Source organism: Agrobacterium sp. LEGMi-208b, from assembly GCF_059511785.1.
Genome location: NZ_CM183445.1, coordinates 2,174,932 through 2,231,247, shown reverse-complemented (window position 1 = coordinate 2,231,247; position 56,316 = coordinate 2,174,932). Strand labels below are relative to the sequence as shown.

Sequence of the window (56,316 nt, the reverse complement as noted above, 5' to 3'; positions counted from 1 at the left end):
TTGCAGCGTGGCCACCGCCATGATGTTTCCGCCATGGACGTATTTCTTCTGATAGAGCGTGCCATAGGTCACCGATGTCATGCCCAGCACATTCACCGCCACGGCGTAAAGCGGCACCGACAGGCCGACAGCGCCTGTCGCCATGACCTTCGGCAGCACGGCAATGGCGATGCCAGCAAAGCCGATGAGCAGGCCGGCGCGCTGCAAGGGCGAGATCCTTTCACCGATCATGTAGCGGGCCGCAACCGCCGTCATCAGCGGCTGCAGACCGGCGATAATACCGCCGATCGCCGCCGGCACGCCCTGCCCTATCGCCCACCAGATCATGCCGAGATAAAGACCGTGCAGGAAGACACCGGACAGGATCGCCCGGAAGACATCGACGCGCCGCTCAGGCCACTGGATGGAGGAAAAGCGGCAGATCGCCCATAGCAGCGCGCCCGCCAGGAGATAACGCAGACAGAGAAAGGTCAGCGGCCCGGTATAATAGACGGCATATTTGGCGGTGACCCAGCCGGTCGACCAGAGAAAGACGAAGATGGCCGGAGCCAGACGGTCGAGCGACATGGGAACATCCCCTGTGCCGCACGATGCCCGTGACCGCACACGATGCGGGAAAGGCGGCGAATTGATATTTCTGCGGCTTCACGCAAACCGGCGAATGATCGAACCGGGTGTTCAGCAAGGCGGTATCCGCATCCCGACAAAAGGTCAAAGGTGTTTTCGTGATCGCATCTTTCAGATTTTCTGATGCGACGCCCGATATTCATCAACCGAAAGCGACCGACCAAAATTTATGCATTCGCCCACGGCGCACACAGCACCATCATACCACTACCGCCTTCGCCACCGCGCAACCAATTTGCCAATGCCGCATTTATAGGCTGAAACCGAAAAAACGCTTCTTTTTTAAAACTCTAGAGTGGTGAAAAATCTTCGCAGGGAGGTCCGCATAGTTCTTGCATTGCATTTGGCGTTGTATTCATATGGCAAAAAAGGGGACATCGAAGTTGGCATTTGACGAAATGATAAATGCGGACAACACGCCGCGAAGCCCATATGAAAACTATAACGAGTGGTACAGCCGACAGGACAGGGCGCACCTGATCCAGAAATCAAAAGACGCGGAAAACATCTTTCGAAAAACCGGCATTACTTTCGCAGTCTATGGCCATGCCGACAGTTCAGAAAAACTGATCCCCTTCGATATCATCCCGCGCATCATCTCCGGACGGGAGTGGCGCAAACTGGCCCAGGGCATCGAACAGCGCGTCCTCGCCCTCAATGCTTTCCTCGACGATATCTACCACAAGCAGGAAATCATCCGCGCCGGGCGCATTCCCCGCGAAATCATCGAGAAAAACGAAGCTTTTCTGCCGGAAATGATCGGTTTCACCCCGCCCGGCGGCGTCTACACCCATATTGTCGGCACGGATATCGTCCGCACCGGCGAAGACCAGTTCTACGTTCTGGAAGACAATGCCCGCACGCCCTCCGGTGTCAGCTACATGCTGGAAAACCGCGAAACGATGATGCAGATGTTCCCGGAACTCTTCCACGAAAACCGGGTGCGGCGGGTGGAGGATTACCCCTATCTGCTGCGGCAATCGCTCGCCTCGCTTGCACCGCCCGGCTGTTCCGGCAAGCCGCGCGTCGCGGTGCTGACGCCCGGCATCTATAATTCCGCCTATTACGAACATTCCTTCCTCGCCGACATGATGGGCGTGGAGCTGGTGGAAGGATCCGACCTGCGCGTCATGGACGGCAAGGTCAAGATGCGCACCACCCGCGGTTATGAGGCTATCGACGTGCTTTACCGCCGCGTCGACGACGACTTCCTCGATCCGCTGACCTTCCGTCCGGATTCGGCGCTCGGCGTGCCCGGCATCATGGATGTCTACCGCGCCGGCAACATCACCATCGCCAACGCCCCCGGCACCGGCATTTCCGACGACAAGGCGATCTATTCCTATATGCCGGAGATCGTCGAATTCTACACCGGCCGCAAGCCGCTTCTCGAAAACGTGCCGACCTGGCGCTGTTCGGAGCCCGACAGCCTGAAATACGTGCTCGACAACCTTGCCGAACTGGTCGTCAAGGAGGTCCATGGTTCGGGCGGTTACGGCATGCTGGTGGGCCCCACCGCAACGAAGAAGGAACGGGCGCTTTTTGCCGAAAAGCTGAAAGCCCGCCCCTCCAACTACATTGCGCAGCCGACGCTGTCGCTCTCCACCGTGCCGATCATGGTCAAGAACGGCATCGCGCCGCGCCATGTCGATCTGCGCCCCTATGTTCTGGTCTCGGACAAGGTGCAGATCATTCCCGGCGGACTGACCCGCGTTGCCCTCAAGCAGGGTTCGCTGGTGGTCAATTCCAGCCAGGGCGGCGGCACCAAGGATACCTGGGTACTGGAGGATTAAGCCATGCTGGGCAGAACGGCAAACGGGCTCTACTGGATGTTCCGGTATATCGAGCGCGCTGAAAACATCGCCCGGCTGATCGATGCGGGCCTGCGCGTTTCACTGACGCGCAGCGGCAGCGGCGATGAGGACTGGGATGGCGTGTTGCAGAGTGCAGGCGTGCGCGAAGCCTTTCTTGAAATGCACAAGAAGGTGACGTCGGCGGATGCGATCGATTATCTGCTTCGGGAAAAATCCAACCCTTCCAGCGTCATGTCCTGCATCGAGGCGGGCCGCAACAATGCCCGCATGGTGCGCACCGCGCTGACGCGCGAGACATGGGAAGCCACCAATGAATTCTGGATCGAGCTGAAGAACATTCTCGGCCGCAAGCTCAACCATGCCGAACTGCCGCAGACCATCGATGTCATCAAACATCGCGCCGGTCTGGTGCGCGGCGCCTTCCACGGCTCGATGCTGCGCAACGATCTCTACAACTTCTCCCGCATCGGCACCTTCATCGAGCGCGCCGACAACACGGCCCGTATTCTCGACGTCAAATATTACGTGCTGCTGCCGGCGGTGGCGCATGTGGGCTCCTCGCTGGACAATGCGCAGTGGGAATCCATCCTGCGTTCGGTCTCGGCGCACCGCTCCTATGGCTGGGTCTACGATGCGGAATACAAACCCTCCAACATTGCCGACTTTCTCATTCTCAATGGCCGCATGCCGCGCTCGCTGGCCTATTGTTATGAAAAGATCGCCAGCAACCTCAATTACATCGCCGAGGATTACGATGAGAGGCACAAGGCGCACGACACGGCCGAGAGCATTCGCGACAGCCTGCGCGCGACCACCATCAGCCGGGTGATGGATGAAGGCTTGCACGAATTTCTGGAGAGATTTGTCAACCGCAACGGACAATTGGGACAGGAAATCACGGAAGGCTACCGCTTCTATCAATAAGCGCGTGGACGGGGACAGCTTATGCGTCTGAAAATCACCCATACGACGGAATATGTCTATGACGAGCCGATGCCCTATGCGTTGCAGCGGCTGCGCCTGACGCCGCAGACCGGCCCGGGCCAGACGGTGGAGAACTGGGATGTCTCGGTCGATGGCGCCACCGTCGAAGTGACCTATGACGACCATTTCGGCAACCGCGTTGCGCTGGTGGAAACGGAAGGCCCGCAGCAGCGGGTGAAGGTGGTGGCGAGCGGCACCGTCACCACCGAGGACAAGGCAGGCGTGTTCGGTTTCCACATCGGCAATGCGCCGCTGTGGCTTTTCCTGCGCGAGACGCCGCGCACCAAACCGGGAAAGCTGGTTCGCGAACTGGTAAAGGCAAGCGCCGGCGACAGCGAGCTTGCCCGCCTGCATGACCTGATGGAAAATATTCACCGCAAGGTGGAGTATGTGCCGGGCGCGACCGACATCGAAACCACGGCGGAAGCCGCACTGGAAGCCGGTAAGGGCGTCTGCCAGGACCATGCCCATATCCTGATTGCCGCCGCCCGGCTGATGGGTCTGCCGGCCCGTTATGTCTCCGGTTATCTGATGATGGAAGAGGTGGAGGAACAGACGGCCACCCATGCCTGGGCCGAGGTGCATCTTCAGGGGCTGGGCTGGGTGGGCTTCGACGCCGCCAACAATATCTGCCCCGATGACCGTTATGTGCGCATCGCATCGGGCCTCTGCTACCGCGACTGCGCGCCGATATCGGGCATGCGCATCGGCCCTGCCGGTGAAACGCTTAACGTGACTGTCACCGTGCAGCAGTCGCAGAGCCAGAGCCAGTCGCAGAGTTGAGATGATGGCCGCCAAAGACGAAGATACGATCGGTTTTTACACCGATAATGCCAACGCCTACACGACCAGGGGACAGGCTCCCGACCGCCCGCATCTGGAGACATTTCTGGCCCGGCTGCGAGACGGCGCAAGCATCCTCGAACTGGGATGCGGCGGCGGGCAGGACAGCGAATTCATGCTGGCCGCCGGTTTCGATGTGCACCCCACCGATGGAACGCCCGAAATCGCCAAATCGGCGCAAACCCGGCTCGGCATTCCCGTCAGGACGTTACTGTTCGAGGATATCGATGAAACTGAGCGCTATGACGGCGTCTGGGCCAATGCCTGCCTGCTGCATGTGCCCCGCCCTGCCCTGCCGGGCATTATCGGCCGCATCCACACGGCGCTGAAACGCGGCGGCGTTTTTTATGCCAGCTTCAAGGCCGGAGAAGCGGAGGGCCGCGACATGTTCGGCCGTTATTACAATTACCCTTCGAAGCCTTGGCTGGAAGAGGTTTACGGACAGTTTGACTGGGCGGCGGTGGAGATCGAGGCACGGCAGGGCAGCGGTTACGACCAGCTCCCGACCGCATGGCTGCATGTGACGGCGACGAAAGCCTGATCCGCCGCGACAACTTGACGGTTGCGAAACCCCGTCCCACCCGGTTTAATCCGCGCATCGATTTGAAAGCATGATCCGGTTTCAGCCTGCGGGAGGAAAGCCGGCCGGGAGACCGCCTTGTACAGCATTTCCGACTATCGCGACTGCCAGTCGCATGGACCCGTCATCGCCGAACGGGTCTGGACGGCATGGTGGCAGGATAGCGGCCTTCGGGTCGGCGACGTCGCCGAGCACCTGAAGGACATGACCAACCCCCATAGGTTGCCCACCGGCTTTGTCGCCCATGACGGCAGCGACTATGTCGGCTCCGCCTTCCTCATCCATTGCGATCTGGAAGAGCGTCCGCAATATCTGCCCTGGGTCGCAGCCCTGTGGGTGGAAGAAGACCGCCGGCGCTCAGGCGTGGCGCGGGCCTTGATGCATGCCGCGACGCAAAGGGCCGCCGAACTTGGCCACGAGACCAGCTACCTCTGCTGCCAGCGCGATCTGGAAAGCTATTATACCAATTGCGGCTGGACCGTTCTGGAACGTGGCGTCGGCAAACACGACCTGACGGTGCTCACCTATACAACAGGCAAATAGGGTTCCGCCGCGATCCGCCGGAAACCCCTGAACCACCGGGAGGAACCATGCGACCGCCAGCCGCCATTATGGAAACCGCACTCTACGTGGATGATCTCGATGCCGCCGAAACCTTTTACCGGGATGTCTTCGGGCTGGACGTGATGCGCAGGCTGCCGGGGCAATTCATCTTCTTCAGATGCGGGCAGCAGATGCTGCTGATCTTCGATCCCGAACAATCCCGCCGGGCCGACCCCGACAATCCCATCCCCCGCCACGGCGCGGTGGGTCAGGGTCATTTCTGCTTTTATGCAAAGGACAAGTCGGAGGTGGACGGCTGGAAGGGGCGCTTCGAAGAACTTGGAATTCCCGTCGAGCACTATCACCGCTGGCCCAATGACAGCTATTCCGTCTATATCCGCGATCCGGCGGGTAATTCGGTGGAGGTTGGAGAAGGCAAGCTGTGGGGGATTGCGTAAGGCGAGCGCTTGAAAATTACCCGACGCACAGAGGGACGATGGGATGAAAGAGCTATCATCTACCGTCATCCTCGGGCTTGTCCCGAGGATCTGCAACCGATTGATTTTATTCAACGTGATTAGATCCTCGGCACAGGGCCGAGGATGACGTCGAGGGAGGGATGACCCACCCCTGACCATTTTTCACGCGCAGCCTGCCGATCAAATCTGCCGAACCGCGATCTCTTCTTCCGCATCGACAGCGAGCGGGTTCTTCAGCGGCAGCCCGAAACCGGCTGCTTCGATTTCGAAGACGTCGCCCGCTTCCGGCTTGATGCCGTCTGCGAAGGAAAGCGTCGCCGTGCCGAACATGTGCACATGCACGTCGCCGGGCGCGCGGAACAGGCCATATTTGAAGTGGTGATATTCGAGGTTCGCAAAGGTGTGGGACATGTTGTCCTCACCCGAAACGAACGGCTTTTCGAAGATGACCTTGTCGCCGCGACGGATGCGCGATGTGCCGCGAATATCCGACGGCGGAGCGCCGACGCGGATTTCCGGGCCGAAGCTGGCCGGGCGGAGCTTCGAATGGGCGAGATAGAGATAGTTGATCCGCTCGGTGACGTGATCGGAAAACTCGTTCGAGACGGCAAAGCCGATGCGCACCGCTTCGCCCTTGTCGGAAATCACATAGATACCGGCCATCTCAGGCTCTTCGCCGCCATCCAGCGCGAAGGACGGCGAGGTGAGCGCTGCACCGGGTGCCGCCGCCACATGGCCGTTGCCCTTATAGAACCACTCCGGCTGAACGCCCTTTTCGCCAGCCTTCGGCTTACCGTTTTCGAGACCCATGCGGAACATCTTCATGGAATCCGTGAGACTCTCTTCGGCGGCTTCCGTGGTCTTCTTGTGCATGCTGTCACGGGTTGCGGCAGAGCCGAGATGGGTAAGACCAGTGCCGGTCAGATGCAGATGCGCCGGATCGGGATGGGTGATCGGCGGCAGGAAACGGCCTTCGGCATAGGCCTTTTCGAGATCGACGGCGTCGCCCAGACCATGGGCGGAAATGACATCGGCAAGGCTCTTGCCGCCATTGGCGGCTTCCATGGCGAGCGCATAAACCGACGCCGCACCCTTGACGGCGCGCGCCTGCCCGCCTTCTTCGCGAACCGCTACGGTGATGTTGCCACTGGCATCTTTGATCTGTGAAATGAGCACGGGATTTCCTTCCTCCGGCGCCACGCGCCTTGTCTCTTCTCTTCGGCGCATAACGCCTGCATCTTATGAAAGTGGCCGGAAACCGGCCACTTTTTTGACTGCGATAGGGTTGGGCCGATCAGCCCTTGTTCTTGTTGTAGACGTCGAAGAACACGGCGGCGAGCAGCACGAGGCCCTTGACCATCTGCTGGAAATCGATGCCGAGGCCGACGATCGACATGCCGTTGTTCATGACACCCATGATGAAGGCGCCGATGACCGCACCGGTGATCTTGCCAACGCCGCCGGATGCCGAAGCACCGCCGATGAAGCAGGCCGCGATCACGTCGAGCTCGAAGCCCACGCCGGCCTTCGGCGTTGCCGAGTTGAGGCGGGTCGCGATGATCATGCCGGCGAGACCGGCCAGCACACCCATGTTGACGAAGGTGAGGAAGCTCAGGCGTTCGGTGTTGATACCGGAAAGCTTGGTCGCCTTCTCATTGCCGCCCATGGCGTAGACGCGACGGCCGATGGTCGTGCGGCGCGTCACGAAGCTGTAAAGCGCGATCAGCACCAGCATCACGATCAGCACGTTCGGCAGGCCGCGATAGGTGGACAGCTGGTAACCGAGGAACAGGATGGCGCCGGAGATCAGCAGATTCTGCACAATGAAGAAACCGAACGGCTCCACGTCGATGCCGTGCTTCACGTTCACGACGCGGCGGCGCCATGCGAGATAGAACAGCACGACCGTAATCAGCAACGTCAGGATCATCGACGTCGTGTTGAGCCCTTCAATGCCGCCGATATCGGGCAGGAAGCCGGTGCTGATGATCTGGAAATCGGTCGGGAACGGACCGATGTTCTTGCCGCCGAGCACGAAAAGCGTCAGGCCGCGGAACACCAGCATGCCCGCCAGCGTCACGATGAAGGACGGAATGCGGTGATAGGCGATCCAGTAACCCTGGGCCGCACCGATGATGCCGCCGATGACGAGACAAATCAGCGCCGCCAGGAACGGGTTCATGCCCCATTGCACGGTCAATATCGCCGCGATCGCACCGACGAAGGCAACGATGGAGCCGACCGAAAGGTCGATATGCCCGGCGACGATGACGAGCAGCATGCCCAGCGCCATGATGACGATGAACGAGTTCTGCAGGATGAGGTTGGTCAGGTTCACAGGGCGGAACAGGATGCCGCCGGTGTAGAACTGGAAGAAAACCATGATGGCGACGAGCGCGATCAGCATGCCGTATTCGCGGATATTGGCGCGAATATAGGACGAGATCGAGACGACGTTACTTTCTTCGTTTGTTGTGTTTGCCGAACTCATGAGTTCTTCTCCCCTGAGCGCATGATAGCGCGCATGATGCTTTCCTGGCTCGCCTCTCCCTTCGGCAATTCAGCGACGATGCGGCCTTCGTTCATGACGTAGATGCGGTCGCAATTGCCGAGCAGTTCGGGCATTTCCGATGAGATCATCAGAACGCCTTTGCCGTCGGCAGCGAGCTGGTTGATGATGGTGTAGATTTCATATTTCGCGCCGACATCGATACCGCGGGTCGGTTCATCGAGGATGAGCACGTCGGGATTGGAGAACAGCCACTTGGAGAGCACCACCTTCTGCTGGTTGCCGCCCGAAAGATTGACCGTTTCCTGAAAGATGCCCGAAGACCGGATGCGCAGGCGCGTGCGGAAATCGCTCGCCACCTTCATTTCCTTGATGTCGTCGATGACGCTGGCCTTGGACACGCCGGCCAGGTTGGCAAGCGTGGTATTGTGCAGGATGTTGTCGTTGAGCACGAGACCGAGATGTTTGCGGTCTTCCGTGACATAGGCAAGACCGGCATCGATCGCCTTGCGCACGGTGCTGACGTCCACGGGCTTGCCGTCGATCAGCACTTCGCCGCTGATCTTGTGGCCATAGGACTTGCCGAACACGCTCATCGCAAATTCGGTGCGCCCCGCGCCCATCAGACCGGCAATGCCGACGACTTCGCCCTTGCGCACGGTAATGTTGATGTCGTGCAGAACCTGGCGGTCGCGATGCTGCTGGTGATAGGCGTTCCAGTTCTTCACTTCGAGAATGGTCTCGCCGATCGGCACGTCGCGCGGCGGATAACGATCCTCGAGATCGCGCCCCACCATGTTGCGGATGATGACATCCTCGCTGATTTCTTCCTTGTGACAGTCGAGCGTCTTCACCGTCATGCCGTCGCGCAAAACGGTGATCTGGTCGGCCACCTTGCGCACTTCGTTGAGCTTGTGGGTGATGATGATCGAGGTCATGCCCTGCTTGCGGAATTCCATCAGCAGGTTCAGCAGCGCCTCGGAATCGCTTTCGTTGAGCGACGCCGTCGGCTCATCGAGAATGAGCAGCTTCACGCTTTTCGACAGTGCCTTGGCGATCTCGACAAGCTGCTGCTTGCCCACACCGATATCGGTGATCAGCGTCTCCGGCGATTCCTTCAGGCCCACCTTCTTTAGAAGTTCGCGGGTACGGTTGAAGGTCTGCTGCCAGTTGATGACGCCGCTCGAAGCGACCTCGTTGCCAAGGAAGATGTTTTCCGCAATCGACAGAAGCGGCACGAGCGCCAGCTCCTGGTGAATGATGATGATACCAATATCTTCACTGTCGTTGATGGCGCGAAAATTCCGCACTGCGCCTTCATAGTGGATTTCGCCCTCATAGGTGCCGGCGGGGTAAACACCGGAAAGGACCTTCATCAAGGTCGACTTCCCCGCGCCGTTCTCACCGACGAGTGCGTGGATCTCACCCTCTTTAACCCTAAGATTGACGTTCTCAAGCGCTTTCACGCCCGGAAACGTCTTGGTGATGTTCCGCATTTCGAGAATGGTATTGGCCATATCGCAATCCAGCGCCCGATTAATTCCGGCGTTTTTATTTTTATGGAAAAACGGGGATGACGCCAAGTCATCCCCGCATGTGTCTTCAGCTTATTTCAGCTGGTCTTCCTTGTAGTAACCGCCATCGACGAGAACCTGCTTGTAGTTCTCCTTGGTGACTGCAACCGGCTTCAACAGGTAGGACGGAACGACCTTGACGCCATTTTCATAGGTCTTGGTGTCGTTCACCTCAGGCTCCTTGCCCTGCAGAACCGCGTTGACCATGTTCACGGTCACCTTGGCGAGTTCGCGGGTGTCCTTGAAGATGGTGGAGTACTGTTCGCCGGCAATGATCGACTTGACCGAGGGAACTTCAGCGTCCTGACCGGAAACGACCGGCAGCGGCTGGTCCTTCGTGCCATAACCAACGCCCTTCAGCGAGGAGATGATGCCGATCGACAGACCGTCATAAGGCGACAGAACGGCGTCAACCTTGGCGTCGGTGTAATAGGCGGACAGGAGGTTGTCCATGCGGGCCTGGGCCGTTGCCGGATCCCAACGCAGCGTACCGACCTTGTCCATGCCGGTCTGGCCGGACTTCACGACCAGCTTGCCGCTGTCGATGTAAGGCTGGAGAACCGACATTGCGCCGTCATAGAAGAAGAAGGCGTTGTTGTCGTCCGGGGAGCCGCCGAAGAGTTCGATGTTGAACGGACCCTTGCCATCCTTCAGGCCGAGCTTGTCGACGATCGAGGTTGCCTGCAGCACGCCAACCTGGAAGTTGTCGAAGGTTGCGTAGTAGCTGACGTCGCCGCTGTTGCGGATGAGGCGGTCATAAGCGATGACCTTGATGCCCTGCTCGCCGGCCTGCTTCAGAACGTCCGACAGCGTCGTGCCGTCGATCGATGCGATCACGAGGACCTTGACGCCCTTGGTGACCATGTTTTCGATCTGGGAAAGCTGGTTCGGAATATCGTCATCGGCATATTGCAGGTCGGTGGTGTAACCGGCTTCCTGCAGCTGCTTCACGATGTTGTTGCCGTCGTCGATCCAGCGAGCGGACGACTTGGTCGGCATGGCGATACCAACGGAACCCTTGTCCTGTGCGAAAGCCGGCACTGCGAAAGACGCAGCACCGATGGCACAAGCTGCCATCAGCGAAATAATGGACTTCATTAACTCTCTCCCTTGAGCCCTTCTATGGCGCCCGCATGTTGCGATGCACCATGAAATTCATGCCGTCAGAGGAAGAAGCCGCATTGCGCTCGCTCCGATTTCGCAATTGCGAAATGGAACAGCTGCCGCTCCTCCCCGGCATTCCGCAAATTGTTCTGAATCCATATAACTGTCAAATAGAATATATCGGTTTCCATATATCAATTATGATATATTAAATCGATACAATAACCGATGAGGGGTATGAAACAGCGCATGAACAACCAAAAAGTGTATGAGCAGGCGCAAACAACAGAGGCCCTTTTCGTCTTTGAAGACAACCCGTTGCTGCGGGCCGGATTGAAGATGAGCCACCTGCGCATGCTGGTCATGATCGAGGAGCACGGGCAGGTCAGCGCGGCAGCGGCCGCCATGAACATGACGCAGCCCGCAGCCTCGCGCATGCTCGCGGAAATGGAAGCAATCGTCAAATCACCACTCTGTCAGCGGGCCTCGCGCGGCGTGGTGCTGACGAAATTCGGCGAGGCGCTGGCGCGCCGGGCCCGCACCATATTGCTGGAGCTGCGCGAAGCGAGCCGCGAACTCAACCAGATGAAGTCTGGCAGCGGCGGCTCGGTCTATATCGGCGCCGTCACAGCACCGGCGATCAGCCTCGTCGTTCCCGCCATCAGGCGCGCCATGGACACCTATCCCGGCATCGAAATCAACGTGCAGGTGGAAAGCAGCAACGTGCTCGCGCGCGAACTTCTGGCAGCCCGCCACGATTTCATCATCGGCCGCATTCCCGATGATTTCGATCCCGGCCTCTTCTCCATCCACGAAATCGGCATAGAGCGCGCCTGTCTGGTGGTGCGGGAAGGCCACCCGCTGCTGCGCGGCGAACCCGTGACCCTGCAGGATCTTTCGGGTTACGACTGGGTCTTCCAGCCGCCCGGCGCGCTATTGCGCAGAACCATGGAGGATGTCTTCCTCACCCATGGCGTCGCCATGCCGCGCAACGTCATCAACACGCCATCCGTGGTGCTCACCCTTGCGCTTGTCTGCAATACCGATGCCATCGCCCCGATCGCCCAGGACATGGCCGAATTCGTTACCGGCCAACAGGCCGATATCGGCCGGACCCGCATTTTGCCGACGGATTTCGAGCTGGTCGTCAAGCCCTACAGCATCATCACCACCAAGGGCCGCGTTCTGCCGCCCAGCGCCCGCCTGCTTTACGATCTGGTGCTGGATGAAAGCCGCAAGCTGACCGGCCCGTGACCACGGCAAGCCAGACACCACCTTCATGATCCATAAAAGCCGGATAGTCAGACCGGCGAGGAAATAGCCGCATGCTCTTCGGACAATCCGTCTTCCAGTCGGTCGTCGACAGGCTGAAACAAGAAAAAGAAGAGGAAGGCGTGGAGCCGCCACCGCCCGCCGGTCACCGCATTGCCGGTTTCAGCTCGGGCTTCGTTGTCGATACGCATATTGAGGCGCCGCCGCCGGCAAACGGCAATCTCGATGCCTATCTCGCCTTCCTGGCCGATCCGGCCCCACCGCCCGAACCTCAGCCGGAGCCCGAACCGGAGCCCAAACCGGAGCCGATGCCGGCCCATCTCGAAAAAACGTCGCTTGCCGATGTTTCAGCCGAACTGGCGATCCACGAAACCGACACGGCCGCAACGCTTGCGGAAAAGCGCCGCGCCTTCGCCCGCCTCAATCATCCCGACGGGGTGAAGCCGCAATTCCGGCACAATGCGACGCTGCGCATGACGGCCGCCAATCTCCTGATCGACCAGGCGATCCGGATGCTGCGGGCGCGGGAGCATTTCCGGTAAAAGTGCCGGACAGCCTTATGTCGCAAAATACATGAAACGAAAGACAGGCGGCGCTTCAGCCCGCATCGTCCTTATCGGTGGGCGCGCTTTCGGCGGCAGGCTCATCCGTGCCATTCCCGCTTTTGGCGGCGTCGCTTGCGGGTTTGAACTTCAGCAGCAATTCATAGGCTGCATAAGCCCCGATGCCGGCAACGATGGTTCCCCAGAAAAACTCGCGATTGACGAATTCGATGACGGCCCATGCCGCGCAAAAGCCGACGATGAGCAACCGGACCCACAGGGGACGGTAAAGCGGATGACTCGTATCGATATTCAGCATGGCGTTCCCGTCCCGGGCCTTTCCAGTCGATCGCATGATTGCGGTTCCACGCCCAAAGGCGTGAAGTGCTTATGCGTCTTGGCGGTTTCACAGGAAAATTGCAACGCAATTCAACCCCGCTGCCAATCAGGCTGCCGTGAAAGACCAGCGCGGGAAGATCGTTGCCGATGCCGCAGGCAATGGGAAGACGCAACATCTGCGCACAGGCCGCACCCTGCGGCTGCCTGCGCCTTGGATTGCCCCGCTCTCGTCGAAGGTCAGTCGCGCAGGCGTCCGAGCAGGGCCAGAAGCTGATCGCGGGCCTTCTTGCCGCCGATCCTGTCGATCAGCTTTTCCTCACGGTCCCGCCATGTGTTGGAAAGCCGGTCGAGAAGGCTGCTGCCTTCCTCCGTCATGTCGAGGAAATGAACGCGCCTGTCCTCTTCCGACTTGCGGCGGACAAGCAGCCCCTTCTCTTCCATGCTGTCGACGATGGCGACGAAATTGGCGCGCTGTATGCCGAGCGCTTCCGCCACATCGCTCTGTTTAAGGCCGGGATTGCCGCCGACGATCACGAGAACGGAAAAATCGGCTGGCCGCAAACCCTGCTCGGCCAGCACATCGGCAAAACCGTTTGCCACGGCAAGTTGCGAGTGCCGCAAATGATAGCTGATCGCAGTCGTCAGCAACCCATAGTCGATCGCCGTTATATGCGCCGCTTCCGCGCTGCCGCTTTCGGCCTTTTCCGTCCGCGGCCCGTTGCTGTGTGCCAATCGCAAAGCCATCCGATCCCCCGCCTGATTCGTTCCTTTACCGTGCCGAAATCATACCCGACAACGTCACGAAACTGTATCCCAAATAAATGTAGATGATACTAATATTGTATAATAATTTGACAGTTAATCGCCGGCGAAGCAAACGGAGACTCCGGGTGGCCACCCGGCGAACGAAAAAAGTATGATGAATTACCCGCCAATTTCGGGGGGATAAAATCGCTTGCCGCGCCGTGCTTGAAGGGCATTGCCGCAATCCGGCCGCCTTTTCGCGAGAGGGGCAAAACAGCGGCCCCACCGGGCAATAACATACTACTTATAAGGGAAAACCCATTCCGGCAAAAAGACAATACGTCAAACGACGCACCGCCCTGCCGCCACGGAAAGGCCCACGGCCACCCCATATGAGGCAACCTCACCCGCCCTGCCCGAAAACAGGCAAGGTTTCGCAAATCTTTGATTTTTAGACATTGATGCGAAAACAAAGCTGGGGTATGAACCAACCGCTGCACGCGATTCAAGCGTGACCGCTGCACCCGTAGCTCAGCTGGATAGAGTGTTGGATTCCGATTCCAAAGGTCACAGGTTCGAATCCTGTCGGGTGCGCCATATTTCTCAAAGCCCACAACGTTTCATACTACCCCTGAGACAATCCCAGGAAGCCTGTCGAGGATGAGCGTCGAGAGCCTCGGGTGAAGCGAACCGGCGAAGGCTGCGTCAAAAAGACCCTGCCTGAATCCCTAAAATGACGTTGTTGAAGCAGCCATTATAAGATAGCGCTAGCCAGGCAGATTTCGTCAAGTAATAGACTGGAAATACTAAAATGATGGATTGGGATTGGGTGGATTTCTTCCCTATAGTCTTCCTTCCGTTCAAGATTATCGTGCTGGGTACGGGCATGTACTTCGCCATCAAGTGGCATCACGATCAAGCGAAGAAAGAAAAAGAAACCAACGGAGGGTAAGCGCCCACCGAACCGCCCTTGACGCGTCAGATCAGTCGGCCGACATCAAGATCGTTTGCGGATGCCCGCACAGATGCGTGTTTGCTGCCGTCACCGTGAGACATCAAGACCGATGGCCTACCTGCCCGCATGGCGCAGAACGCCGTAATCATGGTCACCGACCGCAAAATTGGCGCCGCCCGCGTCGCAGGCCATGTCGATACCATACTGCTTGGTCACGCCCTTTATGGCGTCGCGCTGCTCGCGATAATCCTCGGATGCGCGCAGTTCCTCAAGCGTTCGGCCACTCCAGGCAATGACTTTCTTGACCGCCTGTTCATCGACCTTCCACTGCGCGCAGGGATTGCTGCGATGATAATCGGCCTCTGCCATCGCCGATGCAGCCCACAGGGCGCGCGATTCCATGTCCATGGCCAATGCCGGCTCCTGCCTGCCGGCGAGCAGGAGCGTCCCTGCGACGATGGGCAAGAGGTGCCGCCTGAATGATGATGTGTAACAAAAACGACTGAACATGTTCCTCAACCCCACGACCGCTTTGATCTTCGCCTGAACAGCCGGAGAGATCCCGAAAAGATCGCTGCGCGCGCATCAACGCCAAAACCCACCTTCGCAAAACGACGTCGCGAGAAACCACTCTTTTCCGCGAGTCTCGCGACATATTAAGTGCAATGCATCGAACAAAGTAAATCGAGCATGAATATGCACAGGCCCGGCAGCGAAAAGTTCGGATTTCACCAGGGGGATATTTTCTCGCGTGAACCGATGCTGAGGCCCCCTCCCGGCGATGGGCGTCGATGCGGATGATTGACCCAGGGAGAAGATGTCGGGGTTCGCGCGATGGACATCGATTTTACCGGAACGGCTCTCGATTGCGCCACATCGCCGTTGAACGCCGGCGGGGATATCTCCCCGCCGAAACGCATATTGGCAGCCAACCGCCGCTTAAAACTCCTGCCAGTCGCCCTTCGATGTATCGACGGCCGCGTTGCCCGAAAAGGCCGAGGCGATCTTGCGGCCGAGGGCGCGGACGGGGGATGCCACATATTTGTCGTTGCCGCCGGCGCTGCGAACAGGAACAGGCTGACTTCTCGGCTGATGGGCGCCGTCGGCGAGCCTGAACTGGGAAAGCAGCTGGTTGAGCGATGCCACTTCCTTGGCGAGACCATGGCTTGCGGCATTGGTTTCCTCCACCATGGCCGCATTTTTCTGCGTGTCCTGATCCATCTGGTTGACCGCCGTATTGATCTGCTGCAGGCCGGAAGACTGTTCCTGCGCGGCCTCCACGATGGAGACAACGTGCCGGTTGATCTCCTGTACTTCCGAAACGATGGTCGCCAGCGCCTTGCCGGTGTCGCCCACCAGCTGAACGCCCTGCTGCACCTGGTCGTTCGAGGTGTTGATCAGCGCCTTGATCTCCTTGGCCGCATGGGCGGAGCGCTGGGCAAGCTCGCGCACCTCCTGTGCGACGACGGCAAAACCCTTGCCGGCCTCACCGGCGCGCGCAGCTTCCACACCGGCATTCAGCGCCAGAAGGTTGGTCTGGAAAGCGATCTCGTCGATCACGCCGATAATATTGCTGATCTCATTGGCGGACTTCGCAATCTGCTCCATGGCGACCACGGCGCGGCGCACCACGTCGCCGGATTGTTCGGCACCCGCCTTGGCGCGGCTGACGATCAGGCCCGCCTCCTGCGCGCGCCGAGTGGAATCCCGCACGGTCGTGGTGATTTCCTCCAGAGCGGCCGCGGTTTCCTCGACGGCCGCAGCCTGCTGCTCGGTGCGCTTGGCCAGATCGTCAGCGGCGGACTTGATTTCCTCCGCGCCCGCGCCGATGCCGCTGGCGTTCTGCGCCACATTGGTCAATGCCGCCTGCAGCTTTTCGGCTGACATGTTGAAATCGTTGCGAACGGCGTCGAGCGTCGCGGTGAATGGCTGGCCGATGCGATAGGAAACATCGCCTTCCGAAAGCTTCGAGAGACCGGCTGCGAGATTGTCGACGGCGAATTTGACATCGGCCGCTTCCCTTGCCCTCTGCTGCTCGCGCTCGATCCGCTCTTTCTCCGAAAGGCTGCGATTGGCTTCGGTTTCCTGTTCGAGACGAAGACGCTCGATGGCGTTTTCACGGAAGACCTGAACGGCTTTGGCCATCTGGCCCACTTCATCGTGGCGCGCCGTGCCGTCGATTCCCGTTGCCGTCTCGCCGCCGGCGAGCGACACCATGCGCTCACGCAGGCGGGCGATCGGCGTGGTGATGCCGCGGGACGCCACGAACAACGCCAGAATAATGCCGGCCACAAAAGCGATGCCGACAGCCACCAGCGACGTGAAGATGGTTGAATTGGTCTGATCCGTCAGATCGTCGCTTCCCTTGACGACACCCTTGGCGAGCTTGTCCAGCAGCGCCGTAATGGCCACCGAAGTCGCCTGGATGGAGACATCCGCCTTGAGCAGCTGTTCGGCGGACTCCTCATTGCGGTCCGCCAGGCCAAGGTCTACAGCCTTGTCCGTCATTGCCGTTATTGTCTGCGACTGCGCGATGAATGCGTCCATCGCGGCAGCCTCTTCGGGAAAGACAGCCTTTACATTTTTGAGGCGCTCCAGCAGCAATCCCTTGCTTTCATTGTAGGCCTGTCTGGCGGCCTTTATCTCTGGCCCATTCGCATCATAGGCCATGACCTGATAGGCTCCATAGGCCACCGCGACCAGATTGCGGTTGGCGCGCGCAAGCTCCACCAGCGCGGCGTTATCGTTGGCGATAAAATTGGAGTAGGCCGTGTCCGCTTCCTTGTAGCGGATGGACATGAAGGCAGTCGCGCCAAGGCCGACAAGGCAGAGCGGTAGAATGAGCGACAGGATTTTGGTGCGGATACTGGCATTTTGAAGGAAAGACACGGAAAACCTCACGTCATTGAAAAACCGCTCCTTCCCCGTGCCGGAGGTGTTCGGCAAGACTGACATTGCACGTCGAGCGCCCCGATCATCGAGGCTCGGTTAGCCGCATCATCGGCTGTGGCCGCTCTGCATCATGCATGCGCCGAAGAAAGCCGCCTGTCCCTTCAAATACGGACCGGCCGCTACCCACGGATTTGGCACAGCGGCCCGCCAGCAGGCGGAAACACCGGACTAAATTCCGGGGGGAAAGGCGAAGGCAAGCTAGCTGTCAGCCTCTCCCCTTAATTTATTTTCTCATAAAATTGTTATAGTTAAAAACTTTACAATTCCTTCACATTACGGCCGGCAAAGCATGGATGCTTTTTTGCCCCCGGAACCCGTCGTTAACGGCCTGGCGTAAAAAGCCGCGCTCTTCGCATGGCCGCCCATCGCTGCAAAATGGCGGCCAGGACGGCAAGTGCGGCCATGGCGGCGAATATCACGGCGATGTCACGATAGGTGGCGGCAAAACCGAACCGGGCGATCCACGGCTGGCTTGCCAGCGGCGATATGAAATGCCCGAGAAACATCGAAGCCGTGACGATGCCGGCGATGCGCCCGCGCAGGCGCGGGGGTGCGAGCATGATGGTAGTGGACATGATACCCGGCATCACCACGCCGAGACCAAACCCCACCACCGCAAGCGACGACAGCATGGCGAGCAGCCCCCCGGCCATGGCAAGCAGCGCAAAACCCGTCGCCATCGACACCAGCCCGGCGGCAATGATGGCGGTCACGCTGGCCCTTGCCCGCAATCGCCCGAAATTGAGCGCCGCCAGCGCCCCGGCCAGATTGAAAATGCCGATGGCATATCCGGCAATGCTGCCGGAAAACACACCGAGTTCGCGCAGGAAAAACGGCAGTTGCGAGGGAATGGTGTAAAACAGGGCGTTGACGAGGAATACCGCCAGTGCCAGCACGGCCACCAGCAGCCAGTTGACCGCAAGATCCTGTTCGCCGCCGGCTTTGATACTTTTATTGTTCCTGACCGGCTCCGTCAGAAAAAGCAGGGCCGCCGGCAGAATGAGCAAAGCAACGGCATAGACCGCGAAGGGCGCGCGCCAGTGCAGATCCGCCAGCAAACCACCCGCCACCACAAAAACGACGCCGCCGATCTGGGTGAAGGCCTGCTGCAGGCCGAGATAGCGCTCCCGCGCCGGACCTTCGAAATAATCGCCCACCAATGCCGTCCCGATCGTCATGATCGCGCCGATCGCCAGACCGAGAAAAGCGCGCCCGACGAGCAGGCCGGCAAGACTGCCGGCAAAAAGGCCGGACATGCCGGAAAGGCTGTAGAGCAGGATCGCGCCGAGCAGCAGCCGCTTGCGGCCGAAGCGATCCGCCAGCACACCGGCAACGGGCGCGCAGAAAGCCACGAAAACCGAGGGCAGCGTCAGCACCATGCGGCTCATGATATCCACATGCGGCGTCGACAGGAAAGTCTGCTCGATGGCGGGCAGCGAAGGCGCGACCGTGGTTCCGGCCATGATGGTGAGTGTGGCGACGAACAGTAGCGTCATTTTCAACGCGAGGGATTTTTCGGCCATTTCACGCCTCCTTGTAAGGCGTTGCGGACCGCGCCTGTTTCAGCGCACGCGCCCACCAGCCAAGCTTTTTCATCATCGTCTCCAGCGCGCCTGCCGCCGGCGCGCCGGCGTCGAACTGACCCGCTGCATCGACGCGATCCCAGGGATTGGCGAAGCTGACGACATCGCGGATCGTCACCGCATGCAGTTCCGCAAAGACGGGGCGAAGCTGCTCGGCGGCGCGCAGGCCGCCGGAAATGCCGCCATAGGACACGAAGGCCACCGGCTTGGCGCCCCATTCGTCATATGCGGAATCGATCAGCACCTTCAGCGCGCCGGGGTAACTGCGGTTATATTCCGGTGTGACGACGATGAAGGCATCGGCGCCATCGAGGCTTTGCCGGAGCTGCCGCACCGAGGCGCGCTCGGGCGCGTGGTCCTGCGGCAGATCGAGTTCGCGCGGATCGATGACCGCAAGCTCCAGTCCCGGCAGCGCCTCGAGCCGCTCCAGCAGCCATTTGCCGATGACATCGCAGAAGCGCGGGTTGCGGGCGCTGCCAAATATGATCCGGATGGAAAGTGTATTATCGCTCATGGAACGTCCTTCAACAGTATGTTCCATGTCCTGATAATTCCTCAACTATAGTTGAGGTCAATAGCCGCGCATAAAAAAAGCGGCAGGTTCAAAACCTGCCGCATCCATCTCCGCCAGTGGCACTGGGCGGGCCGCTTCAGGCGGCCGCGCGCCGCAGCGCTGTCGCAACCTTGTGGATATGCGCCGCACCAATGCCGCAGCAGCCGCCGATCATGGTCGCGCCCGCATCCGCCCAGGAGCAGGCAAAACGGGAATAGACATCGTCTGTCAGGTCGGCACGGGTGCCGTGCAGGCCCTCATTGGCGGCGGAATCGCCCTGCTCGCCTTCGAAGGCATTGGCATAAACGCCGATTTCCAGCGATACACCCTTTTCCGCGAAAACGGCGGATGCCGTTTCCACGGCAGCCTTCATCACTTCCGGCTTGCTGCAGTTGAACAGAAGGGCGGCGGCACCCGATTGCGCCGCCCACTCGGCGGCGGCCTTCACCGTTTCACCCGAGCGCAGCATCGGCTCTGCGCCGCCGGTTGCGGTTGCATCGTCGTTAAGCGTGAAGGAAATCCAGAACGGTTTGTCGGTTGCCGCAACGGCCTGACGTACCGCTTCGCCTTCGGCGATCAGGCTCAGCGTCTCGCCGAGCCAGACATCGACATGAGGCGCGAGATTGTCGACCAGCACCTTGAGATAGGCCTGCACCCGACCCGCATCGAAATTCTGCGGCTCATAGGAGCCGAAGATCGGCGGCAGCGAACCCGCCACCAGCACCTTGCGGCCGGAAGCATCAGCCGCTTCGCGCGCCAGCTTGCCCGAGAGGGCGATCAGCGATGCACCGTCCTTCTGAAAACGCTCCTCGCCAATGTGAAACGGCACCAGCGCATAGGAATTGGTGGTGACGACATCGGCGCCGGCCTCGATGAATTCCTGATGCACCTGCCGCACGATATCGGGCGCGTCGATAAGCGCCAGCGCCGACCATTCCGGCTGTTTCAGCTCGGCGCCGAGCCGCTGCAATTCGCGGCTCATGCCGCCATCGAGGATACGGATAGTGCCCATGTTGATACTCCTTGAACGATTTACCGCCGGACCGGCACCTGCCGTTCGACAAGGCCGAAACAGCGGGCGATGATGGCGGTGAGAATGAGATAAAAGACGGTGACGACGATCAGCGGTTCATAGACCAGCAGCGTATCCTGCCGAACCTTGTAAGCCACGGCGTAGAGGTCCATGACCGTCACGGTAAAAGCAAGCGGCGTCGCTTTCAGCTGCATCACCACCTCACCGGCAATGGTCGGCAGCGCGATGCGGATGGCGCGCGGCAGCCAGATGCGGCGAATGAGGGTGAAACGGCCCATGCCGAAAGCCCTGCCGGCCTCCAGCTCGCCTTTCGGCACGGCCAAAAGCGCACCGCGCAGAACTTCCGCCTCATAGGCCGCATAATTCAGCGTGAAGCTGACGGCTGCGAAGAAGAACCCCTCGCGCAGCACCGGCCACATGAAGCTTTGCCGGAGCCCGGGGATCATCGGCAGAAGCGAGCCGACGCCGTAATAAAGCAGCCAGAGCTGGATGAGCAGCGGCGTGCCGCGGAAGAAGGTGCAATAGGCCCGCGCCAGGGTTTTCGTCACCCGCCCGCCGCTCACCTGCGAAAAGGCAAGCCCGATGGCCAGAAGAAACCCGATGCTGACGGAGATGACGAGCAGTGCCACCGTCTGCCATGCACCCGAAAGAAGCAGCGGCCAATATTTCGCGACCCAGGAAAAATCCATGCCGTTCCCTCCTCAGGCCACGGCCGGCTGGCCGCGCCGCACCCGGCGTTCCAGCATCGAAAAGACGAGGTTGGAGACGAGCGTGATCGCGAGATAAAGAAACGCTGCCGCAAGGAAGAACAGGAAATATTGCTTGGTGCTGGCCCCGGCCAGACGTGTCGCCAGCGCCAGTTCCTGATAACCGACGACCGCCACCAGGGCGCTGTCCTTGGTCACGGCAAGCCAGAGATTGCCGAGCCCCGGCAAGGCATTCGGCAACAGCGCCGGCAAAACCACCCGGCGGAACCGTAAGGCGGGCGACATGCCGAAGGCGCGTGCCGCCTCGATCTGCCCGTTTGGAATGGCGAGGATCGCGCCGCGCAGAACCTCGGTCATATAGGCCCCCTGCACGAAACCCAGAACCGCAACGGCGGCAACGAAACCGTTGACCTCCAGCGGCGGCATGCCCGCGAGCAGCAGCAGCCGGTTGAGACCATCCGTCCCGGCATAATAAAGCCCGACGATGAGGATCAGCTCGGGAACGGCGCGGATCGCGGTGGTATAGAGGTTGAGCAGCAGGCCAAGCGGCCTGTTGCCCGAAAGTTTGCCAAGCGCCCCGGCCATGCCGATGGCAAGACCGATCAGATAGGCGCCGGCGGAAATGGCAAGCGTCGACGCCGCACCCTTCAACAGGGTACCGCCCCATCCCGGAGGATAGGGAGACAGCAGTTGCAGCGTGGTTTCAAGGCTTGCCATATGCGTGACCGATCAGATGGAATTACTGCCCGTAAATATTGAAGCTGAAGTACTTCCTGGTGATCTCGTCATATTTGCCGCTGGCGCGCACGGCGGCGATTGCCGCATTCAGCTTGGCCTTGAGTTCGGTGTCTTCCTTGCGCAGGCCGCCCGAAACGCCGAGACCGAGGATTTCCTTGTCGTCGGCGACATCGCCCATGTCGGCGCAGCAATCTTTACCCGCATCGCTCTTCACGAAAGCGTCGAGAACGATGGAATCGCCGAAAACATAATCGATGCGGCCGGCGGCGAGATCCTGAAACGCCTCGTCCAGCGTCTGGTAGGTCTTCTCATCGGCGACACCGGCGAAATATTTCTTGTAATATTCGGACTGGATGGTCGCCACCTGAATGCCGATGGTCTTGCCCTTGACGTCCTCGGCCGTCGCACCCGGCTTTTCGCCCTTGGCGCCGATCAGCTTGCTTGGCGTGTTGTAATATTTATCGGTGAAATCGATGATCTTCTGGCGCTCTTCCGTGTTCGACATGGAGGACCAGATGACGTCGAATTTCTTCGTCTGCAGCGCCGGGATGAGGCCATCCCAGGACAGTTCGACGATCGAGCATTTTTCCTTCATTTCCGCGCAGACGGCGTCCATGAGATCGATTTCCCAACCCTGCCACTTGCCGCTGGCATCCTTGGCGAAAAAGGGCGGATAGGCCTCGTTCATGATGCCGAAGCGCACGTCGGCGCTGGCCGTGAAGGCGGAAAACGCAAATGCCGTTCCGGCAAGCAGCGTGGCGAAGAATTTCATTCAAGTCTCTCCTGTTAAAACGAACTGTCAGGCAAATAGGTCAATGGGCGAGCGCGCCGGTGAATTCACGGCAGCGCTCGCTCAAGGGGTTTCCGAACACCTGCGCCGGCGGCCCCGCCTCCTCCACCCGGCCCTGATGCAGAAACACGACCTGCGAGGACACATCGCGCGCAAAGCGCATTTCGTGGGTGACAAGCAGCATGGTGCGGCCTTCCTCGGCCAGATCGCGGATGACCTTCAGAACCTCGCCCACCAGCTCGGGATCGAGCGCCGAAGTGGGTTCGTCGAACAGCATCACAGCCGGCTCCATGCAGAGCGCGCGTGCGATCGCAGCGCGCTGCTGCTGCCCGCCGGAAAGGAATGCCGGATAGGCGTTTTTCTTGTCATAAAGCCCGACCTTGTTCAGCAGGGCTTCGGCCTTCTCGACCGCCTCCTGCCGTCTGACGCCGAGAACGTGAACGGGCGCCTCGATGACGTTTTCGAGAACCGTGCGATGGGCCCAGAGATTGAAATTCTGGAACACCATGCCGAGGCCGGTGCGCAGTTTTTCCACCTGTCGCCAGCTTTTCGGCACCGCCTTGCCGTCCCGGCCGGTTTTCGTGGCGATTTCCTCGCCATTGACGATGACGCGGCCGCGATCCGGCGTTTCGAGAAAATTCATGCAGCGCAGAAAGGTGCTTTTGCCGGAGCCGGAAGACCCGATGATCGAGATGACATCGCCCTTGTGGGCCCGCAGCGAAACGCCCTTCAAAACTTCATGCGTGCCGAAGCTCTTGTGGATGTCATCCGCCTCGAGCGCGCAGGCGCCTGTATCTGCCATCGATTGACCTTGCCGATCCGTTTTTTGAGTGCCGCCACGCCAATAGCCGGGGTTTCGCGGTGCGACGTGCACAATAACAAAGACTTGAGCCGCGCATGTTTAGCGAAAATAGCCGCAGACGCGCGCAACAATCGGCTCTTTTACATATTTGCAACGAAAAATCATTTCAAAATATCAGCTGGAGCGAACGACAGGGGAAGCCTGTCCCCGCAGCGGTGCTGGGGCAATGCCCGCTCCACCGCCGGCTCTCGCCGGTTCCCCCTCCGCCTCGTCTTCCACGAGGCTGGCATTGGCCTGCAGATGCAGACCCATCACGGCGACGATTAGGAAGAACCAGACGAAGCCCGTACTGAGGAAAAACAGCGTTTCCAGAAAGCCGTAGAGCAGCACGTAAAGCCATACGCCGACATAAAGCCGCGTCAGCGGACTGTTGCGCGTGGCGTCATTCATTTTGCCGATGTACTGCAGTGGCAGGAGATAGATCCACACCATCACCAGCACCAGACCCGGCACGCCGCCCGCCAGCAGAAGGTCGAAATAACCATTATGCGAATCCGGTGCGGTCGTCGCCCAGGTATTGTTTTCGGTGAAACTCGACATCAGGGCATCGCTGCGCCAGAAGGCCTGATAGCCGTATCCCAGAAGCGGGCTCTGGCGGATGTAATCGATGGCGACGGTCCAGATATCCCGTCTGCCGGTAAAGCTGGCATCGAGCCCCAGCTTCGTCAGCATCTGCGAAAAGACGGGATCGACCGTGGTGCCGACGGTCACGAGCGCGAAAACCGCCAGAAACAGGGTCACGACCGCATAGCGCCAGCGGGGCCAGCGCAGGATGAACCAGCCTGTGGCAATGATGATCGGCATCAGGCCGAGCGCGGTCTTGCCGCCCGACTTGACGAGAAAGACCAGCGACAGCACCAGCACCGACAGCCCACCGATGAAGGACCAGCGCTTGCAGAGATAAATGCCGACGATGATCAGCACCGCCATGACCGAGGCGGCTTCGTTTTTATGGCGGAAAACCCCGCGCCAGTCTCCCGCCAGAAGCGGCTCCAGCGCATCGCTGGCCTGATGGATCGAGCGCGAGGGCAAGACGATGATCCCGAAATAACACAGGAACAGGATGAACATGGCGCATATGGCAAGCAAGGTCGTGAAATGCCGTTCCGTGCGCGGCAATTGCAGGAAACCGCCGGCAAGCACGCAGATAATCGCGCACATGACCAACCGCCTCAGCGAAAACAGCGGCGCTTCGCCCGCCAGCGACGTCAGCACAAACCAGCCGAAAATCGCCGCCATCAGCAGGCGCGGCATGAAGAGGATGGAAAACGACCGTTCCTTCGCCATGAAGGCGAGGAAACTGAAAAACAGGATGATCGCGGTCAACTGGTTGAGCAGGTTGGACCCGGCCGCCATGGCGGAGCCCTGATAGGTCGATGAGAGCGAGATATAGGGTGAAAAGCCGACCGTGAAAAACAGGAACGTCACGTAAAACAACGCGTCCCGCCAGTAGCCCCGGCCCTGTTCGCCATGCGCTGCATCCATAAGGGGTTTTTCTCTCCCTCTTTCCTGAAGCCGCCCGCATTGAAACTCGTGCTTCGCATATTCGATAATACGAATATCCCGCGCAAATCCTATTTTTTAGTTATTCGCGATGCACGGGGAAATAGCACCACGATTGTGCGCTTTTCCTCAGGAGGTCGGAAGCTGGAGACGAAGGACAAAGCAGCCGCTTTTAGAGGCTAAGCTTCAAAACCCCAAAAAAGCGTCCATAAAAAATGCTCCCAATTTCATCCATCGGTTGCTTACTTAAGTATATTTTGTTAACCTCAAATAATGCAGAAAAATTCAATTAAATAACTGATATAAAACAGATTTATCTTTTTTTGGACATTTCATTCCCGACCGAAATGCGGGTTTTATATCTATATTAAGACATTCAAATATACGCTGCCTATGGTTGATTTCGTCAATACGCAAAAAGGTGGGGGCCGACGGTGGACGTTCCGATACACACCCATATGGACGATGGCGACAGCGGTCAGTTGACACAACGCCCGGTTCAAATCGGTGTGTCCGGCATCCGCCCCATGCGCAGGGAAGACGTCCCGGCGGTCGAAGCCGTGCTCAACAGCGCTTTCAAGAAGACCGGGCAGGAACGGAACTTCGATTTCCGCGCCTATATCGAAAAACTGTTTTTCGGCAGCCCCGCTTTCAGTCCGGAAAACGGCAGCGTTGTCTACGATGCCGGGGAAAACGGGGTCACCAGCGTCATTCTCGCCGTGCCCATGCGCTTCGTCGCGAATGGAAAAACCATTACCGCAAGGCTGCTCTGCGCCTTCGCATCGGACGGAAAACGTGGCGCGCTCGGGGCCGCGCGGCTGTCCCGGGGCATGCGGGCCTCGAAACACGACATGTTGTTCTCGGACACGGCATCACCCGTCAGCGCCGATCACTGGGTGGCGACCGGCGGCAACATGTTGCCGATTGAAAGCCTGCAATGGCACAAGGCGCTCAAGCCCTTCTGCACCATCGCTTTGCGCATGCCGCGCCGTTCGAAACTGGCCAAAACCACGCTTGCCCTGACCACGCTCGGATTTGTGGATGGGCTCCTGCGGCGATGGAAAAAGGGTCTGAGACCGCAGGAGGTCGCCGGCGCCGTGGTGAGACCGGTGGACTACGAAACCTTCCGCCGCAGGGCGCTCGCGATGATCGAGCGTTTTTCCATCCGTCCGGAATGGTCCCATGAGGAGTTCCACTGGCTGACAGAGATGAGCCGGGCCAATGAAAGCCTCGGCGACCTGAAAGGCCTGACGATCGAGAATGCCGAAGGCCATGTCATGGGTGCCGCGCTGTTTTTCGGCCAGCGGGGAAAAACGGCCTATGTGCTCAATCTCGTCTGCGATGCCGGTTGTGAAAACGATGTCCTCAACACCCTGTTCCGCCATTTCGATGACGAGAACTATGCCCATGTCACCGGCATGGCGCAGCCCTTTCTCATCAACGCGCTTTACCGCCAGAACCACATGAGCTTCCGCCACGACGGTTATTTCTGCATGGCGACACGGGATGACGCCCTGCGGGTAAAAGCGCTGGCCGGCGACATCTATATTGGCGGGCTGTGCTCGGAAAGCTGGAGCAAGCTCATCACCGACTATTGAGTCCCCCGCCCGGCCTCACGACGGAAGACGGACGAAAACCCTCAAGCCTTGCTGAACCGCCCGACATTGGCCGAGATGAGATGGCGCAACGCTTTCGCATAGCGTTTGGAGCGCGTCTTGGCCGCCAATGCGCTGGTCCAGTCCACCATCGATCCGTTGATATCGAAATCACCGAGCTGGCCTTCGGGAATATCGCCCTTTTCGATGCGCTCGACGATGGAGGCGAGCGCCGCATAAAATTCCGGCGAGCGATAGGGCGGATGCAGAGAATACATGCCCTTGCCCGTGCCGAGAAAATCGAGGCGATAGACACCGGTGCGCATCATGTTCGTGCTCAGCACCTCCTCGGCGGGCATCGACACCGGTTGCTGGTTATAGGCGTAGGAGCGGATGCGCCGTTTGACATCGGGCCTCAGCAATTCCAGCGAGCCGATGCGTTTTGCAAAACGGTCCATGTCGATCATGAAAAGCCGGGTGGACACGGTGGCGAAACGCCAGGTGGGAATACGCGACGGCAGCTTGCGCGGCGCAGGAATATTCTTCACGCCGGGCATGCCGACATGGCGGGAAATATCGAGATCGCCACGCACCGTCGGCGGTCCCGAAAAGGGCGTGATGCACAGCGCATCCGGATTGGCCTTCTGCAACGCAACCGCCTCGCCGAACCAGCTCTGGCTGCCGCCGCCAAACATCATGTCGCTGTCCATGTGCAGCACATAACGGGCATTGGCGCGTTTCAGCCCGTAGAAATAGACATGGAAAGGCCCGCCATCGAAAGCCTTGGCCGGATAGGATATCGGCGAGCGGGGAAAGAAGGTCTGCGTCACCGCGCCGCGCGCCGCATCGCTGTAATCGACGATATCCACATGCAGATGCGGATAATTGGTCTGCATTTCCTCCAGCATGTCGAAGAGACGCTGGCGCGCCGCGTCAAAACCATTGCCCTTGTATCGGCCGGCACCGACTTGGCCCGTATCGACAGTCAGGAGAATACGGTCCACCTGCCCGCCCCAGACCCTGAGCTGATGCGGCAGGGTAAGGGCCGCATGCGGGGCATCGAAGGGGTGCAGGTTGATTTGCAACGCCTTCTGCACGGGAGGAAGCGGCATTTCAGCATTCATAGTCATGCACCACGGTTCCGGAATTCATTGATGACGGCCATCATGGGTTTTTCGTTGAAACTCCAGTCGAGCGGCAGCGGCCGGTTGGCCGTGCCGTCGCGGCGCGGATAGGCCCAGCGGATCCAGCTATATTGATCCGAAATGCCCCATGTGGTGATGGAGGAAAGCGAACCGCCCGCCGAAGCCGCTTCCAGAAACTCGCGGACCTGGCCATTGATCAGCATATCGCGTTCGGCCTCCGGTGCGGGCAGCGTCTGGTCCATCACATCGAGTTCCGTCACCAGAACCGCAAGACCGTAACCGCGCATTTCCGTCGTGAAGGCGGCAAGTTCGTCCTTGGCGATGGGCCAGCCGCCGCGCAGATGCCCCTGCAGCCCGACGGCGTTGATCGGCGCACCCTTTTCGAGCAGTTCGAGGATGAGATTGCGGAAGGCCGCACGCTTGGCCGGCGATTTCTCGGCGGCAAATTCCACATCATATTCGTTGAGCACGAGCTGCGCCTTCGGATCGACCGCATGGGCAATGTCGAAAGCCTTCTTGATGGCGTCAGGCCCGGCGCCATAATACCAGGCATCGCGCCGCGCACGCACATTGGCAGGCACGTCGGGGATCGGTTCGTTGACCACGTCCCAGCTGTGGATCACGTCCTTATAACGTTCCATCACCGTGACGATATGGGTCTCCATCAGCTTCTCGACCTTCGCGCCGCCAACACTGGCAAGCCACGGCGCGTTGGAGGCATACCAGACCAGCGGATGGCCATGCATGGAAAGCTTGTGCTGGCGCGCGAAGTTGGCGAGTGCGTCCGCAGCGGCGAAATCGAACACATCTGCCGAAGGCCGCATCACCTCCCATTTCATTTCGGTGACGGGGGTGATGCGCGAGCAATATTTCACCACCGCATCGCCGATGCGGCTATCGGCGGTAAGATCAGGCAGGTAGACGGCGGCGCCATAAGGGGCGGTTTTGATCGCCGCTTTTTTCTGCGCGGCAAAGGCCGGGCCGGCCACGGCATGCAACAGGCCAGCGCTTGCCGCACCGCCCAGAAAATTCCGCCGCCCGATCCGCATCAACCCGCCTCCGCAACCCCGGCGCGCCGGCATCCGAAAGGACGCACCGCGCGCTCATTCTCAAAACATAACATTCCAATCATGCCAAAAGGATATTAAAGATTTGCAAGGTTAACCGACGCTATACCACGTCATAATTGGTGAGGCCCGCTTAATGCGGTAGTAACTTCACTGTGAGAATGCTTGGCCCGCCCCTCATGGAGTTGAAAAGCTTGGTCTCCGTTTCGATTGTCATTCCCGTTCGCAATGGCGAGCGTTACATCGTGGAAGCGATCGAAAGCGTGTTGCTGCAGGGTGAGACCATCCGCGAAGTGCTTGTCGTCGATGACGGCTCCACCGACGCCACCGCGCAAAGGGTGGAAGGGTTTTCCGATCCGCGCGTCAAATTGCTGGCCCGGCCGCAGGGAAGGCAGGGCGTTTCGGCCGTTCGCAATTTCGGCCTGTCGCAGGCCCGCGGCGAATGGACGATGTTTCTCGATGCCGATGACCGCCTGAAACCGGGCGCCATCGCGGCTTTGTGCGCCGGCATCTCCGGCCCTGATGTCGTCGCCGTCTACGGCGATTATGAGCGCATCGACGAAAACGGCACAAAGATCGGCCGGCGCAACCTCATCCGCCGCCGGGAAAAGCCTGACGGTTTCATTCTCCAGCCACTGCTGGGCGGCAACTTCATCGTCAATGGCGGCATCATGCTGGTCAGAACCCGCATCTTTCAGGATTTCGGCGGTTTCGACGAGACCTTGCGTTATGCGGAAGACTGGTATGGCTGGTGCCGACTGGCCGCCGCCGGCCGTTTTGTCTATCTGCCCGGCTGCCATGTGCTCGACTACCGCGTGCACAGAACGAGCGTGATGATGAACAGGCTCTTGACCTTTCGCGACTGCGAACCGGCCATCGAAGCCGTGTTTTCCGATCCCGCCATCGTCGCCGCCATTTCCCCGCAGGAACTGCGGCGGCTTCGCCACCGGTCCGAAAACCACATGAATGCCTATACCGTCGCGCAGGCCTTCCGCGCCCGCCGTTACCGCGAAGCATTCTCGGCGCTTGCCGATACCATCCTCAACCGCCCGCGCCAGAGCCTCAGGGCCGTGGTCTTTTCCGCCGCCGCACTGGCCGGAATTTAGGAGTTTCCATGCCCGAGATCCTGCCGGAAGCGGTGGTGTGCATTCCCAGTTTCCGCCGGCCGGAAGGCCTGAAAAAGACGCTTGCATCGCTCGCAGCCCAGAAGGTCGATTTTTCCTTCGCCGTCGTCGTGGTCGATAATGATGGCGCAGGCCAGCAGGGCCTTGCCGTCGCGCGCGCCTTTTTTGCCGAAAGCGGCATGGCGGGTCAGGCACTGGTGGAACCGACCCAGGGCAATTGTTACGCCATCAACACGGCCTTCCGCACCGCACGGCAGAATTATCCCTCGGCTGAGTGGTTCCTGATGATCGATGACGACGAGGCCGCCTCCCCGGCCTGGCTTGCGGAAATGGTCTCGGCGGCAAAATCCTTCGGCGTCGATATCGTCGGCGGACCGGTCAACCGCGAATTCGACGCACCGGCTTCCAAGGCGGTTTTATCCCATCCGCTGTTCGGCTCCATCGAAGCACCGACCGGCCCGGTCGAGCAAATCCACGGATCGGGCAATTGCCTGATCGCGCGGCGGGTGTTCGAAACGCTACCGAAGCCGGAATTCGACGTGCAGTTCAACTTCCTCGGCGGCGGCGACATGGATTTCTTCACCCGCTGCCGCAAGGCCGGCTTTAAGTTTGCCTGGAATGCGCGCGCCGTCATCATCGAATATGTGCCGGAAAGCCGCATGGCGCCGCGCTGGATCATGGAGCGCTCGCTCCGCACCGGCATCATCAATTACAGCATCGACCGCGCCCGCCGCCCCGGCCTGAAAGGCGGGCTGCTTCTCGCCGCCAAAAATGCCGTCAGCCTGTGCCTGTCTCTGGTGCGCGCCGTTTCCGCCGGGCTGAAAACCGGCACATTCCTGCCCGCAACACATCCGCCGCTGATGTCCATCGGCCGTGTGATGGCAAGCCTCGGAATAACGCTCACGCCCTATAAGGCTCCGGCGAAGAAGAGTTGACCCACAATCGTTCCCGCCACGGGGTTAGCTGAGGGTCTTTTCCCGGCCAAACGACAGCGGGTTCATGCGCCGTTTCTGCAAACCGAGCGATGAAAAGGCCGTCGCAAGAACGAGGAGCGGCACCAGCACCGGCCAGAAGAAACAAAGGACAATGCCGGTCACCCGGTAAAAATCCCAGCTCTTGTCGCGGCGTGCACCTTCGATATAGGTCATGGCGAGAGAGGCGGCGGTGCCAATTCCATATATGAAAAGAGAAATGGACGTAATCACCATGGGTGTCCCCAAAATATCTCTGATTCGAATAAATTTCTAATATTGGGACAGTGTAGCGCGCTCCTTCGCAGTTGCAACGAATTTCCGCAGCAAAGCCCGTTTCCTCAATAAGTTAGGGAAAACTGATGTAAGTGATGCAATGCGATATGCCTGCTGCGGAAGAGGCTCGCCGCAGCTTTAACCGCCCTGACCCGGCGCCCCGAAGCGATGTTTCAGCAGCGAATATATGGCGATCGGATTGGTCAGCAGGTACCGTTTTCCAAGACGCTTCGGCTCGAGCATCGCCCGGTAGAGCCATTCCAGCCCCATATCCTGCATCCATTGCGGCGCCCGGCTGTTCTTGCCGGCGAGGAAATCGAAAAGGCCGCCGCAGGTCTTGATCACGGCAACACCGGAAAGCCTGTCCAGATTGCGCGAGACGAAACGCTGCTCCAGCGGTATGCCGAAGCCGACCCAGAGAATATCCGTTTTCGACGCGGCGATATCGGCGAGGATCGCTTCCTCCTCGGCCCGGCTGAAATAACCGTTGCGCCGCCCCGAAAATACGAGACGCGGATAGAGCGTCTGCATTTCTTCCACAGCCGCGCGGTTCACCTCTTCCGAACCGCCGAGGAAATAAAACCGGCTGCCCGTTTCTTCGGCGCGCCTGGCGACCGCGTGCACGAGGTCGGTCGTTGCGACCCGTTCCCTCAGCGCCTGCCGGCAGAACTTGCGGGAGAAAATCACCAGCGACATGCCATCGGCGTGAATCTGGTCCGCCTGCCGCAGCATGGCGTCGAATTCCCGGTCGTGATGGCAGAGCGCAATGACCTGGCCGTTCGCCGAGGTCGAATAAAACGGTCTTGCACCGGCCACGCGCTCGCTCGTCGCGCGCAGAATGAAATCCTGCGCCGTTTCATCGATGGTCGCGTCAGTGATGGGCAACGCCGCAAGGGGAATGACCGGCCAGACCTGGCCTGGCGCTCCCACATCCGGCATCTCTCTCCCTGTCATGATCTGTCCGGTGTCCAAGATAGGCATCGTTTCATTGTTATGTTCACGCTTATGCATAGGGTATAAGGCTTCAGACACTACGAAGAACTATCATTAATATTTTTATAAATCCCGGTATGTCGCGGGCATTTTACACGCCTGAAGGTTGTGCGCCACTCCTGTCGCCTATTCCGGTTTTCCCGCCGGTGGGGTAAGGGACCACGACATCAAACCACGGAAAGGTCTTCGCCATGGAAACAATCTCGATCGACAATCGCGGCGATTTCGGCCTCTGGGCGATAGAACGGGCAAAGGAAATCGTCGCCAACGAAGCCTCCGATCTGGCCATTTCGGTGCGCGACGGCGACGAGGCCGGCATTCGCGATGCGGGCAATGCGCTGGGCGCCGCCATCGCCGCCGCCCTGCTCGAGGTTTATGACGGCCTTATCTCGGAAGAATAAGCCGGCAGGCAGACGCTCCCGGATCAGGCATAACGCGCCGCTGCTTGCGCGTGATCGTCCCGCCGCAGATACCCCCAGAGGCCGAGCGCCACGGCAATCGCCAGACCGAGGAACAGGCCGCCCATGCCGCCGGCAATCAGGAAGGTCAGCTTGCCCGGCGGCCAGCTTCGGGAATTGGGCGCTACCGGCTGCGAAATCACCCGCACATTGGTGGAATCGATCGATTGCTGTTCGGCAAGCTGGCGCGAGCGGGTGAGGTAAGTCTCATAGATCGCCGCCGCCGAGCGGGCGTCGCGATCGAGATCGCGCAGCCGCACCTGCGCCTCATTATCGGTAAAGACATTGGCCCGCTCCGCCACGGCCTTCAATCTGAGCGCATCGAGCGAGGAACGCGCTTCGGCGACATTGATCTTGGCCGCCTGCAGGATGCGCCGCGCCTCATCCGCCATGCCGCGTTCCAGCATCGCCCGCTCCGCGCCGGCGGTTGCGAGACGCGGATGACGGGCGCCATAGGTCAGCGTCATCGCGCCGATCTGCTGCTGCAGCGTGCTGTATTGGGCGCGAATGGTGTTCATCGTCTGGCTGTCGAAGATGGCGTCGCTTTGTGTGCGGTTCTGGGCAATCGCCGCCTCCATCTGCTTCAGGCGGGATTCCTCCTGAATGAGGCGCTGCTGGGTGGCAAGCACCTGCGCATTCAATTCGCCGGAGGCGAGATTGCTGACGAGCTGGCCATTATTTTCCTGCAGCCCGTTCTCGCGGCGGAAATCGGCCACGCGCTTTTCGGCGGCGGTGACATTCTCGCGCATTTCCTCGAGCCGCTTCTTGAGATCGTCGACGACACGCTGGCTGCTGTCGGAGTTTGTCTGGAACAGCTCGCTTTCGAAGGCCTTCACAATGGCCTTTGACACCGTCACGGATTTTTCCGCGTCATTGGTCCAGACAGAAAGCGTGACCACGAAGGAGCGCGGATCGCGTTCCGCCGCCACCCGGTCGCCGAGCGAACGAAGCGCGCCGACGCGGTTGTCATCATCATCAGGTTTCGATGAGAACATCGCCTTCAGCCGGGCAAGCGGCGGCGGGCTGATGAATTCGGGGTCCTGATCGAGCTTCAACTCGTCCACCACCCGCGCCAGCACGTTGCGCGAGGTGATGGTGCGCAGCTTGCTTTCCACCTCGAGGATCTGCGTGTCCCGCTGCTGGTTGGGCGAAAACACCCCGTCATTGACGACATTCAGGTTGGAGGGATTAACGACGATATCCGTATAGGCCTTGTAGCGCGGCGGCGTCATATAGGCGTAGGTGAGTGCGCCGGCGACGCAGAGAATAATCGCCAGCACGATCCAGACGATGCCCCGGCGAAGCCAGAGGATGACGTCATCCACACCGATCCTGTCGATATATTTCAGGCCCGGCAGCGCTGCCGCGAGACTGCCGCTTGGCGAGGTCGCCTTCACCGGCGTCTCGGCCGCAGCCGGCTCGGCGGCGGCCGCCGCCGGTTTGGGCTCAAGATGCTCCTTCAGCACCGTGCGCTCGAAAACCTCGTCCTCATCCACCAGATCGTCCAGCAGGGAACCATGGGTTCTCGCGGCAGGCGCCGTTTTTTCATCGAGCGGACGTGCCTGCTTATGTCCCGCCTTTTGAAGCCTGTACATCAGCCAATCCAACTCGAACGAACCACAAAAAGGCCGGCAACAGAGGATTCCCATCGTCGCCAGAGCCGCTATCGACGGACAAGTTTAAATATGACGGGTGAATTTTAGGTTACCCGCATTCGTTCCCGCCATCATCGCCTATTCGCGGCCACGTTGAAAGGGATGATTGACTTGAATGGATCGATACGGTTCTTTCAACCGTTATATTTTTACATTATCCATTTGCCCCTCAAAGATTTTATCGAAACGGAGTTTGCAATGAGCCTGAAATTCGGAACGAGCGGTCTTCGCGGCCTCTCCGTCGATCTGAAAGGAAAAGCCTCCGCCGTCTATGCCACGGCATTTGCAAGGCACCTTCTCACATCGGGCCAGGCAAAGGCGGGCGATCCCATTCTCGTCGGCCGCGATTTTCGCGATTCGAGCCCGGATGTTTCCGCCACCTGCATCGCCGCGCTGAAAAAAGCCGGCCTGACCCCGTTCGATTGCGGCACGGTGCCGACGCCGGCGCTGGCGCTTTACGGCCTGTCGCTGAAGGCGGGCGCACTGATGATCACCGGCTCGCATATCCCGGCCGACCGCAACGGCATCAAGTTCTACCGCCCGGATGGCGAAATCGACAAGCAGGACGAGACGGCGATCGCAGCCCTTGCGGCCGAAATCGAGGCGGAAGGCATCAGCGACGAGGCGGCGACGGCCGAAGACCATTCCGCCACCGCAGCCGAACTTTTCTACGAGCGCAACATCGCGCTGCTGCCGGAAAAGGCGCTCTCCGGCCTCAAGATCGGCGTTTACCAGCACAGCACCGTGGCGCGCGATCTCTTTGTCGATGTTCTCGCCCATTATGGTGCGGAGGTCGTTCCGCTCGGCCGCTCCGAAACCTTCATCCCCGTCGATACCGAGGCGGTCTCGCCGGAAACGCTGGCCCTTCTCAAGAAATGGTCGCCGGAGCACGGTCTCGACGCCATCGTTTCCGCCGATGGCGACGGCGACCGTCCCCTGCTGACCGATGAAAACGGCGTGCCGCTGCGCGGCGACCTCATCGGCCTCATCACCGCCAATTTCCTTGGCGCCGGCGTGGTCGTCACCCCCGTCACCTCCAATTCCGGCATCGAGGGGAGCGGCTCCTTCGACGTCATCCGCACCAAAGTCGGCTCGCCCTTCGTCATCGCGGGCATGGCTGAGGCGCTCGCCGCCGGCAAGAACGGCGTCATGGGCTTCGAGGCCAATGGCGGCCTGCTGACGGCCTCCGCCTTCACCTTGAACGGCAGGGCGCTTTCGCCGCTGCCGACGCGTGACAGCTTCCTGCCCATCCTCGCCGTACTGCTTCTTTCGGCAGAACAGAAAAAGCCGCTGTCGCAGATCGCCGCCGCCTATAACCTGCCGGTCGCCGCCGCCGACCGCCTGGAAAATTTCGCGCAGGAAAAAAGCGCCGCCCTGATGACGCATCTGCGCGCCTCGCGGAACAATCTCGACGCCTTCCTCGCACCGGTCGGCACCGTGAAGGCGCTGAGCGACATCGACGGCCTGCGCGTGGCGCTGACCGACGGCAGCACCATCCATTTCCGCCCTTCCGGCAATGCTCCCGAAATGCGCTGCTACGTCGAAGCGGCCAATCAGGATGAGGCCGAAACGCTTTTGAACAAGGGGCTCGATCTCATCCGTAATTTCGGGTGAGAGTGGATGCCGCATACGCGATGGTGTAAGCTGCGCGCATGAGAAGAATGGACGCAATCAGGAAACTCAAGCGACACGCCCATGCAGTGAAAAGCATGGGCGTGACGTCGCTTTATCTTTTTGGTTCGACGGCCCGCGATGAGGCCTTTGCCTCAAGCGATTTGGACATCTTCATCGACTATGATCCGAGCCGCCGTTTCTCGTTGCTCGATCTCGTCGGTATCAAGCAGTTTCTGGAAGAAGAATTGGCCGTGGAAGTCGACGTGACGACACGCAACAGCCTGCACCCGTTGCTCCGGAATGACATCGAGCAATCCGCCGTACGGATATTTTGATGACCAGACGCAGGGTCGGGCCGGTTCCGACTTTATCTGGTTGTGAGTCTATAATGTCGCCAATGATTTCGCATTGAGTACCTCAACATCGCCTCTTCCGTCATTCCGGCCTTGCGCCGGAATCCAGCCGACGCACGTCTGTGCGGCGAGAGAGTCTTTTCAGCCCAAAGACTTGGGCTGGCTGGATTCCGGCACAAGGCCGGAATGACGGAAAATCGAAACGCGAAATCTCGTGTCGCAAATGTCGCACCCCGCCATTGCCCTGTTGCTCTTCCCGCTTCGCAGAGCGATAAGGACCGCAGGGTCGAAGGAGGCGGACGATGAGCGGCGAGACCATTACCCTTTATGAAGCGATCGGTGGCGATGCGACCGTCAGGGCGCTGACCCGGCGCTTCTACGAATTGATGGATACCCTGCCGGAGGCAGCGCGCTGCCGCGCCATCCATCCCGCCGATCTTTCCGGCAGCGAGGCGAAGTTTTACGATTATCTGACGGGATATCTTGGCGGACCGCCCGTTTATGTCGAGAAACACGGCCATCCGATGTTGCGGCGGCGCCATTTCGTCGCCCCCATCGGCCCCGCCGAGCGGGATGAATGGCTGCTCTGCTTCCGCCGCGCCATGGACGAGACGATCGAGAACGTGAAGCTGCGCGACATCATCTGGGCGCCGGTGGAACGGCTCGCCTTTCACATGCAGAACCAGGAGGCGGATAGCCAATGACCATGCAGAGCGCGACCATCGCAAGCCTGCCCCCTGCAAGATTGCGGGCCTTCATTCTGTTGCTGGGCGGCCTTTTGGGCGCTGCCGGCGTCATGCTTGCCGCCGCCGCCACCCATACCGGCGAAACCTATATGCTCGGCAATGCCTCGGCCATGGCGCTGGCGCATGCGCCGGTGCTGGTGGCGCTGCATATCGGCGCGGATCGCATCAGAACCGCCATTCCGGCGGGCCTGATCCTCGGCCTCGGCACCGCGGTCTTTGTCGGCGATCTCGTCACCAGGCATTTTTCCGGCCACAGCCTGTTTCCCTATGCTGCGCCCACCGGCGGCCTCGGCATGATCGTCGGATGGCTGGTGCTGTGCGCGGGAGCGTTCCTGAAGCCGAAAGTTTGATTTTTTAGACAACCCGCGTTTTGACGCATATTGCGTGCGGCGCTTACCTCGCACTCGGCGTCATCCTCGCCCCTGAGGCGAGGATCCATGGACCACGGAAATTGTGAACCCTCCGGGCAAGCCCGAGGATGACGACGGAGAGGCTTCAGCCCCTGCGCCGCGTCCAGCGAAACGACAGGATATTGCGGCCCTCTTCGGCCGCCGCGCCAATCTCGAAGGACGGCGTTTCACCCGGCTGGCGGGTGCGCAGATAGGGAAAGGTCACGACATTGCCGCCGCTTCTGGCAAGGCGGTTGCGCCTTTCGCGTTCACCGATGATTTCATAGATGTCCGTCAGCGCCGGATCGGCAGCCTGCTCGGCCATCTTGTGCAGTTCCACGCGGCAGGCCTCTGCCATCGCTGGATTTTCATCATGGAAATTATTGCGCTCGTCGCTCATCGCTGGAGGTCCGTTCATTCATCGTCTGCAGCGCCCGCTCCAGACTGGATTTGCTGCCATTGCGCAGCGGAATGAACGTCTTGCCGAATTTCTTGCAACCCGACTTCACCCGCAGACACGCATCGTGGCTGATACAGTCGATCGGGCAGAAAACGCAGTCGACGGAAGGAAGCACGGTATCGATGCGGGAGACGGCTTCACGCAGGCCGCCATCGTGATGAATGAGCTCCGCGCCGAAATTGCTGGCGATCTGGCGAAGATGCGCAACCTGACAGTCACGGCCGCCGACATAAAGAAAGCTTTTCGGACCGGAAAGCTGCTGTTCGGCCACATCCCGCTCGGTCTGGGGAGCGCCCTTGCCCTGCTTGCCGCCACGTTCGGCCTTCTTCTTTTCCTTGCGCGCCATTCCCTCACCTGCCGGTTGATTTTTCAATGCCCCGGACGTTCGGGATGCCGGCACCATAATAAAGATGAGTTTTGGAGTAAAGTATAAAGGTGATAATTTTCCTCATGTTTTGACATAAAGAATCGATCACATATTCGCGAGAACGGCCCCGTTCAGCCGTTTATCCGCAATCCGCCCATGAAAAGCTGCTCCAGATGCCGGGCCGCATCCTCAAAACGGCCCTCGCCGCCATTCTTCTCACCCAAGACCGCCCGCACCTGCACATCGAAATCCGCATAATGCTGGGTGGTCGACCAGATCGAAAAAATCAGGTGATAGGGATCGCATTTTGCCATCCGCCCGGCCTTCACCCAGGCACGGATCACCTCGGCCTTTTCATCCACCAGTTGTTTCAGCGGCCCTTTCAGCTCATCTTCGATATGCGGCGCGCCCTGCAGGATTTCATTGGCGAAGAGCCGGCTCTCACGCGGAAAATCGCGCGACATCTCCAGCTTGCGGCGAATATAGGAGCGGATTTCGCTTTCGGGATTGCCCTCCGCGTCGAAAGCGCGCAACGGGTCGAGCCATGTGTCCAGCACCCGCTCGATCAGCGCGCGATGCATCGCCTCCTTGGTGCGGAAATAATAAAGCACGTTCGGTTTCGACATGCCGGCGGCCTCGGCAATCTGGTCGATGGTGGAACCGCGAAACCCGTTTGTGGAAAAAACACTGAGCGCAGCTTCAAGAATCGCTTCCTGCTTTTCTTCCTGAATGCGGGTCCGCTTCTGTGTTTTCGCTGCGCGCGGTATGGCCATTCTCAGCTCTCTGTTTCTTTTCAATGCAATTGCCGCTACAGTATGCTTAAAAAATAATCGACGCGTACAGTTTAGGCAAAATTAGTGCGATTCGTCACGAAATTCCCTTGCTGACATCGCTGCGAATTTGCAATGTTTACCAGCCGGTCAATTTATCCCCCATCGCCATCTTTAGGCAATGGCTGTTATCTTAACCGGCAAAAAAGGGAACGGCACAAGCTTTGCATCGATAAAAACAAAACAGGTGAGGACGACACTGCATGACGGCGGGTAAGAACTTGACGGTCAATGGCGACCGTCTGTGGGATAGTCTGATGGATATGGCGAAGATTGGCCCCGGCATTGCCGGCGGCAATAATCGCCGCACGCTGACGGATGAGGATGCGGAAGGCCGAAGCCTGTTCCAGCGCTGGTGCGAGGCGGCGGGTCTGACAATGGGCGTCGACCGCATGGGCACCATGTTCGCCACCCGCCCCGGCGAGGACCCGGATGCGCTTCCCGTTTATATCGGCAGCCATCTCGACACCCAGCCGACCGGCGGCAAGTTCGATGGCGTGCTTGGCGTGCTGGCCGGGCTGGAAGTGGTCCGCAGCCTTGATGACTTGAACATAAAAACCAAACACCCGATCACCGTCACCAACTGGTCGAATGAAGAAGGCGCGCGCTTTGCCCCGGCCATGCTGGCCTCCGGCGTCTTCGCCGGCATTCACGATCTCGATTACGCCTATGGCCGCACCGATACCGACGGCAAGACCTATGGCGAAGAACTGAAACGCATCGGCTGGCTGGGCGAGGAAGAGGTGGGCGCGCGCAAAATGCACGCCTATTTCGAATATCACATCGAACAGGGGCCGATTCTGGAGGCGGAAGGCAAACAGATCGGCGTCGTCACCCATTGCCAGGGCCTGTGGTGGCTGGAAGTGACGTTGACCGGCAAGGAAGCCCACACCGGCTCCACCCCGATGGCCATGCGCGTCAATGCCGGCCTGGCCGCCGCCCGCATTCTCGAAAAGGTGCAGGAGGTGGCGATGGCCCACCAGCCGGGCGCTGTCGCCGGCGTCGGCCAGATGATCTTCACGCCCAATTCCCGCAACGTGCTGCCCGGCAAGGTGGTCTTCACCATCGACCTCAGAACCCCCTCGCAGGCGAAACTCGACAGCATGCGCGCCATCTTCGAACGCGAGGTGCCGCAGATCGCCGAAGAACTCGGCGTCGGCTGCTCGATCGAAGCCATTGGTCATTTCGATCCCGTCACCTTCGATCCCGTGCTGGTCGGCCGCGTGCGCTCCGCTGCCGAAAGACTGGGCTACAGCCACATGGACATCATTTCCGGCGCCGGCCATGACGCCTGCTGGACCGCAAGGGTCGCCCCCTCCACCATGATCTTCTGCCCCTGCGTGGACGGGCTTTCCCACAACGAAGCGGAAGAGATTTCGCCGGAATGGGCGGCCGCCGGCTGCGATGTGCTGCTGCATGCGGTGCTGGAGACTGCGGAGATCGTGGAATGATCGTGCCCACGAGGCCAGACCCCCTCATCCGGCCCTTCGGGCCACCTTCTCCCCGGCATCACCTCTCACCCTCATTCCTGTGCTCGTCACAGGAATCCAGCCGACGCGCGTCTGCGCGACGAGAGGACTCTTCTCAGCCCAAGGACTTGGGCTGGCTGGATCCCTGTGACGAGCACAGGGATGAGGGAGGAAATCGCGCGAATTGCAGCAGCTTTGCAATCGTCATGCCGCCTCTCACTCACAGCGAACTTCCAGGTAAGCCTGAGGAGAAACACCAATGACCGCCACCATCATCAAAAACGGCACCATCGTCACCGCCGACCTCACCTACAAGGCCGACGTGAAAATCGAAGGCGGCAAGATCACCGAGATCGGACCCGATCTGACCGGCGGCACGGTGCTGGACGCGACGGGATGTTACGTCATGCCCGGCGGCATCGATCCGCACGTGCATCTGGAAATGCCCTTCATGGGCACCTATTCCGCCGATGATTTCGAGAGCGGCACGCGCGCGGCACTGGCCGGCGGCACCACCATGGTGGTGGATTTCTGCCTGCCGGAGCCCGGCCAGTCGCTTCTGGACGCCCTGCAACGCTGGGACAACAAGGCGACGCACGCCAATTGCGATTATTCCTTCCACATGGCCGTCACCTGGTGGGGCGAGCAGGTCTTCAACGAGATGAAGACGGTGGTTCGGGAAAGAGGCATCAACTCCTTCAAGCACTTCATGGCCTATAAGGGCGCGCTGATGGTGAATGACGACGAGATGTTCGCCTCCTTCTCGCGCTGCGCCGAACTGGGCGCCATTCCCTTCGTGCATGCGGAAAACGGCGATATCGTCGCGCAGATGCAGGAAAAACTGATGGCGGAAGGCAATATCGGGCCGGAGGCGCATGCCTATTCCCGACCGCCCTCCGTGGAAGGCGAGGCCACCAACCGCGCCATCATCATCGCCGATATGGCCGGCGCCCCGCTTTATGTCGTCCACACCTCCTGTGAGCAGGCGCATGAAGCGATCCGCCGCGCCCGGCAAAACGGCATGCGGGTCTATGGCGAACCACTGATCCAGCACCTGATCCTCGACGAGAGCGAATATGCCAATGCCGACTGGGATCACGCCGCCCGCCGCGTGATGTCGCCGCCCTTCCGCAACCGGCAGCATCAGGATAGCCTCTGGGCGGGTCTCGCCTCCGGCTCGCTGCAATGCGTGGCGACCGACCATTGCGCCTTCACCACCGAGCAGAAACGCTTCGGCCTTGGCGATTTCCGCAAGATACCGAACGGCACCGGCGGGCTGGAGGATCGCATGCCGCTGCTCTGGACCCATGGCGTGGCGACCGGCCGCCTGACGATGAACGAATTCGTTGCCATCACCTCCACCAACATCGCCAAGATCCTCAATATCTATCCGAGAAAAGGCGCAATCCTCGTCGGCAGCGATGCCGATATCGTCGTCTGGGATCCGGCGCTGGAAAAGACCATCCGCGCGGCGAACCAGCAATCGGCCATCGATTACAACGTGTTCGAAGGACAGAAGGTGAAGGGCCTGCCGCGCTACACCCTGTCGCGCGGCCTCGTCAGCGTCGAGGAGGCCACCATCGAAACGCAACCGGGCCACGGTCAGTTCATCGCCCGCGATCCCTATCCCGCCGTCAGCCGGGCGCTCTCCACCTGGAAGGAACTCGTCGCGCCGCGCAAGGTGGAGCGCAGCGGCATTCCGGCATCGGGTGTATGACCGTGAGCGCCGGGCCGAAACGGGAAATCGTCATCGCCGCAGCCGTTCTCCTCAATGAGCGGCGGCAGATGCTGGTCGTGCGCAAGCGCGGCACCACGCAATTCATGCAACCGGGTGGCAAGATCGATCCGGGCGAAACGCCGGAACAGGCGCTGCACCGCGAGCTGGCCGAGGAAATCGGCCTGACGCTGCCCAAGAATGCGGCCCGCTATGAGGGCGTCTTCCGCGAGGAAGCCGCCAATGAAACCGGCGCCGACGTCGTCGCCCATGCCTTTATCGCGAGGCTTTATACGGATGTCGCCCCGCAGGCGGAGATAGAGGAAGTGCGCTGGCTCGATCTCGACCGCGACCCGGACGTGATGATCGCCAAGCTTACGGAAACCCAGATGCTGCCGCTGGCGCGCGCAGCGCTCACGGAAAGCGACAATCAGCCAAGATGAACCAGGCCTCTCCCTATTCCGTCGTTTCCGCCAGAAAACTGGGCCTCACCTTCGAAACGGGGGATGGCCCGGTCCACGCCCTGTCGAATGTCGATCTGGATGTGGGAAAAGGCGACTTCGTCTCCTTCATCGGCCCTTCCGGCTGCGGCAAGACCACCTTCCTGCGGGTCATCGCCGATCTTGAAAAACACACATCCGGCGAGATCACCGTGAACGGCACGACGCCGGAAAACGCCCGCAAGGACCGCTCCTACGGTTACGTCTTTCAGGCCGCCGCACTTTATCCCTGGCGCAGCATCGAAAAGAACATCGCGCTGCCGCTTGAAATCATGGGCTATGGCAAGGCCGAGCAGCGTGAGCGCATCGATCGCACGCTCGATCTCGTCAACCTCACCGGCTTCGGCAAGAAATATCCCTGGCAGCTTTCCGGCGGCATGCAGCAGCGCGCCTCCATCGCCCGCGCACTCGCCTTCGATGCCGACCTGCTTCTGATGGACGAGCCCTTCGGCGCGCTGGACGAGATCGTGCGCGATCATCTGAACGAACAGCTGCTGAAGCTCTGGGATACGACCGGCAAGACCATCTGTTTCGTCACCCATTCCATTCCCGAAGCGGTCTACCTCTCGACCAAGATCGTCGTCATGTCGCCGCGGCCGGGAAGAGTGACTGATGTGATCACATCCACGCTGCCGCGGGAAAGGCCGCTGGAGATTCGCGAGACGCCGGAATTTCTGGCCATTGCGCACCGCGTGCGTGAGGGGTTGAAGGCGGGGCATGGCTATGAGGGGTGAGGTCAGCGCCAGGAATACCCCCCTCTGCCCTGCCGGGCATCTCCCCCTCAAGGGGGGAGATCGGCAAGGCGCCCTCCCACCGCTTCATTCTCAAGCGTCGAGATGGGCGAGACCTATCCGCGAGTCGATCTCCCCCCTTGAGGGGGAGATGTCCGGCAGGACAGAGGGGGGTAAGCGTCACTCTCAGAGCACGCGTAACCCCCACCCTCGGAGGACGCTGCAATGACCCTCCTCCGCCACCGCATCCTCCCCATCCTCACCGTCCTCCTCGCCATCCTCATCCTCTGGCACCTCGCCGTCATTTACCTCAACATGCCCTTCGCCCGCGACCAGGCCACCCGCGCGGGCCAGACGCCGGGTTTCCTCGAACTCCTGCCGCAAACCTTCGCCCAGGAACGCCCGGTCCTCCCCGCCCCGCACCAGATCGCCGCCGAACTCTGGGACACCACCGTCAACAAGGCCATCACCTCCAAGCGCAGCCTGATCTACCACGCCGGCATCACGCTTTCGGCCACCCTGCTCGGCTTCGCCATCGGCGCCGTCCTCGGCATCCTGCTTGCCGTCGCCATCATCCATAACCGCGCCATGGATCGCTCCGTCATGCCGTGGATCATCGCCAGCCAGACGATCCCCATCCTCGCCATCGCGCCGATGATCATCGTCGTTTTGAACTCCATCGGCATTTCCGGGCTTCTGCCCAAGGCGCTGATTTCCACCTATCTCTCCTTTTTCCCCATCGTCGTCGGCATGGTGAAGGGCCTCAGAAGCCCCGAAACCCTACAGCTCGACCTGATGCACACCTATAATGCCTCACCGGCGCAGATCTTCTGGAAGCTGCGCTGGCCCTCGGCGCTGCCCTATCTCTTCACCTCGCTGAAGATCGCCATTGCCATCGCGCTGGTCGGCGCCATCGTCGGGGAATTGCCGACAGGCGCGGTCGCTGGTCTCGGCGCACGGCTTCTCTCCGGCTCCTATTACGGCCAGACGGTGCAGATCTGGGCAGCGCTGTTCATGGCCGCCGGTGTTGCGGCCCTGCTGGTGTCGATCATCGGCATCGCCCACGCCGCCGTGCTGAAAAGAATGGGAGCACGGCCATGACGAACCCCTTCTGGTTTATCGGCGCGATCCTGTTCTGGCTTGCCGCCTGGGCCTTCAACGAATGGCTGGTGCGGCGCAACTTCACCTCCTCCTCGGGAAAGCGCATCAGCCGCATCGCCGTGCCTCTCCTCTTCGGCCTTGCCATTGTGGCGCTCTGGGAAGGCGTCGTGCGCGGCTTTTCCGTTCCGCCCATCCTGCTGCCGGCCCCGAGCGCCATCCTCACCCGGCTTCTCGGTTCGCTGCCGATCCTCTGGGCGGATTTCCGCCAGACCTTCCTCAAATCGGTACTGACGGGTTATGTGCTGGGCTGCGGCCTCGGCTTTGCCGTCGCCATCCTCATCGATCGCTCGCCCTTCCTGCAGCGCGGGCTCTTGCCCATCGGCAATTTCGTCTCCGCCCTCCCGGTGGTCGGCATCGCGCCGATCATGGTCATGTGGTTCGGTTTCGACTGGCAGTCGAAGGTCGCCGTCGTTGTCATCATGACGTTCTTCCCCATGCTGGTGAACACGGTGCAGGGGCTTGCCGCTTCCAGCCACATGGAACGCGACCTGATGCGCACCTATGCTGCCGGCTGGTGGCAGACATTGGTGAAGCTGCGCCTGCCCGCCGCCTGGCCCTTCATCTTCAACGCGCTGAAAATCAATTCCACACTGGCCCTGATCGGCGCCATCGTGGCGGAGTTTTTCGGCACGCCCATCGTCGGCATGGGCTTCCGCATCTCGGCGGAAATGGGCCGCAGCAATGTCGATATGGTCTGGGCCGAGATAGCCGTGGCGGCGCTCGCAGGTTCGGGCTTTTACGGTCTGGTGGCGCTCGCGGAGCGTGCCGTCACCTTCTGGCATCCGTCCGTCCGTGGGGGACGAACGTAAATAACGAAAAAGGGAACAGCGATGAAAATGAAACTTGCATCCATGCTTCTTGCCGGTGCGTCAGTCCTGACCGCATTCGGAGCCCAGGCCGCCGACAAGATCACCCTGCAGCTGAAATGGGTCACCCAGGCGCAGTTCGCCGGTTATTACGTCGCCAAGGACAAGGGTTTCTACGAAGCCGAAGGCCTCGATGTCGATATCAAGCCCGGCGGCCCGGATATCGCGCCCGCGCAGGTTCTGGCCGGCGGCGGTGCTGACGTCATTGTCGACTGGATGCCGTCCGCCCTTGCGACGCGCGAAAAAGGCGTGCCGCTCGTCAACATCGCCCAGCCGTTCAAATCGTCAGGCATGATGCTGACCTGCCTGAAAGAAACCGGCATCACCAAGCCGGATGATTTCAAGGGCAAGACGCTCGGCGTCTGGTTCTTCGGCAATGAATATCCGTTTCTGTCGTGGATGGCGCACCTGAAAATCCCGACCACCGGTGGGGCCGATGGCGTGACCGTTCTCAAGCAGGGCTTCAACGTCGATCCGCTGCTGCAGAAACAGGCCGCCTGCATTTCCACCATGACCTATAATGAATATTGGCAGGTCATCGATGCCGGCATCAAGCCGGAGGAACTCGTCACCTTCAAATACGAGGCCGAAGGCGTGGCGACGCTGGAGGACGGGCTTTACGTTCTCGAAGACAAGCTCAAGGATGCGAAGTTCAAGGAAGACATGGTCAAATTCGTCCGCGCTTCGATGAAAGGCTGGAAATGGGCGGAAGAAAACCCTGACGATGCCGCCGGTATCGTTCTCGAAAACGACGCCTCCGGCGCGCAGACCGAAAAACACCAGAAGCGCATGATGGGCGAAGTGGCCAAGCTCACCGCCGGCTCGAAGGGCGCGCTCGACAAGGCCGATTACGAACGCACGGTGAAGACCCTGCTCGGCGGCGGCTCCGATCCTGTGATCACCAAGGAACCATCCGGCGCCTACACCACCGAAATCACCGACGCGGCGCTGAAATAGTCTGGGGCGGGAAGATAAGATCGCGCGGCGATGACCGCGCGATCTTGGTGAACGGCAACCTCTCCTCCGTCATCCTCGGGCTTGACCCGAGGATCTGCCAAGGTTTCAATGTTAGCGAGGCGAGCCCGAAGTGACGGCGTGCCAGGCGTTCTCAGAATTCCAGACCGCCTCACGTAATGGTAACCCATTTGACGAATTACAATATCCCGACCTATACAAAAATGTATATCAACCATCGCGGCTATGCGGATTGATTTGCACGGCAACAAGAATTACAGTCCCGCCCACAAGACTGCCAAATTTGATCTTGTAAAAAAAGCACAAGGCAAAGGTGCTTGAGATTCGCGTTGAGGGGCGTTTGAATCGGGAGGATCGAAAAGGAAGTATTGTGATCCCTTGTTTCACATTCGCCATCGCATGACCTTTTAAGATACGGCCCCGGGCCTTCAGGACATGTGAGCGGATATTGCGCGAGCCAAGACACATGCAGCATAAAGTCACGTTTAACCGCTTTGTAGTCCTTCTTCTTTCCGCAACGGTGCTCCCTCTTTCCGCAGCAGCCGAGGGAGAGGCGCAGGCACCGGTCAAACAGCAGAACCTGCCCTCCATCATCGTTGCGCATGCGGCAAAACGCGATCTCGTGGACCGCATCATCGCGACGGGCACCATCCGCCCCGTGGACGAAATCTACGTCCAGCCGCTGGTTGACGGCCTGTCGATCGATACGCTGAACGTCGATATCGGCGACAAGGTCGAAGCAAACGCGGTCCTCGCCGTCCTCTCCTCGGACAGTCTCATCCTTCAGAAAAGCCAGCTCGAGGCCAACAAGGCCAAGGCGCAGGCTGCCGTCGCACAGGCCAAGGCACAGGTCCTGGAAGCGGAGGCGAGCGCCAATGACGCGAACCGCCAGCGCGACCGTGCCGCAAAGCTCGGCCAGAGCGGCTCCGGCTCCGTCTCGCAGGTGGAGCAGACCCAGGCGCAGGCCGAAGTGGCCGCCGCCAAGCTCAACGCCGCCCGTCAGGCCGTTTCCGCCGGCGAGGCCGATATCAAGGTGGTTGACGCGCAGATTGACGACATCGACCTGAAGCTGACGCGCACCGGCGTGAAAACCCCGGTCGCCGGCATCGTTTCGGCCAAGAACGCCAAGGTCGGCGCAATCGCCAGCGGCTCCGGCAACCCGCTTTTCACCGTCATCAAGGACGGCGCGATCGAACTTGTCGCCGATCTGTCCGAGACCGATATCCAGAAGGTCAAGGCCGGCCAGAAAGCCTATTTGACGGTTGCCGGCGGAGCTGAGAAAATAGAGGGCAAGGTGCGCCTCGTTTCGCCCACCGTCGATCCGACGACGCGCCTCGGTTCCGTGCATGTGGTGCTGCCGGAAAACAGCCCGGCGCGCTCTGGCATGTATGCCAGCGCGGCGATCATCGTCGAGGAGACGAATGCGCTCGCTTTGCCGCTGTCGGCCGTTACCTCCGGGCGTGAAGGCTCGACCACCCGCAGGGTGGAAGGCGACGTCGTCAAGCAGGTGAAGATCGAGACCGGCATAGAAGACAGTGGTTTCATCGAGATTGTCAGCGGTCTTGCCGCTGGAGACAAGGTTGTCGAGAAGGCTGGGGCATTCGTACGTGATGGTGACCGGATTAAACCGGTGGAAGCCCAGACGGCTGCGTCCAACTGACTGAGGGATTGAAATGAACTTTTCCGCATGGTCAATCCGTAATCCGATTGCGCCGCTGCTCGGCTTCGCGCTTTTGATGATCCTCGGCATGCAGGCGTTTAACACCCTGCCCATCACCCGTTTTCCGAATATCGACGTTCCCGTCGTGGCCGTCACCGTGACCCAGAGCGGGGCTTCGCCCTCCGAGCTGGAAATGCAGGTGACGAAGGAGATCGAGGACGCCGTCGCCGCCATCAGCGGCGTCGACGAAATCCAGTCCACCGTGGTCGACGGCCAGTCGACGACGACGGTCGTCTTCCGCATCGAAAAGCCGACGGAAGAGGCCGTTCAGGACACGAAGGACGCCATCGACAAGATCCGCAGCGATCTGCCGGCTGATATCGAAGTGCCCGTCGTCAGCAAGATCGACGTCGAGGGACAGGCGATCCAGACCTTTGCCGTCTCCTCGCCCAATATGACGCTGGAAGAACTGTCCTGGTTCGTGGATGACACGATCAAGCGTTCGCTTCAGGGCCAGTCCGGCATCGGCAAGGTCGACCGTTACGGCGGCGCCGACCGCGAAGTGCGCGTGTCGCTGAGCCCCGAAAAGCTCGACGCCTATGGCATCACCGCCACCGAAGTGAACAGCCAGCTGCGCGGCACCAACATCGATCTCGGTTCCGGCCGCGGCCAGGTGGGCGGCAATGAGCAGACGATCCGCACGCTCGGCGACACACGCGATGTGAGCCAGCTTGCCAACACCACGATTGCGCTTTCCAACGGCCGTTTCGTCAAGCTTTCCGAGCTTGGCACGGTCACCGACACCTATCAGGAACAGAAGTCCTTCTCGCGCTTCAACGGCAACCCGGCTGTCACCTTCGCGGTGTTCCGCTCCAAGGGTGCCAGTGAGGTCTCCGTCGCCGAAACCGTGGCGGCAAGCCTCGACGAGGTGCGCAAGAATCATCCTGACGTCTCGATCGAAATGGTCGATGACGCCGTCTACTTCACCTATGGCAACTACAAGGCGGCGCTCGACACGCTGATCGAAGGCGCGATCCTCGCCGTCATCGTGGTCCTGCTCTTCCTGCGCAACTGGCGCGCAACCCTGATTGCCGCAGTTGCCCTGCCGCTTTCCGCGATCCCGACCTTCTGGATCATGGATATCATGGGCTTCTCGCTCAACCTCGTCAGCTTCCTCGCCTTGACGCTCGCCACGGGTATCCTCGTGGACGACGCCATCGTGGAAATCGAGAACATCGCCCGCCACATCAAGATGGGCAAGACGCCTTATCGGGCTGCACTCGAAGCGGCGGATGAAATCGGCCTCGCCGTCATCGCCACCAGCTTCACCATCATCGCGGTCTTCGTGCCCGTCTCGTTCATGCCCGGCATTCCCGGCCAGTACTTCATCCAGTTCGGCCTCACCGTCGCCTTCTCGGTGTTCTTCTCGCTCGCCGTCGCCCGTCTCATCACGCCGTTGATGGCGGCCTATCTGATGCGCGCCGAAGACGCGATGGACGACCACCACGACAATGACAGCCGGTTGATGAAGGCCTATACGCGCATGGTCACCGCCACCACCCGCAAGTGGTGGGCACGGTATCTGACGCTGCTCGGCGCCATCGGCTTTCTCGTCGCTTCCGTCATTCTGCTCGCCGGCGTTCCGGGCAGCTTCCTGCCGCCGGATGATGCCTCACGCGTCACGCTTTCGGTGGAACTGCCGCCCAATGCGACGCTCGACGAAACCGACCGCACGACGACGCAGATTTATCATGCGCTGCGTGACATCAATGGCGTGGAAAGCGTCTTCATCCTCGGCGGCGCTTCGCCGAAGGGTGACCTGGAGCTTCGCCGCGCCACCGTCAACGTCATCCTGCAGCACATCGACCATTCGCTGCTCAAGCTGGTGGTCAACAAGGGTCTCGGTTCCATTCCGCTCATCGGCCAATATCTGCCGAAGGTGGAGGAGAAGGGCCGCATACGTCCGCAATGGGATGTGGAACGGGATATTTTCGCGCAGGTGCGCGGCATCCCCGATGTCCGCATCATCAAGCTCAACGACCGTGCGGAACGCGAGCTCTCCTTCAACTTCCTCTCAAGCAACGAGAAGGATCTGAACGACGCCGTCGGCATTCTCGAAAGCCGCCTGCGCGCCTCGCCCATCCTCGCCAATGTCAGCTCGGAAGGCGCTCTGCCGCGTCCCGAACTGCAAATCCGCCCGCGCAAGGATGAAATCGCCCGCCTCGGCATCACGCCGCAGCAGATTTCGCAGACCGTGCGTGTCGCCACCATCGGCGATATCGACGCGCAGCTGACGAAGATCTCGCTGGACGACCGGCAGATCCCGATCCGCGTGCAGGCATCGCTCGATACCCGCCGCGATCTCGCCACCATCCGCGCGCTGAAGATCAAGACCGCCTCCGGGTCGCTGGTGCCGCTCTACAGCGTCGCCGATATCGACTATTCGGAAGGTCCAAGCTCGATCAAGCGCAACGACCGCAACCGCGTCGTCTCCATCGGCTCCGACGTGCCCTTCGGCACGGCGCTGGATACCTCGACGGCCGAGTTCAAGCGCATCGTGTCGGAAACCGAACTGCCGGCAAGCGTCCGCCTTGCCGAAAGCGGTGACGCCAAGGTGCAGGGCGAAATGCAGCAGGGCTTCGTCAACGCCATGCTGCTCGGCCTGATGCTGGTGCTGGTCGTGCTCATCCTGCTGTTCAAGGATGTCATCCAGCCCTTCACCATCCTGTTCTCGCTGCCGCTTGCCATCGGCGGCGTGGCGGTGGCGCTCATCATCACGCAGAACGCGCTCTCCATGCCCGTTCTCATCGGCATCCTGATGCTGATGGGCATCGTGACGAAAAACGCCATCCTCTTGGTGGATTTCGCCATCGAAATGCGCCGTCACGGCATGGAACGGGTGCATGCCATGGTGGAGGCCGGCCGCAAGCGCGCCCGCCCGATCATCATGACATCCATCGCCATGTCGGCGGGCATGTTGCCCTCCGCACTCGGTGTCGGCGAAGGCGGTTCCTTCCGCGCGCCGATGGCGATTGCGGTGATCGGCGGTATCATCGTCTCGACGGTGCTGTCGCTCATCGTGGTGCCCGCCTTCTTCCTGATCATGGACGACCTGTCGCGCCTGCTCGCCCACCTCTTCGGCCGCTTCGTCGGCAAGAAGGAAGAGGAGGAAGAGGCCCTCTCCAACGAGAAACTCTCGGAGATCGCCCGCGAAAACAGCCTCGCCCTCTCCTCGCTGGAGGCGCGTGTCGCCAGCATGGAAAAGGGTACCGGCGACAAGGCCACGGACAAGGGCAGCAACATATTGCGGCTGCCGCCGCTCGCTGCGGAGTGAAGTTTGCAGAATAACGTTTGAGACGCCGGGCCATGTGCCCGGCGTTTCGCTTTAACTGATACGTGAGGGCAAAACGTCGCCGCTTGTTTCTTCTCCCCGAGGGGGAGAAGGTGGCCCGAAGGGTCGGATGAGGGGGCAAGCTCTCCGTATATCCCGACCCTCGCCCCCTCATCCCGCTGCCGCGGACTTCTCCCCCTCGGGGAGAAGAAATATGTCGCACTCGCCCGCTCCATATTTCCCCCTGTGCTTATAAGCACGAATGGACGAACCATTTCCGCCCCTATGACGACTGCAAACCTGTTTGATCGAAATCAATTCGCTTTTCAGGTGAACTGCTAGTCTCCCTCGCATCGGGAATTGCCGGTCGAGGAAAAATGCGATGAGTTCTTTGCAGATAGGCGTGAGGGAGAAGGAACTTCCCCGGTTTCGTGTCGCTTCGGACAGCCCGGCAAAAGGTTTGAGCGGGAGCCGAATGGACGTGAACAAGACCGTGAAGCTGAGCAACAGGGACAGGAACATTCTGCTGCGCGCACCCCTGATCGGGGTTGCCGATGACGCGGCAGCGCTGAAGCTGATGGAGGCGGCGACCATCACCACTGTCAACGCCCGCCACGTCCTCTTCAAGGAAGGCGAAGCGGCGCAGCATTTTTATTGCGTGCTGTCGGGTTATGTCCGCCTTTACCGGCTGGACCGGCACGGGCGCGAGGCGGATGTGCGTGTGAGCGGCCCCGGCGACACCTTCAACGAATGCCTGATCTTCGGCAGCGATACCTATCGTTACAGCGCACAGGCGGCGGAAAGCTGCACCGTGGCGCGTTTCGAACTCACAAGAATCCGAAGCCTGATCGATCAGGAGCCGGCCATCGCCAAGGCCGTCATGCGCTGCCTGTCCAACAGCCTGCTGGCGACCATGGACTGCATCGCCAACGACCGGCTGCAGACAGCACCGCAACGCGTCGCCCATTACCTCATCAATCAGGGCCCGCGCGATGCGACATCCTTTTCGCTGCGGCTGCCGTTCCAGAAAAGCCTGCTGGCCGGCAAGCTCGGCCTTGCGCCGGAAGCGCTCTCGCGCGCCTTCTCGGCACTGAAAAAGTCAGGCGTCACGGTGCGCGGCCGTATCGTGCAGGTCAATGACGTCGCGGCATTGAAGCAGATCTGAAAACACCGGGAGAGGACGAAGGGCGGGATGCTAGCCGGCAGCCCGCCCTTCTGCATGCCCGAAAACGGAAAATCAGCCCGGCTGCGGCACGAAACGGAAGCTATCGCCCTGCCGCTCGATATGGAAAAATCCGCCAAGATGGCCACCGGACACCAGCCAGCCATGATCGGCCGCCTCTGCCAGCGCCGCAAGACGGGTGGCATAAGCAAGTTCGGAATCGATATCGTAAACGAAAGCGATGCCGGGATCGGCCGCCTGCAATGCACTCACATGCAGCACATCACCCCACAATAACAGTCGCTTATCGCCGCTGCCGATGAGATAAGCCATATGCCCCGGGGTATGGCCGGGCATGGCGATCGCCTCGATATCCTCGGCAACCGTTCCCATGGGGATCGGCCGCAACATGGCGCCGCAAATATCGAGCAGCCGCGCCGCAAGATCGAAACCGCCCTGCCGGGCGGGCGGCAATGTCTTTCGCGCCTCCGCGCTGGAGAAGAAGGCTAGATCGGCCTCGGGCACCCATATCTCCGCATTGGGAAAATAAGGCCGGTCGCCATCGATGAGACCCAGCGCGTGGTCGCCGTGAATATGGGTGAGGATGACACGGCTGACATCATCAGGCTGAATACCGGCGGCGATCATCGCCGGGCGGGCATGGCCATAGGCGGCGCCCCAGGCCGTGCCACAGCCGGCATCGATCAGCCACACACCATCGGGCCCGGAAAGCGCAAAACAATTGACATCCATGTCGACCGTCCCGCCCTCAAGCCGGGCGAGAACGGCAGCCAGCGCATCCGCGCCCTGCCGGTGGATGAGATGACCGACCGGCGCCTTGTAGACACCATCGATGAACCGGGACACGGCATAACGGCCAAAACGCAGCGGCTCATTCATGGCTCAAAGACCGCCCTGCTCTTTCAGGAAACCGACGATCCGATCAACGCCATCGCCGCGTTTCATATCGGTGAAAACGAAAGGCATGGCATTGCGCATCCGCGTCGCATCGCTGTCCATCACGGTCAGATCGGCACCGACGTATGGCGCAAGGTCCTTCTTGTTGATGACCAGCAGGTCGGAGCGGGTGATACCCGGCCCGCCCTTGCGCGGAATTTCCTCGCCCTGGCAGACGGAAATCACATAGATGGTGATATCGGCAAGATCGGGCGAAAAGGTCGCGGCAAGGTTATCGCCGCCGGATTCGATGAAGACCACGTCGAGATCGGGAAACCGTGCATTGAGCCCGGCAATCGCCTGCAGATTGATCGTCGCATCCTCGCGGATGGCGGTATGCGGGCAACCGCCCGTCTCGACACCGACGATACGCTCTGATGGCAGCGCCTGCATGCGCACCAGCGCCTCGGCATCTTCCTTGGTATAGATATCATTGGTGACGACGGCGACGGAATAATCGCTGCTCATCGCCTTGCAGAGCTTCTCCGTCAGCGCCGTCTTGCCGGAACCCACCGGCCCGCCAATGCCGACGCGCAGCGGACCATTACCCGATTTCATCACTCTGTTCCCTTCATCATGCTTTGGTATTTCCTACCGTAAAGCCTTGGACCAACGCTTCAAGAAGAAGCAAGAACCGTGCCGCCAGTTTCTTCTCCCCGGCGGGGAGAAGGTGGCCCGAAGGGTCGGATGAGGGGGCAACGCCAGCGATAAATAGCACCCTCGCCCCCTCATCCCGCTGTCGCGGACTTCTCCCCGGCGGGGAGAAGAAACACGGAGCGCCCGCTCGCTCCATCGATCGTTATTGGGCCGCCGTCAGGAGCGGAAAAGCCGCGTGCCCTGTGTTTCATGACGCATCGCCGCCGTATCGGCGATAACAGTGGCGCTGCCGAGGTCATCGAGCGTGGATAATGCCGCCCGTGCCGCCACCTCCGCGATCACCGCCTCGCTTGCGGCCAGAATGGCAACACCATCCTTTTGTCCCGCGACGCCAAGACGGATGCCGGCCGAAACGATCTGCGAAACACCGGCATGCAGAAAGGCGGCAAGCGTCTCGCGCAACGGCACTCCATGTCCGGCAGCCACAGCGCCTATGGCAACGGGATAGGGAGCCTCCTTCGGCAATAGCGCCAGAACCGCATGCGGCCATGCGCCGGCGGCGGAAACGAAGGCATCTCCCAGAAGCACGGTCTCGCGATAACGTTCCGCCGAACCGGCCAGCGCTCGGCCGAGATCGGCCGTTTCGCTCAGCGCAACGGCATCCTGCGAGCTTCGCCAGGCATGCGCCAGAAACACCGCATCGTTCCACAGGCCGCCATGGCACAGCAGCGTTTCCACCCAGCCGTGAAGCGCCACGACATCGCGTACGCGCCCGTCCTCCACCGCCTTTTCCAGCCCGCCGGAATAGGAAAAACCGCCGACCGGGAAGGCCGGCGACAGCCAGGCCATCAGCCGCAGCAGCGCGGCAACGCCGCTTTCCCCGCTCACGCCTCAGCCATGGTCATGATGGTGGTGGCCATGCCCGTGATCATGGCCATGGGAATGGCCGCCATGGGCGTGATAGGCGCCGCGTGCCGGCTGGAAAGGTTCTTCCACATCCCGCACGGTGGCGCCGAGGCCTTCGAGCATGGCGCGGATGACGTGGTCGCGCAGGATGAGAATACGCTCTTCCTCGATCTGCGCCGAAAGGTGCCTGTTGCCCAGATGCCAGGCAAGCTCGATCAGGTGAAGCCGTTCCTTCGCCTTGATTTCGAACAGCTTTTCATCCGCCGCGCGAACCTCGATCAGATCGCCGTTTTCCACCACCAGCAGATCGCCATGGGCAAACAGCACGGCTTCCTTCAGGTCCAGCATCACCATCTCGTCGTTCTGCAGATGCAGCAGCTTGCGGCGCAGATGCCGCTGGTCATGCGCCAGCGTGACATAACGGGAGGGCTCGTCGCCGGGGGTTCCGGCGGGGTGATAGGAGGTGACGCGCAGCATGGGATGATCCGTTTCGGAAACAGTCTTGGGAGGCTGATTTTTGACGGATAGGCAGAGGGATTTCAAGCTGCGATTTCATAAGGTTGAAAAGACCATGGCATCGTCGGCTTGGAAGGTTGACGATACCTGGAACCTCT

Annotated in this window: 55 protein-coding genes, 1 tRNA gene and 1 pseudogene (1 of these 57 only partly in view); 28 read left to right on the top strand and 29 right to left on the bottom strand. The window is 60.4% G+C overall.

The window, feature by feature from the left end; translation table 11 throughout:
• A protein-coding gene (locus AC5YUO_RS10815; RefSeq protein ID WP_496153299.1) for a DMT family transporter crosses the window boundary here: on the bottom strand, positions 1-567 show its 5' portion. It extends 330 nt beyond the left edge of the window; 567 of the gene's 897 nt are visible here — the first part of the coding sequence; it begins with the start codon at positions 565-567; its stop codon lies off the left edge, out of view.
• Positions 568-1,010: 443 nt separating this feature from the next.
• Here AC5YUO_RS10815 and AC5YUO_RS10810 point away from each other — a divergent pair, with 443 nt between their 5' ends.
• From AC5YUO_RS10810 to AC5YUO_RS10785, 6 genes are all read left to right on the top strand, one after another.
• A complete protein-coding gene (locus AC5YUO_RS10810; RefSeq protein WP_496153298.1) occupies positions 1,011-2,420 on the top strand; it encodes a circularly permuted type 2 ATP-grasp protein in 1,410 nt (469 codons plus the stop codon).
• Positions 2,421-2,423: 3 nt separating this feature from the next.
• Positions 2,424-3,365: an alpha-E domain-containing protein gene (locus AC5YUO_RS10805; RefSeq protein ID WP_496153297.1), complete on the top strand. Its 942-nt coding sequence runs from the start codon at positions 2,424-2,426 to the stop codon at positions 3,363-3,365.
• A 21-nt stretch (positions 3,366-3,386) separates the two neighbouring features.
• Positions 3,387-4,208: a transglutaminase family protein gene (locus AC5YUO_RS10800; protein WP_496153296.1), complete on the top strand. Its 822-nt coding sequence runs from the start codon at positions 3,387-3,389 to the stop codon at positions 4,206-4,208.
• A gap of 4 nt (positions 4,209-4,212) precedes the next feature.
• Positions 4,213-4,809 carry a class I SAM-dependent methyltransferase gene (locus AC5YUO_RS10795; RefSeq protein ID WP_496154845.1) on the top strand — a complete coding sequence of 199 codons (597 nt, stop codon included), beginning with the start codon at positions 4,213-4,215 and terminating at the stop codon, positions 4,807-4,809.
• Positions 4,810-4,926: 117 nt separating this feature from the next.
• The gene (locus AC5YUO_RS10790) at positions 4,927-5,391 is read left to right on the top strand and encodes a GNAT family N-acetyltransferase (RefSeq protein WP_496153295.1); all 465 of its coding nucleotides are present in this window, start codon (positions 4,927-4,929) and stop codon (positions 5,389-5,391) included.
• 47 nt (positions 5,392-5,438) lie between these two features.
• Positions 5,439-5,849, top strand: coding sequence for a VOC family protein (locus tag AC5YUO_RS10785; RefSeq protein ID WP_496153294.1), 411 nt, complete (start codon positions 5,439-5,441; stop codon positions 5,847-5,849).
• A 201-nt stretch (positions 5,850-6,050) separates the two neighbouring features.
• Here the strand turns inward: AC5YUO_RS10785 and araD1 are convergent, their stop codons facing one another.
• The 4 genes from araD1 to chvE form a co-directional block, all read right to left on the bottom strand.
• On the bottom strand, positions 6,051-7,046 hold the full coding sequence (gene araD1, locus AC5YUO_RS10780) for a 2-keto-3-deoxy-L-arabinonate dehydratase AraD1 (protein WP_400821306.1): 996 nt from the start codon (positions 7,044-7,046) through the stop codon (positions 6,051-6,053).
• Positions 7,047-7,164: 118 nt separating this feature from the next.
• Entirely contained in the window at positions 7,165-8,361 is a 1,197-nt protein-coding gene (gguB, locus tag AC5YUO_RS10775; RefSeq protein ID WP_400821304.1) for a sugar ABC transporter permease GguB, read from the bottom strand.
• On the bottom strand, positions 8,358-9,896 hold the full coding sequence (gene gguA, locus AC5YUO_RS10770; RefSeq protein WP_496153293.1) for a sugar ABC transporter ATP-binding protein GguA: 1,539 nt from the start codon (positions 9,894-9,896) through the stop codon (positions 8,358-8,360). Before gguA ends, gguB begins: the two co-directional genes overlap by 4 nt.
• A gap of 90 nt (positions 9,897-9,986) precedes the next feature.
• Positions 9,987-11,051, bottom strand: a complete 1,065-nt coding sequence (gene chvE / locus AC5YUO_RS10765) for a sugar ABC transporter substrate-binding protein ChvE (protein ID WP_003520542.1) — start codon at positions 11,049-11,051, stop codon at positions 9,987-9,989.
• Positions 11,052-11,306: 255 nt separating this feature from the next.
• Here chvE and AC5YUO_RS10760 point away from each other — a divergent pair, with 255 nt between their 5' ends.
• Both AC5YUO_RS10760 and AC5YUO_RS10755 read left to right on the top strand, forming a co-directional pair.
• A complete protein-coding gene (locus tag AC5YUO_RS10760; protein WP_400821300.1) occupies positions 11,307-12,311 on the top strand; it encodes a LysR family transcriptional regulator in 1,005 nt (334 codons plus the stop codon).
• A 71-nt stretch (positions 12,312-12,382) separates the two neighbouring features.
• A complete protein-coding gene (locus tag AC5YUO_RS10755) occupies positions 12,383-12,871 on the top strand; it encodes a hypothetical protein (protein ID WP_496153292.1) in 489 nt (162 codons plus the stop codon).
• Between the two features lie 55 nt (positions 12,872-12,926).
• Here AC5YUO_RS10755 and AC5YUO_RS10750 read toward each other — a convergent pair whose 3' ends face one another.
• Both AC5YUO_RS10750 and AC5YUO_RS10745 read right to left on the bottom strand, forming a co-directional pair.
• On the bottom strand, positions 12,927-13,190 hold the full coding sequence (locus AC5YUO_RS10750) for a hypothetical protein (RefSeq protein ID WP_496154844.1): 264 nt from the start codon (positions 13,188-13,190) through the stop codon (positions 12,927-12,929).
• A 257-nt stretch (positions 13,191-13,447) separates the two neighbouring features.
• On the bottom strand, positions 13,448-13,954 hold the full coding sequence (locus tag AC5YUO_RS10745; protein WP_003520548.1) for a MarR family winged helix-turn-helix transcriptional regulator: 507 nt from the start codon (positions 13,952-13,954) through the stop codon (positions 13,448-13,450).
• A gap of 520 nt (positions 13,955-14,474) precedes the next feature.
• Between AC5YUO_RS10745 and AC5YUO_RS10740 the strand changes: the two genes are divergently transcribed.
• Positions 14,475-14,551 (top strand) — tRNA-Arg (locus AC5YUO_RS10740).
• 214 nt (positions 14,552-14,765) lie between these two features.
• Complete coding sequence (locus tag AC5YUO_RS10735) at positions 14,766-14,906, top strand: hypothetical protein (RefSeq protein ID WP_149741148.1); 141 nt, start codon at positions 14,766-14,768, stop codon at positions 14,904-14,906.
• A 117-nt stretch (positions 14,907-15,023) separates the two neighbouring features.
• Here AC5YUO_RS10735 and AC5YUO_RS10730 read toward each other — a convergent pair whose 3' ends face one another.
• From AC5YUO_RS10730 to uppW, 10 genes are all read right to left on the bottom strand, one after another.
• A complete protein-coding gene (locus AC5YUO_RS10730) occupies positions 15,024-15,374 on the bottom strand; it encodes a hypothetical protein (protein ID WP_496153291.1) in 351 nt (116 codons plus the stop codon).
• A 474-nt stretch (positions 15,375-15,848) separates the two neighbouring features.
• A complete protein-coding gene (locus tag AC5YUO_RS10725; protein WP_496153290.1) occupies positions 15,849-17,798 on the bottom strand; it encodes a methyl-accepting chemotaxis protein in 1,950 nt (649 codons plus the stop codon).
• 383 nt (positions 17,799-18,181) lie between these two features.
• Positions 18,182-19,384, bottom strand: coding sequence for an MFS transporter (locus AC5YUO_RS10720; protein ID WP_496153289.1), 1,203 nt, complete (start codon positions 19,382-19,384; stop codon positions 18,182-18,184).
• 1 nt (position 19,385) lies between these two features.
• Positions 19,386-19,958, bottom strand: coding sequence for an NADPH-dependent FMN reductase (locus AC5YUO_RS10715; protein ID WP_496153288.1), 573 nt, complete (start codon positions 19,956-19,958; stop codon positions 19,386-19,388).
• A gap of 136 nt (positions 19,959-20,094) precedes the next feature.
• Positions 20,095-21,009 carry a homocysteine S-methyltransferase family protein gene (locus tag AC5YUO_RS10710; RefSeq protein ID WP_496153287.1) on the bottom strand — a complete coding sequence of 305 codons (915 nt, stop codon included), beginning with the start codon at positions 21,007-21,009 and terminating at the stop codon, positions 20,095-20,097.
• Between the two features lie 20 nt (positions 21,010-21,029).
• Positions 21,030-21,719: an ABC transporter permease gene (locus AC5YUO_RS10705; RefSeq protein ID WP_400819465.1), complete on the bottom strand. Its 690-nt coding sequence runs from the start codon at positions 21,717-21,719 to the stop codon at positions 21,030-21,032.
• Positions 21,720-21,731: 12 nt separating this feature from the next.
• Positions 21,732-22,454 carry an ABC transporter permease gene (locus AC5YUO_RS10700; protein WP_496153286.1) on the bottom strand — a complete coding sequence of 241 codons (723 nt, stop codon included), beginning with the start codon at positions 22,452-22,454 and terminating at the stop codon, positions 21,732-21,734.
• 22 nt (positions 22,455-22,476) lie between these two features.
• Positions 22,477-23,247: a transporter substrate-binding domain-containing protein gene (locus AC5YUO_RS10695; protein WP_496153285.1), complete on the bottom strand. Its 771-nt coding sequence runs from the start codon at positions 23,245-23,247 to the stop codon at positions 22,477-22,479.
• A 40-nt stretch (positions 23,248-23,287) separates the two neighbouring features.
• Positions 23,288-24,067, bottom strand: a complete 780-nt coding sequence (locus tag AC5YUO_RS10690; RefSeq protein ID WP_496153284.1) for an ABC transporter ATP-binding protein — start codon at positions 24,065-24,067, stop codon at positions 23,288-23,290.
• A 174-nt stretch (positions 24,068-24,241) separates the two neighbouring features.
• Entirely contained in the window at positions 24,242-25,612 is a 1,371-nt protein-coding gene (uppW, locus tag AC5YUO_RS10685) for a Wzy-type polysaccharide biosynthesis protein UppW (RefSeq protein ID WP_496153283.1), read from the bottom strand.
• 545 nt (positions 25,613-26,157) lie between these two features.
• On the opposite strand from uppW, the gene AC5YUO_RS10680 reads away from it, so the two are divergent.
• A complete protein-coding gene (locus tag AC5YUO_RS10680) occupies positions 26,158-27,228 on the top strand; it encodes a GNAT family N-acetyltransferase (protein WP_496154843.1) in 1,071 nt (356 codons plus the stop codon).
• A 41-nt stretch (positions 27,229-27,269) separates the two neighbouring features.
• Here AC5YUO_RS10680 and uppG read toward each other — a convergent pair whose 3' ends face one another.
• Positions 27,270-28,349, bottom strand: coding sequence for a polysaccharide biosynthesis glycosyltransferase UppG (gene uppG / locus AC5YUO_RS10675; protein WP_496154842.1), 1,080 nt, complete (start codon positions 28,347-28,349; stop codon positions 27,270-27,272).
• A 2-nt stretch (positions 28,350-28,351) separates the two neighbouring features.
• Positions 28,352-29,419, bottom strand: coding sequence for a polysaccharide biosynthesis UDP-hexose transferase UppI (gene uppI, locus AC5YUO_RS10670; protein WP_496153282.1), 1,068 nt, complete (start codon positions 29,417-29,419; stop codon positions 28,352-28,354).
• A gap of 212 nt (positions 29,420-29,631) precedes the next feature.
• Between uppI and uppH the strand changes: the two genes are divergently transcribed.
• Together uppH and uppJ are read left to right on the top strand one after the other, a co-directional pair.
• The gene (gene uppH, locus AC5YUO_RS10665) at positions 29,632-30,543 is read left to right on the top strand and encodes a polysaccharide biosynthesis endo-1,4-beta-xylanase UppH (RefSeq protein ID WP_496153281.1); all 912 of its coding nucleotides are present in this window, start codon (positions 29,632-29,634) and stop codon (positions 30,541-30,543) included.
• Between the two features lie 8 nt (positions 30,544-30,551).
• A complete protein-coding gene (gene uppJ / locus AC5YUO_RS10660) occupies positions 30,552-31,496 on the top strand; it encodes a polysaccharide biosynthesis UDP-hexose transferase UppJ (RefSeq protein WP_496153280.1) in 945 nt (314 codons plus the stop codon).
• Positions 31,497-31,520: 24 nt separating this feature from the next.
• Here uppJ and AC5YUO_RS10655 read toward each other — a convergent pair whose 3' ends face one another.
• Together AC5YUO_RS10655 and uppL are read right to left on the bottom strand one after the other, a co-directional pair.
• Positions 31,521-31,769: a hypothetical protein gene (locus tag AC5YUO_RS10655; RefSeq protein ID WP_400819484.1), complete on the bottom strand. Its 249-nt coding sequence runs from the start codon at positions 31,767-31,769 to the stop codon at positions 31,521-31,523.
• 177 nt (positions 31,770-31,946) lie between these two features.
• Positions 31,947-32,747 carry a polysaccharide biosynthesis UDP-hexose transferase UppL gene (gene uppL, locus AC5YUO_RS10650; RefSeq protein ID WP_496154841.1) on the bottom strand — a complete coding sequence of 267 codons (801 nt, stop codon included), beginning with the start codon at positions 32,745-32,747 and terminating at the stop codon, positions 31,947-31,949.
• A 245-nt stretch (positions 32,748-32,992) separates the two neighbouring features.
• Between uppL and AC5YUO_RS10645 the strand changes: the two genes are divergently transcribed.
• Positions 32,993-33,202, top strand: coding sequence for a hypothetical protein (locus AC5YUO_RS10645; RefSeq protein WP_003509414.1), 210 nt, complete (start codon positions 32,993-32,995; stop codon positions 33,200-33,202).
• 23 nt (positions 33,203-33,225) lie between these two features.
• Here AC5YUO_RS10645 and uppM read toward each other — a convergent pair whose 3' ends face one another.
• The gene (gene uppM / locus AC5YUO_RS10640) at positions 33,226-34,854 is read right to left on the bottom strand and encodes a polysaccharide biosynthesis protein UppM (protein ID WP_496153279.1); all 1,629 of its coding nucleotides are present in this window, start codon (positions 34,852-34,854) and stop codon (positions 33,226-33,228) included.
• Between the two features lie 258 nt (positions 34,855-35,112).
• On the opposite strand from uppM, the gene uppO reads away from it, so the two are divergent.
• The 4 genes from uppO (at position 35,113) to AC5YUO_RS10620 (ending at position 37,977) form a co-directional block, all read left to right on the top strand.
• On the top strand, positions 35,113-36,528 hold the full coding sequence (gene uppO / locus AC5YUO_RS10635; RefSeq protein ID WP_496153278.1) for a polysaccharide biosynthesis phosphomannomutase UppO: 1,416 nt from the start codon (positions 35,113-35,115) through the stop codon (positions 36,526-36,528).
• A gap of 38 nt (positions 36,529-36,566) precedes the next feature.
• Entirely contained in the window at positions 36,567-36,863 is a 297-nt protein-coding gene (locus AC5YUO_RS10630) for a nucleotidyltransferase family protein (protein WP_496153277.1), read from the top strand.
• A 320-nt stretch (positions 36,864-37,183) separates the two neighbouring features.
• A complete protein-coding gene (locus tag AC5YUO_RS10625; protein ID WP_400819495.1) occupies positions 37,184-37,585 on the top strand; it encodes a globin domain-containing protein in 402 nt (133 codons plus the stop codon).
• Positions 37,582-37,977, top strand: coding sequence for a DUF423 domain-containing protein (locus AC5YUO_RS10620; RefSeq protein ID WP_496153276.1), 396 nt, complete (start codon positions 37,582-37,584; stop codon positions 37,975-37,977). Before AC5YUO_RS10625 ends, AC5YUO_RS10620 begins: the two co-directional genes overlap by 4 nt.
• A gap of 145 nt (positions 37,978-38,122) precedes the next feature.
• On the opposite strand, the gene AC5YUO_RS10615 is transcribed toward AC5YUO_RS10620, so the two are convergent.
• The 3 genes and pseudogenes from AC5YUO_RS10615 to rutR form a co-directional block, all read right to left on the bottom strand.
• Positions 38,123-38,416 (bottom strand): hypothetical protein, encoded by a 294-nt coding sequence (locus AC5YUO_RS10615; protein WP_496153275.1) that lies wholly within the window; start codon positions 38,414-38,416, stop codon positions 38,123-38,125.
• Positions 38,397-38,720 (bottom strand): annotated as a pseudogene (locus tag AC5YUO_RS10610) (DUF2325 domain-containing protein); the annotation flags it as partial. The pseudogene AC5YUO_RS10610 and the gene AC5YUO_RS10615, both read right to left, overlap by 20 nt.
• 254 nt (positions 38,721-38,974) lie before the next feature.
• On the bottom strand, positions 38,975-39,616 hold the full coding sequence (gene rutR, locus AC5YUO_RS10605; protein ID WP_003520582.1) for an HTH-type transcriptional regulator RutR: 642 nt from the start codon (positions 39,614-39,616) through the stop codon (positions 38,975-38,977).
• Between the two features lie 260 nt (positions 39,617-39,876).
• Between rutR and AC5YUO_RS10600 the strand changes: the two genes are divergently transcribed.
• From AC5YUO_RS10600 to AC5YUO_RS10555, 10 genes are all read left to right on the top strand, one after another.
• Positions 39,877-41,124, top strand: coding sequence for a Zn-dependent hydrolase (locus tag AC5YUO_RS10600; RefSeq protein WP_496153274.1), 1,248 nt, complete (start codon positions 39,877-39,879; stop codon positions 41,122-41,124).
• A gap of 277 nt (positions 41,125-41,401) precedes the next feature.
• The gene (hydA, locus tag AC5YUO_RS10595; protein ID WP_496153273.1) at positions 41,402-42,859 is read left to right on the top strand and encodes a dihydropyrimidinase; all 1,458 of its coding nucleotides are present in this window, start codon (positions 41,402-41,404) and stop codon (positions 42,857-42,859) included.
• Complete coding sequence (locus tag AC5YUO_RS10590; RefSeq protein WP_400819509.1) at positions 42,856-43,299, top strand: NUDIX hydrolase; 444 nt, start codon at positions 42,856-42,858, stop codon at positions 43,297-43,299. Before hydA ends, AC5YUO_RS10590 begins: the two co-directional genes overlap by 4 nt.
• A complete protein-coding gene (locus AC5YUO_RS10585) occupies positions 43,296-44,090 on the top strand; it encodes an ABC transporter ATP-binding protein (protein ID WP_496153272.1) in 795 nt (264 codons plus the stop codon). Before AC5YUO_RS10590 ends, AC5YUO_RS10585 begins: the two co-directional genes overlap by 4 nt.
• 222 nt (positions 44,091-44,312) lie before the next feature.
• Entirely contained in the window at positions 44,313-45,188 is an 876-nt protein-coding gene (locus AC5YUO_RS10580; protein ID WP_496153271.1) for an ABC transporter permease, read from the top strand.
• On the top strand, positions 45,185-46,057 hold the full coding sequence (locus AC5YUO_RS10575; protein WP_496153270.1) for an ABC transporter permease: 873 nt from the start codon (positions 45,185-45,187) through the stop codon (positions 46,055-46,057). The genes AC5YUO_RS10580 and AC5YUO_RS10575 overlap by 4 nt, the downstream gene beginning before the upstream one ends.
• 21 nt (positions 46,058-46,078) lie before the next feature.
• Entirely contained in the window at positions 46,079-47,071 is a 993-nt protein-coding gene (locus tag AC5YUO_RS10570) for an ABC transporter substrate-binding protein (RefSeq protein ID WP_496153269.1), read from the top strand.
• A gap of 484 nt (positions 47,072-47,555) precedes the next feature.
• A complete protein-coding gene (locus tag AC5YUO_RS10565) occupies positions 47,556-48,749 on the top strand; it encodes an efflux RND transporter periplasmic adaptor subunit (RefSeq protein ID WP_496153268.1) in 1,194 nt (397 codons plus the stop codon).
• A 13-nt stretch (positions 48,750-48,762) separates the two neighbouring features.
• Positions 48,763-52,083, top strand: a complete 3,321-nt coding sequence (locus AC5YUO_RS10560; RefSeq protein WP_496153267.1) for an efflux RND transporter permease subunit — start codon at positions 48,763-48,765, stop codon at positions 52,081-52,083.
• A 472-nt stretch (positions 52,084-52,555) separates the two neighbouring features.
• Positions 52,556-53,245, top strand: coding sequence for a Crp/Fnr family transcriptional regulator (locus AC5YUO_RS10555; protein ID WP_496153266.1), 690 nt, complete (start codon positions 52,556-52,558; stop codon positions 53,243-53,245).
• 72 nt (positions 53,246-53,317) lie between these two features.
• Here the strand turns inward: AC5YUO_RS10555 and aidB are convergent, their stop codons facing one another.
• The 4 genes from aidB to ureE form a co-directional block, all read right to left on the bottom strand.
• Positions 53,318-54,142 carry an AidB family quorum-quenching N-acyl homoserine lactonase gene (gene aidB, locus AC5YUO_RS10550; RefSeq protein ID WP_496153265.1) on the bottom strand — a complete coding sequence of 275 codons (825 nt, stop codon included), beginning with the start codon at positions 54,140-54,142 and terminating at the stop codon, positions 53,318-53,320.
• Between the two features lie 3 nt (positions 54,143-54,145).
• The gene (ureG, locus tag AC5YUO_RS10545; protein ID WP_496153264.1) at positions 54,146-54,757 is read right to left on the bottom strand and encodes an urease accessory protein UreG; all 612 of its coding nucleotides are present in this window, start codon (positions 54,755-54,757) and stop codon (positions 54,146-54,148) included.
• A gap of 255 nt (positions 54,758-55,012) precedes the next feature.
• On the bottom strand, positions 55,013-55,684 hold the full coding sequence (locus AC5YUO_RS10540; RefSeq protein ID WP_496153263.1) for an urease accessory protein UreF: 672 nt from the start codon (positions 55,682-55,684) through the stop codon (positions 55,013-55,015).
• Between the two features lie 3 nt (positions 55,685-55,687).
• On the bottom strand, positions 55,688-56,179 hold the full coding sequence (ureE, locus tag AC5YUO_RS10535; protein ID WP_496153262.1) for an urease accessory protein UreE: 492 nt from the start codon (positions 56,177-56,179) through the stop codon (positions 55,688-55,690).
• Positions 56,180-56,316 lie beyond the last annotated feature (137 nt).

What these genes read in the sequence shown, in the direction of transcription:
- ureG (WP_496153264.1), bottom strand. Translation starts at nt 54,757, where the DNA reads ATGAAATCGGGTAATGGTCCGCTGCGCGTCGGCATTGGCGGGCCGGTG.
- AC5YUO_RS10555 (WP_496153266.1), top strand. Translation starts at nt 52,556, where the DNA reads ATGGACGTGAACAAGACCGTGAAGCTGAGCAACAGGGACAGGAACATT.
- AC5YUO_RS10700 (WP_496153286.1), bottom strand. Translation starts at nt 22,454, where the DNA reads ATGGCAAGCCTTGAAACCACGCTGCAACTGCTGTCTCCCTATCCTCCG.
- AC5YUO_RS10590 (WP_400819509.1), top strand. Translation starts at nt 42,856, where the DNA reads ATGACCGTGAGCGCCGGGCCGAAACGGGAAATCGTCATCGCCGCAGCC.
- AC5YUO_RS10575 (WP_496153270.1), top strand. Translation starts at nt 45,185, where the DNA reads ATGACGAACCCCTTCTGGTTTATCGGCGCGATCCTGTTCTGGCTTGCC.
- AC5YUO_RS10735 (WP_149741148.1), top strand. Translation starts at nt 14,766, where the DNA reads ATGATGGATTGGGATTGGGTGGATTTCTTCCCTATAGTCTTCCTTCCG.
- AC5YUO_RS10690 (WP_496153284.1), bottom strand. Translation starts at nt 24,067, where the DNA reads ATGGCAGATACAGGCGCCTGCGCGCTCGAGGCGGATGACATCCACAAG.
- uppG (WP_496154842.1), bottom strand. Translation starts at nt 28,349, where the DNA reads ATGAATGCTGAAATGCCGCTTCCTCCCGTGCAGAAGGCGTTGCAAATC.
- rutR (WP_003520582.1), bottom strand. Translation starts at nt 39,616, where the DNA reads ATGGCCATACCGCGCGCAGCGAAAACACAGAAGCGGACCCGCATTCAG.
- AC5YUO_RS10745 (WP_003520548.1), bottom strand. Translation starts at nt 13,954, where the DNA reads ATGGCTTTGCGATTGGCACACAGCAACGGGCCGCGGACGGAAAAGGCC.
- AC5YUO_RS10620 (WP_496153276.1), top strand. Translation starts at nt 37,582, where the DNA reads ATGACCATGCAGAGCGCGACCATCGCAAGCCTGCCCCCTGCAAGATTG.
- AC5YUO_RS10695 (WP_496153285.1), bottom strand. Translation starts at nt 23,247, where the DNA reads ATGAAATTCTTCGCCACGCTGCTTGCCGGAACGGCATTTGCGTTTTCC.
- AC5YUO_RS10565 (WP_496153268.1), top strand. Translation starts at nt 47,556, where the DNA reads ATGCAGCATAAAGTCACGTTTAACCGCTTTGTAGTCCTTCTTCTTTCC.
- AC5YUO_RS10755 (WP_496153292.1), top strand. Translation starts at nt 12,383, where the DNA reads ATGCTCTTCGGACAATCCGTCTTCCAGTCGGTCGTCGACAGGCTGAAA.
- AC5YUO_RS10750 (WP_496154844.1), bottom strand. Translation starts at nt 13,190, where the DNA reads ATGCTGAATATCGATACGAGTCATCCGCTTTACCGTCCCCTGTGGGTC.
- AC5YUO_RS10715 (WP_496153288.1), bottom strand. Translation starts at nt 19,958, where the DNA reads ATGAGCGATAATACACTTTCCATCCGGATCATATTTGGCAGCGCCCGC.
- AC5YUO_RS10785 (WP_496153294.1), top strand. Translation starts at nt 5,439, where the DNA reads ATGCGACCGCCAGCCGCCATTATGGAAACCGCACTCTACGTGGATGAT.
- AC5YUO_RS10645 (WP_003509414.1), top strand. Translation starts at nt 32,993, where the DNA reads ATGGAAACAATCTCGATCGACAATCGCGGCGATTTCGGCCTCTGGGCG.
- uppW (WP_496153283.1), bottom strand. Translation starts at nt 25,612, where the DNA reads ATGGATGCAGCGCATGGCGAACAGGGCCGGGGCTACTGGCGGGACGCG.
- AC5YUO_RS10625 (WP_400819495.1), top strand. Translation starts at nt 37,184, where the DNA reads ATGAGCGGCGAGACCATTACCCTTTATGAAGCGATCGGTGGCGATGCG.
- AC5YUO_RS10630 (WP_496153277.1), top strand. Translation starts at nt 36,567, where the DNA reads ATGAGAAGAATGGACGCAATCAGGAAACTCAAGCGACACGCCCATGCA.
- chvE (WP_003520542.1), bottom strand. Translation starts at nt 11,051, where the DNA reads ATGAAGTCCATTATTTCGCTGATGGCAGCTTGTGCCATCGGTGCTGCG.
- ureE (WP_496153262.1), bottom strand. Translation starts at nt 56,179, where the DNA reads ATGCTGCGCGTCACCTCCTATCACCCCGCCGGAACCCCCGGCGACGAG.
- AC5YUO_RS10585 (WP_496153272.1), top strand. Translation starts at nt 43,296, where the DNA reads ATGAACCAGGCCTCTCCCTATTCCGTCGTTTCCGCCAGAAAACTGGGC.
- AC5YUO_RS10720 (WP_496153289.1), bottom strand. Translation starts at nt 19,384, where the DNA reads ATGGCCGAAAAATCCCTCGCGTTGAAAATGACGCTACTGTTCGTCGCC.
- AC5YUO_RS10600 (WP_496153274.1), top strand. Translation starts at nt 39,877, where the DNA reads ATGACGGCGGGTAAGAACTTGACGGTCAATGGCGACCGTCTGTGGGAT.
- AC5YUO_RS10705 (WP_400819465.1), bottom strand. Translation starts at nt 21,719, where the DNA reads ATGGATTTTTCCTGGGTCGCGAAATATTGGCCGCTGCTTCTTTCGGGT.
- AC5YUO_RS10560 (WP_496153267.1), top strand. Translation starts at nt 48,763, where the DNA reads ATGAACTTTTCCGCATGGTCAATCCGTAATCCGATTGCGCCGCTGCTC.
- AC5YUO_RS10710 (WP_496153287.1), bottom strand. Translation starts at nt 21,009, where the DNA reads ATGGGCACTATCCGTATCCTCGATGGCGGCATGAGCCGCGAATTGCAG.
- gguA (WP_496153293.1), bottom strand. Translation starts at nt 9,896, where the DNA reads ATGGCCAATACCATTCTCGAAATGCGGAACATCACCAAGACGTTTCCG.
- AC5YUO_RS10805 (WP_496153297.1), top strand. Translation starts at nt 2,424, where the DNA reads ATGCTGGGCAGAACGGCAAACGGGCTCTACTGGATGTTCCGGTATATC.
- AC5YUO_RS10680 (WP_496154843.1), top strand. Translation starts at nt 26,158, where the DNA reads ATGCGCAGGGAAGACGTCCCGGCGGTCGAAGCCGTGCTCAACAGCGCT.
- aidB (WP_496153265.1), bottom strand. Translation starts at nt 54,142, where the DNA reads ATGAATGAGCCGCTGCGTTTTGGCCGTTATGCCGTGTCCCGGTTCATC.
- uppO (WP_496153278.1), top strand. Translation starts at nt 35,113, where the DNA reads ATGAGCCTGAAATTCGGAACGAGCGGTCTTCGCGGCCTCTCCGTCGAT.
- AC5YUO_RS10580 (WP_496153271.1), top strand. Translation starts at nt 44,313, where the DNA reads ATGACCCTCCTCCGCCACCGCATCCTCCCCATCCTCACCGTCCTCCTC.
- AC5YUO_RS10800 (WP_496153296.1), top strand. Translation starts at nt 3,387, where the DNA reads ATGCGTCTGAAAATCACCCATACGACGGAATATGTCTATGACGAGCCG.
- AC5YUO_RS10760 (WP_400821300.1), top strand. Translation starts at nt 11,307, where the DNA reads ATGAACAACCAAAAAGTGTATGAGCAGGCGCAAACAACAGAGGCCCTT.
- AC5YUO_RS10570 (WP_496153269.1), top strand. Translation starts at nt 46,079, where the DNA reads ATGAAAATGAAACTTGCATCCATGCTTCTTGCCGGTGCGTCAGTCCTG.
- uppI (WP_496153282.1), bottom strand. Translation starts at nt 29,419, where the DNA reads ATGCGGATCGGGCGGCGGAATTTTCTGGGCGGTGCGGCAAGCGCTGGC.
- gguB (WP_400821304.1), bottom strand. Translation starts at nt 8,361, where the DNA reads ATGAGTTCGGCAAACACAACAAACGAAGAAAGTAACGTCGTCTCGATC.
- AC5YUO_RS10615 (WP_496153275.1), bottom strand. Translation starts at nt 38,416, where the DNA reads ATGAGCGACGAGCGCAATAATTTCCATGATGAAAATCCAGCGATGGCA.
- hydA (WP_496153273.1), top strand. Translation starts at nt 41,402, where the DNA reads ATGACCGCCACCATCATCAAAAACGGCACCATCGTCACCGCCGACCTC.
- AC5YUO_RS10655 (WP_400819484.1), bottom strand. Translation starts at nt 31,769, where the DNA reads ATGGTGATTACGTCCATTTCTCTTTTCATATATGGAATTGGCACCGCC.
- AC5YUO_RS10795 (WP_496154845.1), top strand. Translation starts at nt 4,213, where the DNA reads ATGGCCGCCAAAGACGAAGATACGATCGGTTTTTACACCGATAATGCC.
- uppM (WP_496153279.1), bottom strand. Translation starts at nt 34,854, where the DNA reads ATGTACAGGCTTCAAAAGGCGGGACATAAGCAGGCACGTCCGCTCGAT.
- uppL (WP_496154841.1), bottom strand. Translation starts at nt 32,747, where the DNA reads ATGCCGGATGTGGGAGCGCCAGGCCAGGTCTGGCCGGTCATTCCCCTT.
- uppJ (WP_496153280.1), top strand. Translation starts at nt 30,552, where the DNA reads ATGCCCGAGATCCTGCCGGAAGCGGTGGTGTGCATTCCCAGTTTCCGC.